Annotated in this window: 28 protein-coding genes; 13 read left to right on the forward strand and 15 right to left on the reverse strand. The window is 39.1% G+C overall.

The genetic code is table 11. The features are described 5' to 3' along the window. The 4 genes from ACFSR8_RS05390 to ACFSR8_RS05405 all read left to right on the forward strand — a co-directional run. Positions 1-1,064: MopE-related protein (locus tag ACFSR8_RS05390; protein ID WP_380289825.1), on the forward strand; the 1,064-nt coding region annotated here is incomplete at its 5' end. A 199-nt stretch (positions 1,065-1,263) separates the two neighbouring features. Next, entirely contained in the window at positions 1,264-7,347 is a 6,084-nt protein-coding gene (locus ACFSR8_RS05395; protein WP_380289827.1) for a choice-of-anchor D domain-containing protein, read from the forward strand. Positions 7,348-7,555: 208 nt separating this feature from the next. Further along, the gene (locus ACFSR8_RS05400) at positions 7,556-10,741 is read left to right on the forward strand and encodes a LamG-like jellyroll fold domain-containing protein (RefSeq protein WP_380289829.1); all 3,186 of its coding nucleotides are present in this window, start codon (positions 7,556-7,558) and stop codon (positions 10,739-10,741) included. Positions 10,742-10,960: 219 nt separating this feature from the next. Further along, the gene (locus ACFSR8_RS05405; RefSeq protein ID WP_380289831.1) at positions 10,961-17,890 is read left to right on the forward strand and encodes an immunoglobulin-like domain-containing protein; all 6,930 of its coding nucleotides are present in this window, start codon (positions 10,961-10,963) and stop codon (positions 17,888-17,890) included. Positions 17,891-18,201: 311 nt separating this feature from the next. Here ACFSR8_RS05405 and hisS read toward each other — a convergent pair whose 3' ends face one another. The 5 genes from hisS to rpsF all read right to left on the reverse strand — a co-directional run bounded on the left by hisS (position 18,202) and on the right by rpsF (position 21,723). Then, positions 18,202-19,578 carry a histidine--tRNA ligase gene (hisS, locus tag ACFSR8_RS05410; RefSeq protein ID WP_380289833.1) on the reverse strand — a complete coding sequence of 459 codons (1,377 nt, stop codon included), beginning with the start codon at positions 19,576-19,578 and terminating at the stop codon, positions 18,202-18,204. 355 nt (positions 19,579-19,933) lie between these two features. Continuing rightward, positions 19,934-20,404 carry a DUF6495 family protein gene (locus tag ACFSR8_RS05415; protein ID WP_380289835.1) on the reverse strand — a complete coding sequence of 157 codons (471 nt, stop codon included), beginning with the start codon at positions 20,402-20,404 and terminating at the stop codon, positions 19,934-19,936. Positions 20,405-20,619: 215 nt separating this feature from the next. Continuing rightward, complete coding sequence (gene rplI / locus ACFSR8_RS05420) at positions 20,620-21,072, reverse strand: 50S ribosomal protein L9 (RefSeq protein WP_380289837.1); 453 nt, start codon at positions 21,070-21,072, stop codon at positions 20,620-20,622. A gap of 13 nt (positions 21,073-21,085) precedes the next feature. Next, entirely contained in the window at positions 21,086-21,385 is a 300-nt protein-coding gene (gene rpsR, locus ACFSR8_RS05425) for a 30S ribosomal protein S18 (RefSeq protein WP_186563393.1), read from the reverse strand. Continuing rightward, the gene (gene rpsF, locus ACFSR8_RS05430) at positions 21,385-21,723 is read right to left on the reverse strand and encodes a 30S ribosomal protein S6 (RefSeq protein WP_380289839.1); all 339 of its coding nucleotides are present in this window, start codon (positions 21,721-21,723) and stop codon (positions 21,385-21,387) included. Before rpsF ends, rpsR begins: the two co-directional genes overlap by 1 nt. 200 nt (positions 21,724-21,923) lie before the next feature. On the opposite strand from rpsF, the gene ACFSR8_RS05435 reads away from it, so the two are divergent. Continuing rightward, on the forward strand, positions 21,924-22,619 hold the full coding sequence (locus ACFSR8_RS05435) for a LytR/AlgR family response regulator transcription factor (RefSeq protein WP_092580221.1): 696 nt from the start codon (positions 21,924-21,926) through the stop codon (positions 22,617-22,619). Between the two features lie 95 nt (positions 22,620-22,714). Here the strand turns inward: ACFSR8_RS05435 and priA are convergent, their stop codons facing one another. The 4 genes from priA to nadC all read right to left on the reverse strand — a co-directional run bounded on the left by priA (position 22,715) and on the right by nadC (position 27,842). Next, positions 22,715-25,165, reverse strand: coding sequence for a replication restart helicase PriA (priA, locus tag ACFSR8_RS05440; RefSeq protein WP_380289841.1), 2,451 nt, complete (start codon positions 25,163-25,165; stop codon positions 22,715-22,717). A 69-nt stretch (positions 25,166-25,234) separates the two neighbouring features. After that, positions 25,235-25,825: a hypothetical protein gene (locus tag ACFSR8_RS05445; protein WP_380289843.1), complete on the reverse strand. Its 591-nt coding sequence runs from the start codon at positions 25,823-25,825 to the stop codon at positions 25,235-25,237. 110 nt (positions 25,826-25,935) lie between these two features. Continuing rightward, on the reverse strand, positions 25,936-26,880 hold the full coding sequence (locus tag ACFSR8_RS05450; RefSeq protein WP_380289845.1) for a YihY/virulence factor BrkB family protein: 945 nt from the start codon (positions 26,878-26,880) through the stop codon (positions 25,936-25,938). A 104-nt stretch (positions 26,881-26,984) separates the two neighbouring features. Continuing rightward, on the reverse strand, positions 26,985-27,842 hold the full coding sequence (gene nadC, locus ACFSR8_RS05455) for a carboxylating nicotinate-nucleotide diphosphorylase (protein WP_380289847.1): 858 nt from the start codon (positions 27,840-27,842) through the stop codon (positions 26,985-26,987). Positions 27,843-27,951: 109 nt separating this feature from the next. On the opposite strand from nadC, the gene rlmH reads away from it, so the two are divergent. Continuing rightward, a complete protein-coding gene (gene rlmH, locus ACFSR8_RS05460) occupies positions 27,952-28,425 on the forward strand; it encodes a 23S rRNA (pseudouridine(1915)-N(3))-methyltransferase RlmH (protein WP_380289849.1) in 474 nt (157 codons plus the stop codon). 2 nt (positions 28,426-28,427) lie between these two features. On the opposite strand, the gene ACFSR8_RS05465 is transcribed toward rlmH, so the two are convergent. Both ACFSR8_RS05465 and ACFSR8_RS05470 read right to left on the reverse strand, forming a co-directional pair. Further along, positions 28,428-28,727 carry an HPF/RaiA family ribosome-associated protein gene (locus ACFSR8_RS05465; protein ID WP_380289851.1) on the reverse strand — a complete coding sequence of 100 codons (300 nt, stop codon included), beginning with the start codon at positions 28,725-28,727 and terminating at the stop codon, positions 28,428-28,430. A 104-nt stretch (positions 28,728-28,831) separates the two neighbouring features. Next, positions 28,832-29,842: a Gfo/Idh/MocA family oxidoreductase gene (locus ACFSR8_RS05470; protein ID WP_380289853.1), complete on the reverse strand. Its 1,011-nt coding sequence runs from the start codon at positions 29,840-29,842 to the stop codon at positions 28,832-28,834. A 109-nt stretch (positions 29,843-29,951) separates the two neighbouring features. Here ACFSR8_RS05470 and ACFSR8_RS05475 point away from each other — a divergent pair, with 109 nt between their 5' ends. The 4 genes from ACFSR8_RS05475 to ACFSR8_RS05490 are packed head-to-tail and all read left to right on the forward strand — an operon-like array spanning position 29,952 to position 34,595. Next, positions 29,952-30,530, forward strand: a complete 579-nt coding sequence (locus ACFSR8_RS05475; protein WP_380289855.1) for a non-canonical purine NTP diphosphatase — start codon at positions 29,952-29,954, stop codon at positions 30,528-30,530. 56 nt (positions 30,531-30,586) lie between these two features. Then, complete coding sequence (locus ACFSR8_RS05480) at positions 30,587-32,806, forward strand: RelA/SpoT family protein (protein WP_380289857.1); 2,220 nt, start codon at positions 30,587-30,589, stop codon at positions 32,804-32,806. 25 nt (positions 32,807-32,831) lie between these two features. Beyond that, on the forward strand, positions 32,832-33,305 hold the full coding sequence (locus tag ACFSR8_RS05485) for a Fur family transcriptional regulator (RefSeq protein WP_186562748.1): 474 nt from the start codon (positions 32,832-32,834) through the stop codon (positions 33,303-33,305). Between the two features lie 15 nt (positions 33,306-33,320). Continuing rightward, a complete protein-coding gene (locus ACFSR8_RS05490; protein WP_380289860.1) occupies positions 33,321-34,595 on the forward strand; it encodes an adenylosuccinate synthase in 1,275 nt (424 codons plus the stop codon). Positions 34,596-34,651: 56 nt separating this feature from the next. On the opposite strand, the gene ACFSR8_RS05495 is transcribed toward ACFSR8_RS05490, so the two are convergent. Next, a complete protein-coding gene (locus ACFSR8_RS05495; RefSeq protein WP_380289862.1) occupies positions 34,652-35,593 on the reverse strand; it encodes a calcium/sodium antiporter in 942 nt (313 codons plus the stop codon). Positions 35,594-35,947: 354 nt separating this feature from the next. Here ACFSR8_RS05495 and ACFSR8_RS05500 point away from each other — a divergent pair, with 354 nt between their 5' ends. From ACFSR8_RS05500 to ACFSR8_RS05510, 3 genes are all read left to right on the forward strand, one after another. Then, a complete protein-coding gene (locus ACFSR8_RS05500; RefSeq protein WP_380289864.1) occupies positions 35,948-36,307 on the forward strand; it encodes a BlaI/MecI/CopY family transcriptional regulator in 360 nt (119 codons plus the stop codon). Positions 36,308-36,310: 3 nt separating this feature from the next. Beyond that, positions 36,311-38,506, forward strand: coding sequence for a M56 family metallopeptidase (locus ACFSR8_RS05505; protein WP_380289865.1), 2,196 nt, complete (start codon positions 36,311-36,313; stop codon positions 38,504-38,506). Between the two features lie 477 nt (positions 38,507-38,983). After that, positions 38,984-39,136 (forward strand): SsrA-binding protein, encoded by a 153-nt coding sequence (locus ACFSR8_RS05510; protein ID WP_380289867.1) that lies wholly within the window; start codon positions 38,984-38,986, stop codon positions 39,134-39,136. Positions 39,137-39,255: 119 nt separating this feature from the next. On the opposite strand, the gene ACFSR8_RS05515 is transcribed toward ACFSR8_RS05510, so the two are convergent. Genes ACFSR8_RS05515 through ACFSR8_RS05525 form a run of 3 tightly spaced genes read right to left on the reverse strand, consistent with a single transcriptional unit; the run spans position 39,256 to position 41,640 of the window. After that, the gene (locus ACFSR8_RS05515; RefSeq protein WP_380289869.1) at positions 39,256-40,509 is read right to left on the reverse strand and encodes a serine hydrolase domain-containing protein; all 1,254 of its coding nucleotides are present in this window, start codon (positions 40,507-40,509) and stop codon (positions 39,256-39,258) included. Next, entirely contained in the window at positions 40,506-41,153 is a 648-nt protein-coding gene (locus ACFSR8_RS05520; RefSeq protein WP_380289871.1) for a hypothetical protein, read from the reverse strand. Before ACFSR8_RS05520 ends, ACFSR8_RS05515 begins: the two co-directional genes overlap by 4 nt. A gap of 1 nt (position 41,154) precedes the next feature. Then, complete coding sequence (locus ACFSR8_RS05525; RefSeq protein ID WP_380289873.1) at positions 41,155-41,640, reverse strand: RNA polymerase sigma factor; 486 nt, start codon at positions 41,638-41,640, stop codon at positions 41,155-41,157. Between the last annotated feature and the right edge of the window lie 229 nt (positions 41,641-41,869).

Genomic DNA, 41,869 nt, shown 5'->3' on the forward strand with positions numbered 1-41,869 from the left:
ACGATACCGATGGTACCGTGAACACACCTCAACAATACTACGTGGATGCCGACGGCGACGGCTTCGGATCGACCACTACGGCTATGCTGTGTGAGTCAACCGCACCTGCCGGGTATGCTGATAACAACACCGATTGTGACGATACAGATGGTACCGTGAACACACCTCAACAATACTACGTGGATGCCGACGGCGACGGTTTCGGATCGACCACTACGGCTATGCTGTGTGAGTCAACCGCACCTGCCGGGTATGCTGATAACAACACCGATTGTGACGATACCGATGGTACCGTGAATACGCCACAGCAATACTACGTGGATGCGGACGGCGACGGTTTCGGATCGACCACTACGGCTATGCTGTGTGAGTCAACGGCCCCTGCCGGGTATGCTGATAACAACACCGATTGTGACGATACCGATGGTACTGTGAACACGCCTCAGCAATACTATGTGGATGCCGACGGTGACGGATTCGGATCGACCACTACGGCAATGCTTTGTGAGTCAACCGCACCTGCCGGGTATAGTGACAACAATACAGACTGTGACGACTCGAACGGATCCATCAACAGCCCGATTACTTATTACGAGGACAATGACGGTGATGGTTTTGGATCTACCGTAACGGCGGATTTATGCGAGACCACGGCGCCTGCAGGGTATTCCACTGACAATACAGATTGTGATGACGGGGATAATACAATTTACCCCGGTGCCCCAGAAATAACAGATGATGGTATTGACCAAGACTGTGATGGTTTTGATCAAACCACATTGACAGACAACGGTAATGATTTAGAAATGATCGATATATCATTATCTCCAAATCCATTTAATGACAACATTAGCGTGTCGGTGCCACTAAGATTCAACAATGACGAATTCAACATCAAAATCTTTGATGTAAGAGGAAGGCTTGTTATCGATAGAAAATACAAAAGCATAAATAGTAAAATTGATGTTAACGGACTGAACAAACTTGATCAAGCGACGTACTTGGTAAAAGTTACCAATCTCAAAACAGGCCATAACTTTAGGAGAAAACTTGTTAAGTTTTAAATCCCTCGAATAACTTATTTAAAAGGGTGAATTTGTATAAAATTCACCCTTTTTATTAAAATCACAAAATAACTACCTCCCTAATAATCAATTATTTACATTTTACAAAATGCATTTCATCGATTATTTTTGTATTTCATGGAGTTATAAGTTACATTTGGTGCTTAAATAATTAGTCCCAAGCTAAATTTAACCTCTTATGAAAAAAATTACTTTTTTAATAAGGGTCGGTATACTTATTTCAGGTGTATTGCTCTCATTTAATGGGTTTTCCCAAACCTGTGGATCCACTATTAGTATATTTCCGTATTCAGAAAATTTTGAGACCGGTGTTGGAGGCTGGACACAAGATACAGGAGACAACTTTGATTGGTCTAGGGATTCAGGAGGTACTCCTTCATCGGGAACAGGACCTTCGACCGGTCAAGGTGATACTTGGTATATGTATATTGAAACCTCTTCTCCAAGAGTTTCGGGAGATACAGCAAATTTTGAAAGTCCTTGTTTTGACCTCAATACTGCAATAGCTGCTAATTTTTCTTTTTGGTATCATATGTATGGAGGAAATATTGGTACCTTATACGTTGAACTTAGTACAGATAACGGCAGTACCTATCCAAACCTATTATGGTCTCAAAGCGGTCAGGTTCAAACATCAAACGGGCAAGCATACAACCAAGTCAATTTAAACTTGGCAGCTTACGTCGGTCAGACCATAAAAATCAGGTTCAGAGGTGTCAGGGGAGCTAGCTGGGATGGTGATATTGCCATTGACAACGTCTCAATGACCGCTACAATTGGATCCGTCCCAGAAATAAATATACAAGGAAATGCCACTAATATAGCAGACGGAGATACGACTCCAGACTTGAGCGACGATACCGACTTTGGTGATGTTGACATAACAGCAGGCACAAACGCCAATACGTTTACCATCGAAAATACTGGTACTGTAGACCTTAATTTGACGGGAGGATCCCCATATGTCTCAATAACAGGAACCCATGCGGCAGACTTTACGGTAACAGCCATTCCGTCAACGCCAATAAGCGCATCAGGAAGTACGACGTTCACCATAACTTTTAACCCAAGTGCCTTAGGGGCAAGAACAGCTTCTGTTTCTATAGCTAATAATGATAGTAACGAAAACCCATACACGTTTGACATCCAAGGAACGGGTGTTGTACCAAGTCCAGAAATAGAAATTGAGGGTAACGGAACAGTGATCCCTGATGGAGATGTGACACCTATTGTAGCGGATAATACAGACTTTGGAAATGTAAATACAGTTGGCGCAACACTTGGCCATACTTTTACCATTAACAATACTGGTCTTTTAGATTTAAATCTAGTTGGTATTTCGCCATATATTACGATTACAGGAACCAATGCCGCTGACTTTACGGTAACCACAATACCATCAAGCACTATTGCACCTGGAAATTCAACCACATTTGTAATCACCTTTGACCCCGGCGCAGCTGGACTTAGAACAGCCACTATAACCATAGCAAATGATGATAGTGACGAAAATCCATATAATTTTGATATTCAAGGTACCGGTGTAGACGGACCTCCACAATATACAGCGTATTATGAGAGTTTTGATGCTTCTAACGGGGGATGGACTGTCATAACCTCAACAAATGATAGTTGGGTTTGGACATCAGCCTACCCAGTTTCTGTGACTCTTGAAATTGCAGAGGGTGGTTTCTGGAGAAATAACAGCTACAATAGCTATGTAAATAATACCAATATTGTGGTTGAAAGTCCGGTATATGATTTTACAGGTTTGGAAAACCTGAGACTCAGTTTAGATTTGGAATACGACACCGAAGACAATGTTGATGGAATGCGAATTTTATACTCAGTCTCTGGAGGGCCATTCAGCCTTCTTGGGGCTTCCGGCTCAGGCACAAACTGGTACGAAGATAATGCATCTGCTTTAGGCACTGATGGCTGGAACGGAGATAGCAAACCTTCGGCTCCAACATTTTCAGGAGCTTACAATCATTTTCAAAATGCTAGCTTGGATTTAGATGATGTTACCTTTGCCAACCAGAGCAATGTACGATTCAGAATAGAATTTTCAAGTGACGGCTCTAGTACAGATGTTGGTGTCGCATTTGATAATTTCAAGATAGAAGCGGATCCATCAACAGCGCTCAACGACGCAACTGTTGCACCTGCAGATGTCACGGCCAATCTACGCCTGTGGTTAAAAGCCAATGAAGGTATATCAGTATCAGATGGCGCTGCTTTAACCAGCTGGGAAGACCAAGCTTATGATACAAGCTTAGACAAAGAGGATGCGAATGCCGCAAGTACTTTAGCACCAATTTACAGAGATAATGCCACTCGCAATATCAACTTTAACCCAATAGCAGATTTTGACAACAACAATACCGAATACATGAACGGCAAGGGAGGTTTCCATTCGCAAGATTACTTCGTTGTTGTAAAAAGTGATGATGTAGTAGATACACAGACTGGATCCTTCTCCCCGGGCAGACAATTTTCTATAGGCGGACGTTCCGACAATGCCAACTATCATGAGGACCCTACAGGGTTATCATTCGGTAGTGCTACAGGAAGGTATGTAAATGAAGTAATAGCACATAATATGGGTGCCTATGCTAATACCAGTAGTACACCAGGTGTGGACTCATACGGTAGAGCATTTACATCTTCAAGCGACACCTTTGAACATGTAATGATTTTGAACGTTAAGGCCAATGGCGCTAGAACTTCAAAAGAAATCTATAAGAATGGTAAACAAATAGATAACACTACCGGCACAACAGGAACATCAGGAACAGGTACGCCGTTAAACTATTATGAATTTGACAACTTGTCCTTCCTAATAGGAACTGGCCGAAGTGGAATTGCAGGTAGAACCACCTCTCAACTCAATGGCATGTTGGGTGAAGTAATATCCTATAAGGCTCCTAATTCTGCCTTGAACCAACAGAAAATTCAAAGTTATTTAGGCATAAAATATGGTATCACTTTACAGAGCGCCGCTTCAACCTTAACGGATTACAGGCAGAATGATGTGGACTATATCGATTCTCAAGGTAATGTGATTTGGGATACAAGCGCCAATACTGGTTATAATTATGATGTAGCTGGCATTGGTAGGGATGACGCATCCGAACTCAACCAGAAGCAATCCAAAAGCCAGAATGTTGAATCAGACGGCACGGATGCCTATGGCCCAACGTTAACCAGCGGATTCTTAACAATAGGACTTACAGATGTCTATGATACCAATAATGACAATATTACAACCAATACCACAACATTTACCGACAGACAATACTTGGTTTGGGGTAATAATGGTGCGGATATCACCAGTGCTCCATTTACTGTAAATGTTGATATGAGTGCAGGAATTGCAGGCCTTTCAACGCCAGTGACATTTGACGGAATGCAACGCATTTGGAAAGTGGTTGAAATTGGAGGGGATATCCCTTCTTGTAAAGTAAAATTACCTCAAAATGCCATTAGAAATATTTCTCCTCCAGGAAGTTATCTGATGTTTATTTCCGATACAAACATATTTGACCCTACAGCAGATTACAGGGTAATGGTGCCAGACGGCAGTGGCAACCTTGAGACCGACTATGATTTTAACGGCACAAAGTATATAACCTTCGGTTATGCGCCTCAGGTCATTGTTGAACGCTCTGTTTATTTTGACGGTGCTTCGGATTATGTTGATATGGATGACAACTTAGACCTAAATGCATCCAGCTTTACTATATCTGCATGGATAAAAAGAGATGTAGGTGCTATCAATGCTTCAATTATCTCGAAAAGAGATGCTTTGTTTACGGAAGGCTACGACTTCAGAATCAATATCTTAGGCAGATTGTCATTTGCCATAAATGGTGGTGCAGCTACCCTAACGTCTTCAGTAGCTATACCGGAGAGCAAATGGCACCATGTTGCAGTAATATATAATAGTGGTACAGCTACATTGTACATTGATGGCGTAGCTGACACTAGTGCATCCTCATGGCCAGCACCAACAGCAACTTCACGAAAGTTCCTGATTGCTGCGGCAGATGGATACGATCCAAACACAACTGATTATTTTGCAGGTAACATTGATGAAGTTAGGGTATGGGATACCGCTTTAACAGTGGACCAGCTAAGGTACGTAATGAACCAAGAAATTATGGATGACGCAACACTTGCGCTTCAATACGGAGATGTGATTCCTACGACTATTTCGAAGTGTGAAATCAGTGCGGTGCCATGGACCGACCTTGCTGGGTATTACCCAATGTCTGTATATACGTATACAAATACAAATGACATCTCAGGAAACAATATCCAAGGCGCACTAAGAAACCTAAATACAGTTGACCGCCAAACTGCTCCACTTCCTTATGAAACTGAGGCGGCCGGATCATGGGACGCAGCCGGAACTTGGTTAAATAATGCAGATCAAAATTTACCAAATTCACTTTCTATTGTTGATGGAGTTACCCCTATTGATTGGAATATTGTGGAAATTAACCACGACACCTATCTTGGTTCGTCCCCAACAGCAGCCAGATCACGAGATTGTACCGTTCAAGGTTTGATTGTTAATAGTGGTGATTTACAAGTAAACGGAGATACCGCAGGAAACACTGGTATTGGACTGACCGTAACGCATTACTTAAGAATTGATGGTACGCTAGATTTAGAAGGAGAATCCCAATTAGTACAGACGGATCAAAGTGATTTTGATACTGCAAGTACAGGTACTCTGGAAAGGGACCAACAAGGGTATTCCAATACCTATTTGTATAACTATTGGTCTTCGCCAGTATCTACTACAAGTAATGCTAGCTATGACGTAACTGATGTTTTCAACAATATTGGATTTCTTACCTCCGGATATAATGGCACAAGTTCTCCGGTTCAAAATGCCGATTATTGGATTTGGAAATACGCCAACAGACCAAATGATGTATATAGCGAGTGGCAACATGTTAGAAGCACAGGGTCCTTGTCAGTAGGTGAAGGCTTCACCATGAAAGGCCCAGGAACGCTAACCGCAGACCAAAACTACATCTTTCAAGGTCAACCCAATAATGGTGATTTCAGTTTGTCAATCACTGTAGATAACGAATATTTAGTGGGGAACCCCTACCCTTCAGCATTAGATGCCAACCAATTCATATTGGATAACATCAGTGCCACAGATGGTGGAACTAATACCACAAATGTGATTAATGGCGCATTGTATTTTTGGGATCACTTTGCCGTTAATAGCCATATTTTAGCTGAATATCAAGGTGGATATGCGGTTTATACGCTTTTGGGCGGCACTGTTGCAGTTTCAACGGATGCAAGAATAAACGCAACTTACGCTTCAGGTACGAAGTTACCCGAAAGATATATTGCAGTTGGACAAGGTTTCTTCGTATCCGCTGTGGACGATGGAGGCATCGCAGGGCTCACACAGCCCATTGTTGGCGGAAACCTACTGTTTAGAAACAGCCAAAGAGCTTACCAAAAGGAATTTGTTTCAGGCTCTAACACAGGCTCAGCACATTTTAAAAAGGGAAAATCTAAATCAGCTGCTAAAGTACAGCCTGAGGATACCAGAGAAAAAATTAGATTAATGTTCGATTCGCCAGGTGGTTATCACCGTCAATTATTGGTTGGCGTGGACAACAATGCCTCAACAGCCTTTGATATCGGCTACGATGCCTTTTTAAATGAGGATAATATGGAGGATATGTACTGGACCATGGACAATTCCAAACTGGTAATCCAAGCTTTAGATAACTTTAATGAGGACCAATTTATCCCTTTAGGCGTTAGAATAGACAGAGAAGGCTTAGCCACAATAAGAATTGAAAACCTGGAAAACATCAGTGCCAGCAAAGACATTTTTGTACACGATATAGAATTGGACACCTATCATAATTTGAAAGATAGTGACTTTAGCATAGTGCTAAGCCCAGGCGAATATAATTCACGCTTTGAAATTACTTTCCAAAGTAATGCTTCATTGAGTACTGACGATTTAGAAGGTTTAAATCTGCAAGTTTATTTTTCAAATGAAAAGGAAAGTATTATAGTAAATAACCCAAAACATACTGATATTAAAACTGTGGAAATGTTCAATATTCTAGGGCAATCTGTATTCAGGGCTCAACCCGACAATATGGACGAGTCTTACCTTGAATTTAAAACAAGACAGATTCACAAGGGTGTTTACGTTATTTCTGTGGCATCAGAAAACGGTACTATTACCAACAAAGTTTTGATTGATTAATTGCCAACGAGAAGCAAAAATTCATAAAGACTTAAATTAGAATTAAGACCAACTGATATACCCCAAACCTAGATTTGGGGTATATTTTAAAAACATATTTTGTCGTGCATATAATCTCTTTATCGAATATATAAAAGTAAAATCAATTGGTTTCCTATATTGTCGTCACCAAAACTATTTTTAACTAAGACCTGCCAAAATCCTGCTTATGAAGAACATTGCAATTGCTGTAATATTGGCTTTCTCTCTCCTTTTTTGCAATACATTGCTAGCACAGTTGCATCCCACTCCGGAGTGCGGACAAAACTTCAATTTAAATTGGACGACAAGTTCGGCAAGCGAAGATGCATATTGGAGACCGGGAACACTTTCAAATACGTATTTGAATGTTGACGATTCTGGGATAGACATCAAAATAGAATTTACAGGCGAAACCAGCACGTTGGGATTTTGGTCTGGACAGACCCCTAAAATAGGAACTCAATCGAGCTATCTTTATAAAGGCATTGATTTATTAACCAACGGTTTTTCTGGGGAGGGCATAACATGCACTATTACATTTAGCCAGCCTATTTATGCCCTATCCTTTGACATACATCACATTAATGTTTCCCTGGGGAAAGGAGATAAATATACCGTTAAAGGAAAGGACGTTAATGGAAACGACATCTACCCAAAATTTAACACTTCAGCTCAACCTCCATATACAGTTGATGAAACTACAGGAATTGTAAATGCTGTGGCAAATTTATCGGCAGGTGAAAATCCCATGCTGGGGGTAAATTTTGCTGACTCCAATTATATCACAAGCATTACTATACTTTGGGAGGATTGCGATACCTGCAACCCTGAGAGCTTGCATGCCACTGGGATTGGAAATTTCAGTTTTTGCAAACCGCAAACCTTGGATTTTGACGGTACTGATGATTATGTTAGTAGATCCTCTTTTTTAGGTGGCCAACAACAAGCAACATTGATGTCCTGGATTAAACTGGACGATTATACCGGTGATTACACCATTATGGGACAGCCCAACTGTATGCTTTTTGTCGATAGTAATAACAGCCTACGAGCATCCTTAAAAACCGATTCGAGAGGGGACATTGCCTCTCCTGCTTTGGAATCGATGGTTTTGGACGAGAACATTTGGTATCATGTGGCATTGATTTACGACGGTATTAACGGAAGTATTTCACTTTTTATCAATGGTGAAAAAGAATGGGAACATACAAATTCGGATGTCGCAAATACAACGCTCAGTAATTCAAGTGAATGGAGTGCATTCGATTTTGAAATAGGTAGAAATCCAATTTCCAAAGACAACTATTTTGATGGTTCAATAAATGAAATAAGAGTTTATAACAAGGCTCTGGCAGAACCTCAATTACAAGCTCAAATCTTTCAAAAAATAGAATCCAAAAATGAAAGTATCACAGGTGCTATCGCCCAAAATACTATTGAAGGACTATCATGGAGGGATTTATTGCTCTATTATCCAATGGAAATTTTGGACACGGGCTATACTGCTGACAAATCAAATTATTTTGAACACGGGCTATTGCACAACATGGAAGAAACCTATCAGGATTTTGACGCACCCCTACCCTTTGTCTCAAAAGAGACCGCCACAGGCGACTGGAAAAACCCCGAAAATTGGTTGCAAGAAGATGTGTGGGATGCATATAAAGGCTTTCCCGAATATGCTATTTTACAGGTAAAAGGAAACTTGGACATCAACGAAAACGCTACAATCTTGGGGATTATAGTCGATTCAGGTGCTTCACTTTCTGTTAAAAATGATTCGGGTTTATACAATACCAGTTATCTTAGATTAGATGGCACCCTAAGCTTAGATGGAGATTCTCAACTCATACAAGCTTCGGAAAGTTTGCTGGACCCTTTGAGTTCTGGTGTATTGGAAAAAGCACTTTATGGTACGGCAGACAAATACACCTATAATTACTGGGCATCCCCTGTTGGAATGCAAAGTAATAGCACTAACAATAACAGTTTTACAGTAAAAGACATTTTTGCCGATGTTGAATTTTTAGAAAGTGGTTATGATGGTGTTGCAGTGCCCTTAGGGATAGCGGATTATTGGATTTGGAAATTCTCCAATAATTCAGGAAATACTACTGCCACATGGCAACAGGTAAGAAGTTCAGGAGAAATAATGGCTGGCGAAGGTTTCACAATGAAAGGCCCGGGAACTGGTACTATTTCAGACATGCAAAATTATACGGTTCGTGGCAAACCTAATAACGGGAAAATTGAAATCAATGTTACCGCTGGTAGCGATTACTTAGTGGGCAACCCCTATCCATCTGCTATCGATGCCATACAGTTTTTAAAGGATAATAAAAATTTGGAAACAGATGCTAGCATGACCAACGGTACTTTATATTTTTGGAAACACTGGGGAGGCAGCTCCCACATTGCGGATAATTATCAGGGAGGCTATGCCACATTCTCACTTTCTGGAGGAGTGCCTGCGGCTTCAAGAGGTACGGACAGCCCAGAAATATCAACAGGGGGCACACCCAACGAAATCCCTGGAAGGTATATCCCTGTGGGCCAAGGATTTTATCTTACGGCGACTTCTAATGGCAAAGTTACGTTCAATAACAACCAAAGAGTTTTATATCATCAGCCACAAGAGACCTCTACAACAAACAAGAAATTCCAAAAGCTGGCTGAACAGGAAGCCGAAGACCCCAGAACAAAAATACGACTTGGGTTTAACTCGCCAAATACCCTAAGAAGACAATTGCTCCTCACTATTGACGAGGATGCAACCCCCGCAATAGATTGGGGCTATGACTCCAAGTATATCGACACCCAGATTGACGATATGTATTGGATGATCCAAAATCAAAAGTACACCATCCAAGGTACCAATGAAATCAATGAAGAAACAATTCTTCCGTTGGGCATCCATACTGATGCAGACGGCTTCAATAGCATTTCTATTGACGAATTGGAAAATACACCAAACGATTTTTTAATTTATCTTCACGATAAGGAGTTAAATATTTATCATGACTTGACCCAGGGAAAATATGAAATCTTTCTGTCCACAGGAGAATACCTCAACCGGTTCGAAATTGCTTTTTCCCAATCTCAGACCTTAAGCGCCCAAGCACATTTGGAAAGCGAACAAATAGAAGTTTATTTTTCTAATGAAAAGAACAGTATCGTCATCAACAACCCTTCTTCTCAGATGATCGAATCAGTTGAAATGTTCAATATTCTTGGTCAATCATTGTTTCAGCGCGATACCAAAACCAACAAAAACCATCTTAAGTTTAGCGCCAATCAAATCCCCCCAAATAACTATATTCTAAAAATTGAAACCGAATATGGCACCATAGCCAAAAAAGTAGCTATATTATAATATTAATCCAATAGAAATCTCCTAAAAGAGACGGAATTTTAAAACACATTGCGTTGTCATTCAATATCTTACATTTTATGTAAGCGCTTTCTTTGCTCTAGTTACGGCAAAACCATAATCATATAAGTTTTTAATAATTTGTTGATAAAATTTATCTAAGGTATAGTAAAAAAGATTAATTTGAGTCTCAATTAACCTTTATTATATCCAACCTTAGTTATGAAAAAAATACTTTTTCTGTTCAGTATTTTACTGAACCTTTCCCTCGCGTTTTCGCAACAAATTAATTACAAACGTGTCAGTATTAGCAATCCCAGTAGTGCCACCATCTCTCAGATGGCACAATCGGGAATAGACCTTCAATGTGGTGCCATATATAAAGACGGCAAGCTGCAATTGGAATTATCGCAAAACGAACTAACCACAATCTCTAGGTTAGGCGTACCTTACAATGTACTTATAGATGACTTAAGCACGTATTATGCGGACCGTGCCCAAAAAAACCTTCCTAGGGCCAGGCAAGAGCTTCAAGCTCAAAAAGGCTTCCAATCCAAAGCTGGATTTGGCAAAAGCAGTGTTTCGAGTGTGGTACTAGACAACATTGGCCAATACAACGGGTGTGATGAAATTAACTGGAGCACACCTACAAATTTCAAACTTGGCAGTATGGGAGGTTGTCTCACAGTTTCAGAAGCCTTGGCAGAGCTTGATTTAATGCGATCGCTTTACCCCAATATTATTTCAGTGAAAGCAGATGCCTCCCCTACTAATCAAACTACTGTAGAAGGCAGAACAACTTATTACGTAAGAATTTCAGATAACCCTGATATTGACGAATCTGGAGAGCCAGAGACGCTATATACTGGAATGACGCACTCGCGAGAACTTTCCAGTTTGATGAATCTGATGTACTATATGTGGTATATTCTTGAAAATTACGGTACGGATCCTGCGATAACCAATTTAGTAAACAACCAGGAATTATACTTTATTCCAATTGTTAATTCTGACGGTTTGGCCTATAACGAATCCGTTTTGCCAAATGGTGGTGGATTACAGCGAAAAAACAGGAACATCTATAATGGAAGTTGTGGAACCACCTCCGAAGGCGTTGACCTAAACAGAAATTTTGGATACTATTGGGGCAATGGTGGTTCTTCCACAAATACGTGTAGTGAAACTTATCGAGGCCCTACGTTTTTCTCCGAGCCTGAATCTCAAATCGTTAGAGACTTCTTTTTGCAACACGACTTCAAGCTGGTATTAAACCATCATTCATTTAAAAATGCCATGCTTCATGGCTATGCAGGCGTAGATCCAGCAACTTTAGATGCCGCTGGTGTGGACAGGCGTGAAGATGAATTTGCCAAATACAACCATGATATGACCCATTTTAACCGTTATGCATACGGTCCAAGCACCCAAATAAGTGCATTAAACAGTGGGAACATGAATGACTGGATGATGGGTCCTGCCGTTGCTGGTTCTACTGGTGGCCCCGGTGCAGGCATAAATGCCATGGCATGGACACCAGAGAATGGATCGGGATCTGAAGCCGGATCTACTGGAAGCGGTTTCTGGCCAGACCCATTGCTTATTGATGATATTGCCAGAAGAGCTATGAGAGGCAATTTTCTGGCCGCTTATTTTAGCGGTAAGTACGCGAAACTTATTGATTTATCTCCTTCCAATATTACCGCTTTAAATGGGAATCTAAATTTTGGAATTGAATATTTAGGACAAACCGCTAGTGACTTTACGCTTTCAGTTACACCTGTTTCTGCCAATATAAATTCCATAAGTAGCCCAAGCTCCCAGGTTGGGATGTCTGCACTAGAACAGCGGAATGTGGTCGCAGCATATAGCTTAGACAATGCTATACAGGCCAATGACATTATTGAATTTAATGTTGCGTTAAGCAATGATGACGGAGTAATTTATCAAGCAAATATCAAAAAATATTACACACCAAATGTTCAGTTTGTTGATGACCCAGATACCGACGGAACTTCAAACTGGACGGCTGCAGGAGGATCTTGGGGTACTATCTCGGTCAATGGGTTTTCTGGTACAGCAACAACGGCCATTACTGATTCTCCGTCTGGCTCATACGCCAACAATGAATCCAAGACACTTCAGCTTAATTCCACTATTGCCACTACTGGAGTTAACGAAACCATCATTCAGTATTATGCCAAATGGGATTTAGAGCGAAGTTTTGATTATGTACAAATTGAGGCTTCTACCAATGGATCAACATGGACTCCCCTATGCGGTACTTACACCAAACCTGGAGCCCCAAACGAAAACAATACTTACTCCGGAAAAAGCACAGCCAACAACAATTTTCAACCTGATGGTGAACAATTGTATGACGGAGATACCCAGGATAAATGGGTGATGGAAGAGATTATCATTGATGGCACAAACAACAGTGCTTATTTTAATGAACCCACCGTTTATTTGAGATTTAATTTCAATACCGATGGCTCCAATAGGCAAGATAGCTACACCACTTCTTTTGACGGATTTGTTTTTGATGACTTTAGGGTATTGGGCGTGCAAATCCCTTGTGTCCTATCAGTTCCTGTTGGATTAAGTGTTTCTAACATTGGCGTAACCACCGCTACCTTAACCTGGGATCAGGTAACCTCCGCAACTTACGACATAAGGTACAAAGCAATCAGTGATACCAACTGGTCAGAAATTAATGATGTAAACGGACTTACTACCGACATATCTGGGTTAACAGAATCAACGGATTACGAAGTTCAAATTAGAAGTCGCTGTACTTCAAACACTTCAAACTATAGCAGTTCGGTTAATTTTACTACCAACGCATTTGTGGCCTGCACGGGCACTTCGATTGCTTCTTTCCCCTACAATGAAGGCTTCGAAGGCTCTATAGGAGACTGGTCTCAATCCACTGCCGACGATTTAAATTGGCTTGTTAATTCAAATGCTACACCCTCCCAAAGCACAGGCCCTTCAGGAGCAATAGAAGGGTCCAGCTATATATATGTTGAAGCTTCTGTTGAAGGCACCGGTTATCCTAACAAAAGAGCAATAATTAGCTCGCCCTGTTTCGATCTTACCGGAATGATTCAGGCTACTTTCAGCTTCAAGTACCATATGTTTGGTGCATCCGACATGGGCACAATCGATCTTGAGGTTAGCAATGATAATGGTACTAATTGGACTAGTTTATGGAGCCAATCAGGTAACCAAGGTGATACTTGGCTATCCGTTGACGTCAACCTAGATGCATATGTGGGAAGCAGTGTTCAATTAAGATTCAACAGGTTTGTTGGTAGCACTTGGCAAGCGGATATTGCGATAGATGACGTTGTAGTTACAACATTTGATGGCGTTGATTCAACACCACCAGTAATCACCTTAAATGGATCTTCCCCTACTGATGTAATTATAGGGGCTACCTATACCGATGAAGGGGCTACTGCAACGGATAATATTGATGGAGATATTACGGCAAATATTGTAATTGGGGGCGATACGGTCGATTCCAACACTTTGGGGACATATGTGGTTACCTATGATGTAAGCGATGCCGCCGGAAATGCCGCTACCCAGTTAACACGAACTGTAAATGTGATTGATGCTCCATCAGGTTGTACAGGAGGTATTTCCACATATCCTTACGCCTTTGGCTTTGAGGGCACCATTGGGACTTGGACACAATCAGGAGCGGATGATTTGGACTGGTTGGTGAACTCCAATAACACTCCATCCAACAACACAGGACCTTTAAGTGCGATTGAAGGCACAAGCTATATATTTGTCGAAGCGTCAGGCAACAATACAGGCTATCCTAACAAAAGGGCAATTATTACCTCGCCATGCTTTGACCTTTCGAGTGCCAGTGGTGCAGATTTTAGTTTCCAATACCACATGTTTGGCGCTTCCGATATGGGCACCATTGACTTAGAATTAAGTAGTGATGACGGCGCCAATTGGACAAGTATATGGAACCAATCTGGTAACCAAGGTAATTCTTGGCTTACCGTAAATCTTAATTTGGATGCATACATAGGAGCAAGTATTCAGTTGCGCTTTAATAGGGTTACAGGAGGTACTTGGCAAGCAGATATTGCCATTGATGATATTAATTTGACAGCTGACGAGCAAGATACCATCGCACCAATTATCACGCTTATCGGTAATGCAACAGTCAACTTGAATGTGGGCGATACTTATACAGAAGAAGGAGCAACAGCAACAGATAACATTGATGGGGACATTTCTGCAAGCATTGTTATTGGAGGCGATACTGTGGACACCAACACTGGTGGAACTTATGTTGTAACCTATGACGTAAGCGATGCGGCAGGAAATCCTGCAACGCAAGTAACGCGAACGGTAAACATCATTCCCGATACAACTGCACCGGTCATTACTCTTGTTGGTAACGCGACAATCGATTTAAATGTTGGCGATACTTACACTGAACAAGGCGCTACGGCTTCTGACAACATTGATGGGGACATTTCTGCAAGCATTGTTATTGGAGGCGATACTGTGGACACCAACACTGGTGGAACTTATGTTGTTACCTATGATGTGAGCGATGGCGCTGGAAACGCGGCAACACAGGCAACCAGAACCGTGAACGTTATTCCAGACACAGCACCACCTGTGATTACATTGATTGGCTCTGCTTCCTTAGATATTAATTTAGGCGGAACCTATACTGAGCAAGGGGCTACGGCAACTGACAATATCGATGGCGACATCACTGCCAACATCGTTATTGGAGGCGATACTGTGGATACCAATACCGCGGGTACTTATATTGTAACATACAATGTAAGCGATGCGGCAGGAAACGCAGCCACGCAGGTAACCAGAACCGTGAACGTTATTCCGGACACAACACCACCTGTGATTACATTGATTGGCTCTGCTTCCTTAGATATTAATTTAGGCGGAACCTATACTGAGCAAGGGGCTACGGCAACTGACAATATCGATGGCGACATCACTGCCAATATCGTTATTGGAGGCGATACCGTGGATACCAATACCGCTGGCACCTATATAGTAACCTACGATGTAAGCGATGCTGCTGGTAATGCTGCCACCCAGGTGACCAGAACAGTAAACATCATTCCGGATACTACTGCACCAGTTATTACTCTTGTTGGCAATGCAACGATCAACTTGAATGTGGGTGATACTTATACTGAAGAAGGTGCTACGGCAACCGACAACATTGATGGGGACATAACTGCAAACATTGTCATCGGAGGCGATACCGTAGATACCAACACCGCTGGCACCTATTTAGTAACCTACGATGTAAGCGATGCGGCTGGAAATGCTGCCACTCAGGTAACCAGAACCGTAAACGTGATTCCAGATACCACCGCACCAGTCATTACTCTTGTGGGCGGCGCAACTGTCAACTTGAATTTGGGCGACGCTTATACTGAAGAAGGTGCGACAGCAATCGACAACATTGATGGGGACATCACTGCAAACATCGTCATCGGAGGCGATACCGTAGATACCAATACAGGTGGCACCTATATAGTAACCTACGATGTAAGCGATGCGGCTGGTAATGCTGCCACTCAGGTGACCAGAACAGTAAACATCATTCCGGATACTACTGCACCAGTTATTACTCTTGTTGGCAATGCAACGATCAACTTGAATGTGGGTGATACTTATACTGAAGAAGGTGCTACGGCAACCGACAACATTGATGGGGACATAACTGCAAACATTGTCATCGGAGGCGATACCGTAGATACCAACACCGCTAGCACCTATTTAGTAACCTACGATGTAAGCGATGCGGCTGGAAATGCTGCCACTCAGGTAACCAGAACCGTAAACGTGATTCCAGATACCACCGCACCAGTCATTACTCTTGTTGGTAATGCAACGGTCAACTTGAATGTGGGGGATACCTACACAGAAGAAGGTGCTACGGCAACCGACAACATTGATGGGGACATCACTGCAAACATCGTCATCGGAGGCGATACCGTAGATACCAATACAGGTGGCACCTATGTAGTAACCTACGATGTAAGCGATGCGGCTGGAAATCCTGCAACGCAGGTAACGCGAACAGTAAACGTGATTCCCGATACCTCTGCTCCGATCATTACGCTGATTGGTTCAGCAATAATTGACTTGAACGTTGGTGACAACTACACTGAGCAAGGAGCAACAGCAACCGATAATATCGACGGAGACATCTCTGCCAATATCAGTATCGGCGGTTTAGTGGACACAAATACTGCAGGAACCTATGTTGTGACTTATGACGTTAGTGATGCAGCTGGAAATGCGGCTACTCAGGTCGCAAGAACTGTGAATGTTAATGATGTACCGACGGATGTCATCATTCACGAAGGCTATTTTGAGACCGGATGGGACGGTTGGATAGATGGTGGAAGTGATTGTGCTAGAAGACAGGATTCAAGATCCTTTGAAGGTGCCTATTCTATAAGAATCAGGGATAATTCAGGGGTGGCTTCATCAATGACTTCCCCTACGTTTGACTTGTCATCTTTCAATGAAGTGGAATTTAATTTCTATTTCTATTCGCAAAGCATGGAAATAGGAGAGGATTTCTGGTTGCAATATGATGATGGCTCAGGTTTTGTAACGGTTGAGACATGGGCACGAGGGACTGATTTCAACAATGATGCCTTCGGAAATTTTTCAGTACTATTCAACAGTTCGCAATATAATTTATCGAGCAACGCAAGGTTTAGACTTCAATGTGATGCCTCCGTCAATAATGACCAAATATTTATTGATCAAGTTGTTATCACCGGTTTCGGTGGCAGTGGTGCCACAGCAAAAATGCAGCCGGAAGAAACTCAGAAGACTTTAGACAATGAGGATGATAACAATGTAGCGGTTCAAATTAAATTGGTTCTGTATCCAAATCCCGTTAAAGGAAGTGAATTGAATATTAGCTTAACAGGTGCTAACGGACAATCAAATACTACTTCCAAACTTAAATATTTGATTGTGAACGCCTTAGGTCAATTGGTTCAGGAAGGCAAAACGGACAAAAAGATTGTTGTGGACAGGCTGGAAGCCGGAGTCTATTCGATTAGGGTGAAGGATGGGGACAAGCTATATTCCAGAAGGTTTGTTAAGGAATAGACAGTAATAGCCTACCCAATACTTTAATAAAAAAGAGGTCAACTAAAATTTAGTTGACCTCTTTTTTTGTTTGAATCTGTAGCCTAAAATGACGAATTAGCTGGGCAATATGATGAAAACAGAGAGGTTTAAACTATTCTAAAAAAAGTGTATTTCATCGTATTTTTTTGCGTTTTGTCGTATTTCTAAGAAATAATTGCTATATTAGCACCGTGATAGATCAAAAACGTATTGATACAATAGTTATTTGAGTTAGTCACCTTAAACCCCAAATCTAATTTTCGATAGCTATTTCAAGTCCTGGACCTAGTTCAGGACTTTTTTATGGTAGAAATTAAAGTATCCAAAGACACTTTTTCCTGAGAGCCAGATACCATATCCTTTAAAGTGAAGTGATTTGCCTCGATTTCGGACTCCCCCACCAAGACTACAAACGGTATTTGCCTTCGGTTGGCATAGGTCATCTGTTTTTTCATTTTGGCAGAGTCCGGATACAGTTCGGCATTGATGCCCTGTGCTCTAAGATGTTTTATGGCTTTTAAGCTGAACAAAGCTTCTTTTTCACCAAAATTCATAAACAATACCTCGACATTTATCGAAACCGTTTCAGGGAACAAATTCAATTCTTCCAGTACCAAGTAAATACGGTCCAGTCCAAAGCTAATACCGACGCCACTCATATCCTTCATTCCAAAAATTCCCGTTAAGTCATCGTAACGGCCACCGCCTCCGATAGAACCTATTTTTACGGATTCTGGTGCCGAAACTTCAAAAATGGCCCCGGTGTAATAGTTCAGCCCTCGTGCTAAGGTGACATCCAATTGTAATTTGGCAGTACTTAGACCTAATTCTGAAATAGCGTTATTGATGAACTCCAATTCTCCAATACCTTTTTGGCCTTCTTCGGAAGTGGATAAAATCGTTTTTAATTCACCTATTTGGGAAGTAAAATCACCTGAGATTGAAAATAAAGTCTGTAGTTTATCGATTCCCGATTGCGGGATGCCTTTATCCAACATTTCCTGTTTTACCTTGGCCTCGCCTATTTTATCAAGTTTGTCCAAGGCGACCGTAAAGTCAATCAATTTATCCGAGGCACCAATGACCGCCGCAATGCCAGAAAGTATTTTTCTGTTATTAATTTTAATGGTTACGCCTTCCAAATTCAATTTGGAAAAAACCTTGTCGTATAATTGAACAAACTCCACTTCCTGCCAAAGCGAATCACTGCCCACCACATCCGCATCGCATTGGTAAAACTCCCTAAAACGTCCTTTTTGCGGTCTGTCCGCACGCCAAACGGGCTGGATTTGGTAGCGCTTAAACGGGAACTCGATTTCGTTTTGGTGTTGGACTACATAACGTGCAAATGGGACGGTTAGGTCGTAACGCAAGGCTTTTTCGGAGATACTAGTGGTCAGTTTATTCGAATCTTTAGTTTCGTAAGCTTCTGTATTTGCCTTTGACAAATAATCCCCAGAATTCAAAATCTTAAAAATCAAGCGGTCGCCTTCATCCCCATACTTGCCCATCAACGTTTCGGAATTTTCAAAACTTGGGGTTTCAATGGGTTGGAAGCCAAAGGTTTCAAATGTACTGCGAATGGTATTAAAAATATAGTTGCGCTTCGCGACCTGCTCTGGGTTAAAATCTCTTGTGCCTTTTGGGATGCTAGGTTTTTGGGCCATATTACTGCCTGCGAAAGCAGGTATCTATTTTTAAGTTTCTAGTTTAAAAAGTGGATTCCGCATCACACTTCGACTGCGCTCAGTGGGACAATGCGGAATGACACAGTGCAAAAATAATTAATGAAGTTGTTTTTACAGGTTTTTAGAGGAAAAAAGTATGGTTCTTGAAAATGAGTTCTAACCACCTCCCCACTTCGTGGTACTCCTCCTTGAAAAGGAGGAGAGTTTTTTGCTGCTGAATTATTGCTATACCCTAGCACAGAGTAATTCTCAATTATCAGCTAGCCACAATTCCTTCCCTTTTCAAGGGAAGGTAGATTTCATCCCCCCAAAGGGATGGAATTCGGAAGGGTTCTTAATTTATCAACTCATCAAAATAGCGGTACAACTCCCCTTTAGTAATGACCGCCCCCTGCTCTATCATTTTGAACTTATCCAAGTTTTTGTCATCACCATAATCTTTATCGGCCTGCAAAAACTCCACGCTGTCGTCCATCAAATTTTCACGGAGCCAGTTATAGCCTTCTTTTGTGGTGATATCCACAGCTTCATTTTTGACATTAACAACTATCGCATGCATCTCATCTTCGGCCAATCGGAATAAATACATATGTTGTGGGGCAAAATGCTCCAAATACTCGGCCTGATTAAGCACGCCCTCCCAAACTAAATCGCTAAACACGTCCAATTCGGTTTCCGCCACTTCCGGCTTATTTTTCTTTAGTTCAGCCCATTCGTCAGCCGTAATGGATTGCGTCGCCAAGAAATTGATAAATTCCTGGTGCAGTTCCTCAAATTGTTCTTTGGTTAATCTTCTGTATTTCATAAAGCCCCTGTTAATCTCCCCAAAGGGGAGAAACTATTACTCAATCTTTCAAAACAATATGTTCAGTTTTAAAATCTGAACATCATTCAAAAGAAATTCAAAATTAATGCTTTTCGCTTAAAGCCACACAAGGTTTCGGAAACCTTAAAAGACTTCAACAAAAAAACCGTTTAGAATGTATCCAAACGGTTTTTACTGTATTTAGAATTTTGAAATTAGTTAGCCTGCGCTATAACTTCAAATGGTAATTCTACAACTACGTCCCTGTGTAAACGAATAGTCGCATTGTACTGGCCTAAACGCTTTACGTTTCCACCGGCAACAGAGATGAATTTTTTGTCAATCTCGTGGCCTTCTTTTTCCAAAGCAGTGGCAACATCGATATTATTCACAGAACCGAATAATTTATCGCCAGCACCAACTTTAGAAGCAATCTTGATTTCCAATGCCTTGATGGCCTCTGCCGTTTTATTGGCATCGTCAACAATTTTCTTCTCTTTAAAGGCTCTTTGCTTTAAGTTTTCAGCTAATACTTTTTTAGCAGAAGGCGTAGCCAAAATAGCATGCCCTTGAGGAATTAAATAATTTCTACCATAACCGTTCTTAACTGTTACAACATCGTCTTTAAATCCTAAATTCTCAACGTCTTGTTTTAATATAAGTTCCATTGTTATGATTGTTTTATTTTAATAAATCTGCTACGTAAGGCATCAAAGCCAAATGACGTGCTCTTTTAATGGCTACAGACACTTTACGTTGGTACTTTAAAGAGGTACCCGTTAAACGTCTTGGTAAAATTTTACCTTGCTCGTTTACAAAACCTAATAACCAGTCTGGATCTTTGTAATCTACATACTTGATACCAGATTTCTTAAAACGGCAGTACTTCTTCTGTTTGTTAGTCTCTATATTAAGCGGAGTTAAATATCTAATTTCTCCGTCTTTCTTTCCTTTTGCTTGTTGATCAATAGATGCCATAATTAAGCTTTTACGTTAAGTTTTTCTCTTCTTCTTTCGGCCCAAGCCACTGCGTGCTTGTCTAGTTTCACAGTTAAGTAACGCATGAAACGTTCATCACGTCTAAACTCAACCTCTAAAGCTTCAATTACCTCTCCGGCAACTTGGTACTCAAACAAGTGATAAAATCCACTTTTTTTGTTCTGGATTGGATAGGCTAATTTTTTAAGCCCCCAATCTTCCTTAGCTATCATCTTAGCTCCGTTAGAAACAAGAAAATCTTCGTATTTCTTAACTGTTTCCTTTATCTGGTCATCAGATAAAACGGGATTTAAGATGAAAACAGTTTCATAATGATTCATAAAAATCGTTTTAAATTGTTAAAAATTGCCTGCAAAAATAATCATTTTTTAGTATATTACAACACTTTTTAAGGACAAAATATTCGTCTCCCTCAAATGTTAATATTTTGTTAATTTTGACAGTTTACCGATGATTTTTGGTTTTTAGCGGAAATTATTGTACTATTGTCGATATCTTAACCGAAATAATATAAAATGTTATGACTTTAAACTGTGTAGTAGTAGACGATTCAGCGATACAACGTCTCTCCATAGTTAAGTTAGTCGAAAATCACCCTTCGCTTAACTTAATTGCCGAGTACAGTAGCGCTCTCGAAACAAAAAATGGTTTAAATACGCATCAAGTAGACTTAATCTTTTTAGACATTGAAATGCCAGTGCTAAATGGTTTTGAACTTTTAGACGTATTGAACAAAAAACCCCAAATTATCTTTGTAACTGGCAAAACCGAATATGCATTTAAGGCATTCAACTATGATGCTACAGATTACTTGCACAAGCCAATTACTAAAGAACGTTTTAACACTTCCGTTGAGAAAGCTCTAGAACAACATAAATTAACATTGGATTTCCATGAGGAAGAAGGTGAGCATATTTTTGTAAAGAGTAATCTTAAGAAACGTAAAGTATACATTAAGGACATCAAATGGATTGAAGCCCTTGGTGATTATGTTAAACTGGTAACCGAGGAGACTAGCTTGGTTGTATTATCTACCATGAAAGCTTTTGAAGCGGAACTGCCAGAAAACAAATTTTTAAGAATCCACAAATCTTATATCGTTAATCTTGATAAAATTGATAGGTTCAACAGTAAAAATGTGGAAGTTGGAGCTTACGAAATACCACTAAGCCGAAATAAGAAGACACAATTAGTAGATGCGTTAAATAACATTTAATTTGATATAGTTTAGAAATTGTCAAGCTGAACTTGTTTCAGCTTCTAAAATTATTTCAACCTAAGATTCTGAATCAAGTTCAGAATGACAAAAACCTAATAATTATCGACATTTAAAACTATTTTAACCGCCCTAAAATCTTTTATACTGAAGAAGCTATTGTTAATTTTAATGATAGCTTCTTTTGTTTTTGATAAAGACTGTTTTTTAGGAATCTTTACCAGAATATTTTTATAGAACTGATTACGAATTCTGGATATTGGTGGTGATTCCGGACCCAAAACATTATCGCCGAAAACTTGTCTTAAGGATTTCCCCAACCAGATAGATGCCTTTTCTACCTTATTATAATCTTTGTGCTTTAAAGTAATTTTTATCTGCTTATAAACCGGCGGATATTTATAGTTGAAACGATCGTCCATTTGCTCTTTGAACATGGCTTCATAATTGTTAGCCGACACCTGTTGCAAAATATTGTGATAGGGGTTGTACGTCTGCACTAACACCTTACCACGCTTATCCGTTCTCCCGGCCCTACCTGATACTTGCATAATCAATTGGAAACTGCGCTCGTGAGCACGGAAATCCGGGAAGTTTAGCATATTATCAGCATTCATCACACCGACTAATTTTACATTTCTGAAATCCAATCCTTTGGTTAGCATTTGCGTACCGACCAAAATATCAATTTCTTGTTGCTCAAAAGCGGTAATGATTTTTTCATAACCGTATTTTCCTCTAGTGGTATCTAAATCCATACGGGCTACCTTATGATCTGGAAACAATACTTTTACTTCCTCTTCTATCTGCTCAGTTCCGAAACCTTTGTTATCTAATTCCGGGCTTCCGCAGGCACTGCAGGTCGTGTGCATCGCCGTATTATAGCCACAATAATGACACCGCAATTGATTGCGGTATTGATGATAGGTCAAACTAACATCACAATTCGGGCATTGGGGAGCATGGCCACAGGTATTGCATTCAATAATCGGAGAAAATCCACGACGGTTTTGAAACAAAATAATTTGATGACCCTCACCAAGCGACTCGGTCATTTCCTCAATTAATCTATCGCTAAAATGCCCTTTCATCAACTTTTTCTTGTGCTTTTCCTTAATATCCACAAGCTCAATTTCTGGCATCAATACATCGTTATACCGATATTTCAATTCCACCAAGCCATAGCGTTTTTGCTGGGCATTAAAGTAACTTTCCAAGCTTGGCGTTGCTGATCCTAAAAGCACTTTGGTGTTATGCATATTCCCCAAAACGATAGCCGAGTCCCTGGCATGATATCTGGGCGCGGGGTCAAATTGCTTGAAGGACTGTTCGTGTTCTTCATCCACAATAATTAATCCCAAACTTTTGAATGGCAAAAATATCGACGAACGGGCTCCCAAAACTATTTGTGCTTTCGGAGAGCTGTTCAATACGTTATACCAAGCTTCTACCCTTTCATGTGAAGAATATCTGGAATGAAACACGGCTACTTTTTCTCCAAAATAATTCTGTAAACGGCTTACCAATTGAGTCGTCAATGCAATTTCGGGCAAAATATATAATACCTGTTTTCCGGATTGTAATACTTCTTCAATCAGCTTTACATAGATTTCAGTTTTTCCCGAGGATGTTACGCCGTGCAACAGCACCGTATGGTGATTTTCAAATTCGGATTTGATTTCTGAAAGGGCTTTTTCCTGATGCTCATTTAAATGTTTGGAAACCTCATTGGGGCCACCTGTATATTCTACCCTATCCTTTTGAATAAAGTATTCCTCTAAAATTCCTTTGTCGATTAAAGCTTTAACCACAGTTGAAGTGGCTTCGCTTTCAGATACCAACTCTGAAACTTTGATGGGTTTTTTGGTTTTTGAAGACAGCATAAATAATGTCATCAACACCTTCCTCTGCTTTGGTGCCCGACTTAACTCTTCAAGTAAATTTTGAAGTTGGGTTTCGGATGAAAAATTTGAATTTAACTTCACATAACGCACCAATTTGGCCACATATTTTTCAAAAATCTCTTCGTGAAGTACAATGGCATTTTTTTCTATTAATCGGTTGATAACGGGCAATACGGATTTCTTGTCCAAAATATTCATCACATCCTGCACTTTCAAAGAAGATTGATGGTGCAATGCCTCGTAAACCAAAAACTCATCGTCCTTGAATTCAGTGTCATTCAATTCAATATTGGTTTTCGAAATGATAGTTTCACTTTCCAGAATAAAGGCATTCGGCAAAGCGGCACGCATCACATCGCCCAAAGTACACATGTAATATTTGGCAACCCATTCCCAAAATTTCAGCTGTGTTAGGTTAACGAGAACAGATTCATCTAAAATTTGGTGGATATCCTTTGCATCATAAACTTGAGGTGCTTCATTATGAATCCGATACACCAAAGCTGTGTAAATTTTAGATTTTCCGAAGGGCACGGAAACACGCATGCCGGGTTTTAAGAACTTCGCCTCAGCAGAAGTTATGCGATAGGTAAAGAGCTTTTGGAGCGGTATCGGGAGTATGGCGTCGATGAAATAGTGCATTCTTCAAAAATAATGCAATCCAGCAAAACTTTTAACAACAAAAAAGATCTCAAGCGCAAAATAATATATCTATTGCTCTACAATCTTGACATTTTCAAATGTTCCCTCAGAAATAACATAAGTTTGAAGCTCCCCATTTACTAGGGTTTGGGCTGTGAAACTGAATACACCCGAAGCCACCATATTGGTGTAATCAAGTTTATTAATTTTAATGTTAGCCGTATTTGTGTCATCTGTTGTGGCATTTACTAATGCGTTATTCAAAGCCTTATCATTAGCTTGGTAAATACCCCTCATACCAGTTAATCCTGACTCTAAATTTGATAAATCCCATTCCACACCTTCCTTCAAGTCCTCCTCTTCGCCATAATAGGCGAATAATGAAACGGCCTCGTTATCGATTACAAAAATAGTTTCAGTAACGCCGATCAACCTTAAACGATGAGTTTCAATTACCTTGTCTATAAAAAGGGACGCATTTTTGTATGGTATTTCGATAAGATTTCCATTAACTTTTGCAGTCATAACAATGGTAGTCTCTTTTTCATCCTCTGTCATCTCAATATCTTCCAACTCATCGAGTGCATCAAGGGTGTCCTTAACTTCACAACTAAAAATCACAAAACACATCGCAGTTAAAAACAATATCTTTAATTTCATAGAAATGTATTGGGTTAAAAATTACAGAAAAAACATCATAACTTTTTAAATGTTTTATCCTTTCAAAAATAAAAAAATATCTAACTTCCTTAAATTTTAAGGGGCCAATTTTATGTTCTAGGACGCTTCTTCAAAAATTGTAAAGATGCATTTAGCTCATAGCCCAAAAGCAAAATATTGGAATTCAACCATAAATAAAGAAGCAGTATCAAAAGTGCTCCGATAGAGCCATAAAGTTTATTATACTGGCTAAAATTTTCTATATATACCCCGAATAAGTAAGAAGTCAAAATGATCAAAAGCGTTGTTAACAAAGCACCTATTGAAAAGAACCGGGATTCCCTTCCTTCTTTAGTTCCAAAATAATACAAGGTTGCGGTTGCGATATACACCATGACCACAAAAAACATGTATTTTGCGAATATAATCCAAACCAATCCACTATCTTCTGCCAGTACTTCCCCACTTAAGCTTTCGTACAACGGTTTTAGAATATAGATTTGAAAATATCCGAATACTGCCACGGTAAGCAACACTAAAAACGCCAAAATTAAAGCTATCCCAAAGGCGTAAAGGTACTGCTGGAACACATTTCTTGTCAATTGCTCATGATATGAATTTTCAAACCCGGAGAACACCGCATTTACGCCATTTGCCATAAGTAGCATCGATAATAAAAAAACGGACGACAACAACCCACCGCCACCACCACTATGGATGTTTTCAAAAATATTGGAGAAAAAGAAATCAGAGGTTTGTGGTGGTAAAATGGAATTTAAAAAATCCATAAACTCCATTTGGAAATTATCGATAGGGATATAGGGAATCAAAATAATGACAAACAATAAAAATGGGAAAATAGCCGTAAAAAAGCTAAAGGCAATGGCGCTTGCCCTGGTCGTTAATGCCCCTTTGACAACACCCAAAACATACAGCTCCAACAAATCATAAAGTGAAAGCCCCTCAAAACCAGGCAATTTAACTCTTGTTAAAAAGCGCACTAAAATATTGACAACAGGAATATCTTCCAGTCTATCACGAATAGGTTTTGCCATTAATGGGAACTACTTTAAAGGTTTCAACTTACAAGATGCAAGTTAAAAAATTAGTCTCACTAAAAAGTAAAATGTTATTTAAATAAAAGAATCGTCAAGAATGACTATACCGCCTTTAGACTAAGATCCATATTGTGTACCGAGTGGGTCAGTGCTCCGCATGAAATAAAATTCACGCCACATTCTGCATAATGTCTTACGGTAGTTTCATTGATGTTTCCAGAAGATTCCGTGAGGCACTTGTTCCCTATTAGTTCAACTGCTTTTTTAGTGTCCTCATAGTCAAAATTATCGATCAAAATACGATAGATGCCATCACTTTTTAAAATCTCCTCAACCTCGTTCAAATCCCTAGCTTCCACCATGATTTTCAAATCCTTTTCTGTTGTTGCAAGGTATTCCTTGGTCATATCTATGGCTTTGGTGATGCCACCTGCAAAATCGATGTGGTTATCCTTCAGCATAATCATATCGTAAAGCGCGAATCTATGGTTTTCACCACCACCGATTTTAACCGCCCATTTTTCAAGGACACGTATGCCCGGTGTGGTTTTTCGGGTGTCCAAAATTTGTGTTTTCGTGCCTTTTAAAAGTGTGACAAATCGCCTAGTTTTAGTGGCAATTGCACTCATGCGTTGCATGGCGTTGAGTACGGTTCTTTCCGCTTTTAAAATGGATTGAGCAGGCCCCTCAACATACAATACGATGTCGCCATAGGATACCGGAGTCCCGTCTTCAATTTTAATTTCTACCCTAAGTTTTTTGTCTACGTACTCAAACACACGCTTTGCGAAAGCTACTCCCGCAATTACGCCCTTGTCCTTTACCAACAATTTTGCCCTTCCTCTTGCATTTTCTGGAATACAAGCCAGCGAACTATGGTCACCATCGCCAACATCCTCTCTTATAGCGTTTTCGATGATGAATGCTACTTCTTTTTCAAAATATTCTTTGGTAATCATACTAGGGAATTTGCGCAAAAATAATAAATGGAACTGGAAATTACGAATTTTTTAGTTTTTAAGACTTATAATATGAATATCGTAAAAAATGAAATTGTAATTTTGGGCTATGACCATAAAATTACTTGCCATTGGCAAAACTGATAATAAGGAACTTATAGAGCTAGTCGAACTTTACATGCAGAGGCTTGGGCATTATGTAAAGTTTGAATTTGACATCATTCCCGATTTAAAAAAGACGAAACATCTCAGCGAAAATGAACAAAAACAGAAGGAAGGCGAACTCATTTTAAAGCAGATTAACTCAACGGACGTTTTGGTGCTTTTAGATGAAAACGGCAAACAATTAGATTCCATTGCATTTTCAAAACATCTACAAAAACACATGAATTCAGGAGTCAAACAATTGGTTTACGTCATTGGGGGACCTTATGGATTTTCTGAAGAAGTTTACAAAAAAGCGAATGGGAAACTGTCACTTTCAAAAATGACATTTTCCCATCAAATGGTTCGCTTATTTTTTGTGGAGCAGCTGTATCGAGGGTTTACGATTTTGAGGAACGAACCCTATCACCACCGCTAAATTTAATGTGTCTTAAAAACCCGCTTCCGCTTTTTAAGCTGGCGGTCTAAGTCTTTAATGGTTTCCCTAACTGACACCTCAAAATTATGTTCGTTTGACGTGGCATATATTCTGGGCCCCGGGAGGCTTAATTCAATATTACATATTTTCCCTGCATCATGGTCTTTTTCGTCCTGTTTGAAGTACACCATGGCACCTATCAAAAATTCGTATTTATTAAACAATTTACCTAATTTTTCTTCAGTGAAACCAGAAAGAGTTTCACTAACATCTACATCTACATACTGAAAATTTACTGTCATAATCCGTTTTCTTTTAATTGTTAATTCTTATCTAAAATAATAGTTTCCTGCATAAAGGGACAGAACAAAAGTCATAAAATAGTTATAAAATTTCATACCCTATACTATTCAAGTATCTCTATTTGCTTTAAAATTTGGGATTTTGTTACCACATAGGGTTTATTGTTTCTAATGGTCTGATAAACATCTTCAAAAATATTCAAGTAGGTAGAGCGTATGGAGGGAATTTTTTCCTGTACTTTGTTAGTCCCATTTTCATAATAAGTCAGCACACCTTCCTTATCATCTGCCTCAATACCATACAACGGATCATTGGGTTTTATACCTGCTTCAATTTGATCTTCTTGCACATCAGTCCGTTCCTTTACATAAGCACCATTTTTCCCGTATAACACAAACGCTGGCATAGGGTCGGCAACTAACAGGCTTGCGGTGATAAACACCTGTAATCCGCTGGGGTATTCTAAATGTACATGCGCGTAGTCATCTACTTGAGTATTGGGTCTAAATTGTCCTGAGGATTTACGCCATGCTATGGGCTCACCAAATAAGGAAATCGCAGCATCAACAACATGAGATCCTAGATTATACAAAACACTGTTTCCCGGAACAGGAGACTCTTTAGAGGCATTATCACTCAGCGCATAAACATATCTGTCATATCTAAAATGCACCTCTATTAAATCACCTAGTTTGCCTGACTCCAAAGCATTTTTCACAGATAAAATATCACTATCATAGCGCCTATTCTGATAGGGCAAAATAAGTCGATTATGTTTATCAGCTTCTCTATAAAGTGTTTTGGCCTCGTCTAAAGTTACAGCGAATGGTTTTTCCATCACGACATGCTTTCCTGATTGGATTGCCTTTAATCCAAACTCAAAATGCGTGGCACTTGGCGTATTTACAACAACAAGTTCAATCTCCGGATCATTTAAAAATGCATCTATTGAATCATAACTTATAATATTTGGATATTCTAGCTGAGCGTTCTTCTTTGTACGTTCCAAAATTGCATACAAATCAAAGCCGGAATGTAACTCCAAAAACGGGCAATGAAATAAGCTGCCTGATTTTCCGTACGATAAAACTCCTGTTTTTACTCTATGTCCCATTTAAATAGTTTTAGTTATTTTTTGATTGAATAAATCCATAAAACTAATTTAGTGCTTTTTATATAAATCGTTATAATTGTACTTTTAGTGCCATTTTTAAACTAACACAATGCATCTTGTTTTTGCTACGAATAATTTAAATAAACTAAAGGAGGTCCAGGCCTTAATACCTGATAATATCAAACTTTTAAGTTTGAAAGACATAGGGTGCTTTGATGATATACCAGAAACCAAAGAAACTATTGAAGGCAACGCCATCCAAAAGGCAGAATTCATTAAAGCGAATTATGGCTATAATTGCTTTGCCGATGATACCGGTCTTGAGGTAAGTGCGCTGAATGGCGAACCCGGAGTTTATTCTGCCAGATACGCCGGTTCGCAACGCGATGCTAATGACAACATGGATTTATTGCTGGAAAACTTGAAGGGTAAAGCGGACCGCACGGCACAATTTAAAACCGTAATCGCTTTATATCTAAATGAAAAACTTCACATATTTACGGGTATTTGTAAAGGCAAAATCACTTCAGGAAAAATGGGCAACAAAGGATTTGGCTACGACCCTATTTTTAAACCGGAAGGGCACGACATGACCTTTGCCCAAATGGAATTAAAACTAAAAAACGATATTGGCCATCGTGGGAAAGCCGTTCAAAAACTCACCTCATTTTTAGGTAAAGTACACTAAGAAAAAAGTTAAACTTCTGTATTGGCTATTAATATTGTTTGCATTATTTTTATTCAATGACAGAGGAAGAGATTGAAATAGAAAACGCGGCCATTGCCAAAGCCTATAAAGAGCTACTGAAAGTAAGCTACACGACACTTACGGCTGAGGACAAAAAGCTCATCAGAAAAGCCTTTGAAGTGGCATTGGACGGTCATAAAGACCAACGCCGAAAATCTGGTGAGGCCTATATTTTCCACCCACTTGCGGTGGCAAAAATAGTGGCGCAGGAAATTGGGCTGGACGCTACTTCTATTGCGGCTGCCCTACTTCACGATGTAGTAGAGGACTGTGATGATTACTCCATTGACGATATCGAGCAACTTTTTGGCGAAACCGTGGCCCGCATTGTGGACGGTCTCACCAAAATTTCTTCTTTGAGCAAGGAGCAGGACATGGATGTGTCCCTACAGGCCGAGAATTTCAGGAAAATGCTGTTGACCTTAAATGATGATGTCCGGGTAATCATTATCAAAATAGCTGACCGCCTGCACAATATGCAAACAATGGACGCCATGCGTCCCGACAAACAGGTGAAAATAGCTTCGGAAACGCTTTATATCTATGCACCTTTGGCACATAGAATTGGCCTTTACAACATCAAAACCGAACTTGAGGATTTAGGACTGAAATATACACAGCCAGAGGTGTATAATGACATTCTTAACAAAATTCAGGAAAGCAAGGAAGAACAGGACCAGTACATCGAACAGTTTAGCAGTGTCATCAAAAATTCCTTGGACAAGGAAGACTTTAAGTATACTATCAAAGGAAGACCAAAATCCATTTTTTCCATTCGTAAAAAGATGGTAAACCAGGGCGTATCTTTTGACGAGGTTTATGACAAGTTTGCCATTAGGATTATTTACAAATCCGAGGACCACAACGAAAAGTTTTTGGCTTGGAAAATATACTCGATAGTTACGGACCATTTTAGACCAAACCCAATCAGACTAAGAGACTGGATTTCTTCACCAAAATCGACAGGGTACGAGGCTTTGCATATCACCGTTATGGGCCCAAAAGGCAGATGGGTTGAAGTTCAGATTAGGAGTGAGCGCATGAATGAAATTGCCGAAAAAGGCTATGCAGCGCACTACAAATACAAACAAGAAGACGAAAAGGAAGATAATCTAGAGAGTTGGATTAACAGATTACAAGAAGCTTTGGAAAACCCAAGCGTTAATGCCGTGGATTTTGTAGAACAATTCAAGCTCAATCTTTATTCCCAAGAAATATTTGTATTCACACCTAAAGGAGAGCTAAAATCGTTGCCCAAGGGTGCTACATCCCTAGATTTTGCCTTTCATATACATACCGAGGTAGGCATGCATACCCGCGGTGCTAGAGTAAACGGAAAACTCGTCCCCTTAAGCCAAGAACTAAAAAGTGGAGACCAAGTTGAAATTGTAACTTCTGAAAGTTCCAAACCCAATGCCAACTGGTTGGATTACACCACCACGGCTCGAGCGAGGGCAAAAATTAAATCTGCCCTGCGTGAAGACCGTAAAATTATAGGCGAGGAAGGCAAGGAAATTTTAAGAAGAAAGCTGAAGCAACTAAAAATAACTCTTAACGAATCAACGGTAAACGATTTGGTTCGCCATTTTAAACTGCAAACAAGTCTGGATTTGTTCTACCGAGTTGGGATCGGTTCTATTGACAACGTAATGCTAAAGGATTTTGCCTCCTCCAGAAGCAACGCCTTCGTTAGTTTTTTTAAAAACCGCATTACCAAAAAGACTACCATTCCTAAGGAAGATATTGAAAAAGAAGAAGTTACCTCCAATTACGACTCCTTGGTTTTCAACAAAGAAGAGGAAAAACTGGACTACAAACTGTCCAACTGTTGTAACCCGATTCCAGGAGACGACGTCTTTGGTTTTTTAACAGTTTCTGAAGGGATTAAAGTGCATAAAAACAACTGCCCAAATGCCTTGAGCCTTCAATCTAACTACGCCTATCGAATTATGCCGGCCAAATGGATAGACTCTAGCCAGCAGGAATATGCTACCGAAATCAAAGTATCGGGGATTGACCAATTGGGCTTGGTAAACGATATCACCAAAATTATTTCGGACAACATGCACGTAAATATGAAAAGCCTTAGTTTTGAAACGGATGACGGCTTGTTCACAGGGAAAATCAAAGTCATTGTAAAAAACAAGGCGCTTTTACGAAAATTATTAGCTAAACTCGAAAAAATAAATGGGATAGATAAAGTGTCAAGAGTATAAAAAATGTAAATTTGCACTCGCAATTATGGGTTCCACAACAGATAGCAAAAATCAAGAGATTGTAAAAAGCGTTTTTACCAACTTTTTGGAAAGCAACGGGCACAGAAAAACACCCGAACGCTATGCTATACTCCAGGAAATTTACGATAGCACGGAGCATTTTGATATCGAGTCGCTTTACCTGAATATGAAGAACAAAAAGTATAGGGTATCACGAGCCACTCTTTACAATACGATTGAATTGCTTTTAGAATGCGGTTTGGTACGAAAGCATCAATTTGGTCAAAATCAGGCGCATTACGAAAAATCCTATTTTGATAGACAGCACGACCACGTGATTCTAACGGATACGGGTGAAGTGATTGAATTTTGCGACCCCAGAATTCAATCTATCAAAAAAACGATTGAGGAGGTCTTCAATATCGAAATCAACAACCACTCGTTATATTTTTACGGGAACCGCAAATCTTCAGAGGCTAACACCGAAAAAAACAACTAACAAATTTATTTTAGAATGGCAGTAGATTTACTACTAGGACTACAATGGGGAGACGAAGGCAAGGGAAAAATTGTTGATGTACTCACCAAAAACTACAATATTATTGCACGTTTTCAAGGAGGACCAAATGCTGGGCACACCTTGGTTTTTAACGGACGGAAGCACGTTTTGCATACGATTCCCTCTGGGATTTTTCATGACGAAGCTATTAATTTAGTTGGTAACGGCGTAGTCATTGATCCTGTAATTTTTAAGAAGGAATTAGATAAACTTGAAGAGCAAGATGTGGATTTCAGAAAATCGCTATTGATTTCAAGAAAAGCGCATATCATATTACCAACCCACCGACTTCTGGATGCGGCCAGTGAGGCTTCAAAAGGAAAGGCCAAAATCGGCTCAACCCTAAAAGGCATTGGACCAACTTACATGGACAAAACGGGAAGAAACGGAATTCGTATTGGTGAATTGGAATTGAGTGACTGGAAAGAGCGCTACAGGGCTCTGGCAGACAAACATGAATCCATGATTGATTATTACGATGCCGCCATTGAATACGATTTAAAGGAATTGGAAAGCGAGTTTTTTGAAGCCGTAAAGGTTTTGAAATCCTTAACGTTTATTGACTCTGAGGAATACGTTTATCAAGCCCAACGCCAAGGCAAAACCATTTTGGCTGAGGGCGCCCAAGGGTCATTACTGGATATTGATTTTGGAACCTATCCGTTTGTAACTTCCAGCAATACCACTGCCGCAGGTGCATGTACTGGATTAGGCGTTGCTCCTAACCAAATTGGTGATGTTTTTGGTATTTTCAAGGCTTATACGACCCGTGTGGGATCGGGCCCGTTCCCAACGGAATTATTTGATGAAGACGGGGAAACCATGGCCAAAGTTGGCCACGAATTTGGAGCTACCACTGGTCGCCCAAGACGATGTGGCTGGCTGGATTTGGTGGCTCTAAAATATGCGGTACAAGTGAATGGTGTTACCCAATTGATGATGATGAAGGGCGATGTGCTTTCAGGCTTTAAAACTTTAAAAGTATGTACGGCATACAATTACAAAGGTGAAGTCATCAAACATTTACCGTATAATATCGAACCCGAAAATGTGACTCCAATTTATACTGAATTTAAAGGCTGGAGCGAAGATTTGACCAAAATGTCCGAAGCTTCAGAATTGCCAAAGGAACTAAATGAATACATTGCATTCTTGGAAAAGGAACTGGAAACACCAATCACCATTGTTTCAGTTGGGCCGGATAGAAAACAGACGATTTTCAGGAACTAAAGGATTAAATAAAAGTTGATTGAAGGCCTAAAATGTAAATCGTTTTAGGCTTTTTTTTATTTAGAAAATACCAGCACCATAAAAATGCCATAACCCAGAACCAAAAAGAAGCCTTTAAATCTACTAATCTGCATTTGCTTGGGCAGAAATATCATTGGTATTAGCACCGCTGCAAACCCTAGCATCCAGAAAATATCATTGGTGAGTATTTGTGGTTCGGTCACCGGAATAGGCTTTACCAAGGAAGTCATCCCCAGTACTGAGCCAATATTAAAAATATTTGAGCCAATTAAATTACCCAGGGAAATGGCCTTTTCCTGTTTGGCCGCAGCAATAACCGATGCTGCCAATTCGGGAACACTAGTACCAATGGCTATTAAAGAAACGCCAATTACGGCTTCACTTACACCTATTGCGCGAGCCACTTCTTTAGAGCCCTCCACCAACCACTCACTACCAAAATAAAGTGAGGCCGCTCCAATCAACAACCATAAAATAATTTTGAAATTTGAAACAACGGCCAGTGATTCATCCACTTCCTCGGAAACTGCATCTTTTTTGGCACTTCTAATCAGCACAAACAAGAATCCTATCAATCCCAAAAACAGAACACCACCTTCAAGGGCAGTTAAAATTTCGTCGTTTTTCAAAAAGTAATAAAACGCAATAGAAAAGACCATCATTACAGGCCAGTTCAATTTATAAAAGGATTTATCCACCATTATAGGCCCAACCAAAGCGGTAATCCCCAAAACCAAACCTATATTGGCAATATTTGAACCGACCACATTGTTGATGGCAATAGCAGGCGAACCCGAAAGCGCGGCTTGAAGGCTTACTAGTAATTCTGGTGCTGAAGTCGCAAAGGATACTACCGTCATCCCAATTACCATTTTTGAGATATTGAATTTAAAGGAAAGTGCTACTGACGAACGTACCAAATATTCCCCACCAATTACCAAAAGCACAAAACCTAGGATGACCCAAAGTAAACTCATACACTATTTTTTTTGCGAAGATAATACTAAGATTTAACGATTTACAATTTTCGATTTACGAGTTATAAACAGCTATATAACTAAAAATTTCGTTAAATAACTATAATTTTAGTTATATAACTACAAAAATAGTTTATATTTGCAAAGCACTTCATTCGGCAAACATTAAAACAAGTTGAGAAAGCAATGGTTTTTGCGGATAGGTGCGTTAGGGATTGAAGAGGAAAGCCCACAGCGAGCCCGAAGGAGCGAGCGAGGACTTGGAACGGAAAGCCCGACCGAAGCGATCCTGCAAGGTTTTGAAAACCTTGTAGGTATGAGCGAAGGTAACGCCCAAATAAAAATTTAAAATACATGGAAAAACTAACAAACAAAGAGGAAGAAATTATGCAGATTTTATGGAAGCTTGAAAATGCTTTTGTAAAAGATGTTTTAGCAGAAATTAAAACGGATAAACCCCATTATAACACGCTTTCCACCATTATTCGGAATTTGGAGGAAAAAGGATATGTAAGCCATAACGCCTACGGAAAAACCCATCAATACTACCCTGTTGTAAAAAAGGAGGACTACCGAAAACGATTTATGAACAATGCCATACATAATTATTTTAATAACTCATACAAGAACGTAGTATCGTTTTTTGCCAAGGAAGAAAAAATTAGTGTTGAGGAACTCAAAGAGATCATTGATTTAATTGAAAAGAAAAAGTAGGCTATGGAGTTTTTATTAAAATCGAGTGCCATTTTGGCGATTTTCTACCTCATCTATTTTATCTTCTTGCAACGTGAAACATTTTTTGAGCACAACAGGTGGTTTTTATTAAGCGGGATTTTGCTGTCGCTTATTGTGCCATTAATTACTATTCCTATTTACATTGAACAGGCGCCACTAACTTTTAGCAATGCAGAGCTACTGTATAGCGATTACACGACATTTTCATCTAACGCGGATAAGCCTCCCACCAGTTTTAACTTCCAGGATTATATTTTAGGCATTTACTTTTTTGGGGTGGCCATTTTTGTCTCCCGGTTACTATTCCAACTGCTGTCCTTGATCAAAATCTCATCGGGAAAAATCGCAAGGAAGGATCCAGATGTAGTTATAATCGAAACCTCAAAAGATATTACTCCCTTTTCATTTTTTAAATGGATTGTTTATAACCCAGCCCAATTTGATAAGCAGGAACTGCAACAAATACTCAATCATGAGAAAGTGCATGTTAAGGGCCTCCATTCCATAGACATACTTTTGTCCCAAGTGTACTGTACCCTGTTCTGGTTTAATCCCATTGCATGGCTGTACAGCAAAAGCCTAAAGTATAATTTGGAATTTATTGCCGACGAACGTGCTATGGGATTGTCAGATTCAATTAAGGACTACCAATATGCGTTGTTAAAAACCATCACTCCAGAACACAACTTATCAATCACAAATAATTTTTATAATTCATCCATCAAAAAACGAATCATTATGTTACAAAAATCAAAATCAAAATCCGTCAATTTATTGAAATACCTTTTTATACTGCCTGCTTTGGGCTGGTTTTTAATGAGTTTTAATACGGAGGAGGTATTTATTTCATCTCAGAATAACCCAGATTCTGTACTGGATTTTCATCAAAATAAAGAAAAATCAGAAACACTTCATGTCCTCGATGGTATGACCGACGAACAGTTACAACAACTAAAGGAATATTTGAATAACAAAGAGTACCTATTGAAAATAAACTTGTTAGAAAGAAATCATAACGGTTTAATTACCTCAATTGATTTGGAGATACAAAGTGATTTTGGGAACGCTACTTTTGACACATCATCAATCCTTCCCATTAAGCCCATAAAAATAGTTTTGGACAAAGCACATAACGTTATCGAAATTGGAAATCCATCAAGCAACGAAATGAAAGTTGTTATGGGTTTTCCATCTCCAAAAGAAGCGGATGTCTATAAACAAAGTAAAAGACTGAAAAACATAATTCCGGAAGAACACTTAAAAAATGCTCTAATATTTTTGGATAACAAGGAAGTTTCAAGAGACAAGATTAGCGACTTAAGTTCAAATGACATTGAAAGGATTGAGATACTTGAAGCCAATAACTCCATAAAAAAGTATGGAGAAAAAGGCGAAAACGGCGCTATTGAAATAGAAACTGTAAAGTTTACCTTGGCCATGCACCCGGGAACAGGAAAATCGATGATGGTTGCGGATACGAAAAAAGGGACAACAAAATTTACGGGTAAGGCTAATATTAAGTTTAGCCCAGATAGTTTGGGTCTGATAGTTGTTGACGGAAATACCTCAAACAAAAAAGAACTTGAAAAAATTTCGCCATTGAGAATCGAGAGTGTTAATGTCTTAAAGAATAGGTATGCAAAAGAAAAATACGGTGATACTTTAAGGGGTGATGTTTTGGAAGTTGTTACCAAGACATTCGCAAAAAACAACGAATGGAAGGCAACTCAAAATCGAAACCGCAACATAATACACGCCACTAAAGATACCATTTACGTTCATAAAAAACCAGATATTATTGCTGAGTTTCTAAGGGACAAGAACTTAAATAATACCCCCTTATTTATTGTTGATGGAAAAGAGGTTACTAAATCTGACTTCGCTTTGATTGACCCCCTTCAAGTTGAAAGAATGTCGATAATTAAACCTGGTCAACCTGATTTAGGGGAGTATGGAGACAAAGGCAAGAATGGTGTCGTAAATATTACAATGAGAACAGAAAACTCCAAATCTCCTTTTGTTAAGGTTATTGGCAACCCCATGTTTATAGTTGATGGCAAGAATGTGACCGCCACTGAATTTCACAACATACACCCTGACAATATAGGTTCCTTAAAGATTATGAGAGACAAAAATAGTGGCTCAAACAAAAGTATTGTTAAAGTAGTAACGAAATAACGCATAAAACCTTATTGTTTTTAAAGGCACCCCAATCGGGTGTCTTTTTTTGTTGAAAAAGATGAAAACCCTAAAAAAATCCCATTTAAAGACCAAATGCCCCTTAGTTTTAAAAAAACACTTCCAAAAACCCCTATAATTGTTTCGTTTTGAAACAAAAATAGCTCAACACAATTCTTTTTTAAAACAATTTATAAGCAAGTCACATTCATATCGAAACCAATATCATTTTTTTACTTACAATTCAGTATGCAAATTTATCGATTTTCATAAAAACGTTTGGTGGACATTGTGCCAAATATATATCTTCAAAAAACAGCACAATTATTAACCCTTTAAAACCCGCAAAAATATGATCACACTTGCCAAATTTGTCATTGACATAATCCTTTTGATTATTTCAATGTTCTAAACCCAAAAAAAAGTAAAACTTAGTCTAGAATAAGTTTTACTATTTTTGTTTCAACAACATTTCAGGTGAAAAAGCAAGTTTTTAAATTTTTAGCGAAGGTTAATAAATCGTTACTCCCAAGCTATTCAAAAAGGAAATTAGATTTAGCCAAGGCCAGTAAACTACAACTCGCCTTAATTGGTTGGCGCTGGTACGTTACGAAAAATGCGTTGGATTGATATCTTTTCAAGTGCCTAAAAAAACCTAAGCTTTTGGAGGCCTTAAACCAAGGCAGAATTACATATTCTAACAAAGCTCCTCCCAATATAATTATGGAAATTCGAATATCCACAAAACACTAGTCTATAGAAATACTTAAAGAAGAATTATTTTTTAGACTTTTGCTAAATTCTTGTGCAATTTTGGTTGCAACAATTTTCAATGGCAGCGAGCCATAAATATAGGAATTTGTCAAGACTACCACCACCACTTTTGCTTCTGGAATCATTACCATGCTGGCCTGTCCACCAGTTGGTGACCCACCATGATTAACAAGCGTATTTCCTGAAGCTAATTTATAAAAGTTCCAACCCATACCGTGAAATTGGGGAAACGGTGAATTTTCATATGGACTTATTGGCCGAAGCATGGACTTAAAGCTGGAATCTTTTATTATTTGTCCGTTTGTTAATGCCAGTCCGAATTTTGCTAAATCCTTAGATGTAGATAGAAAACCACCTCCCGCCCATTTATAGCTACAATTCTCATCCGGGGCAATCTCTACCCGCTTTCCTATTATAGTTTTGTTATAGCTTGTCACTCTTTCGCTTAAAGGCTTATCAATATAATCTGCACCTGTGGATGACATTCCTAATGGCTCAAAAATCAAAGCACCCATAAGATCTAAGAAATTCACATTAGTAGCTTTGGCCATTGCTTCTCCTACTAGAGTGTATCCAAATGTACTATAGCTATATTCAGTTCCTGGCTGAAATAACAAACTGTCATGGGAAAAAAGACCAAGCCTCTGTTCTGAGTTCGAAAAGTCATCATCCACATGTAGATCAATAGTAAAATAAGGCGGTGGCCATTTAAATTTTGTATGGTAATGCCGAATGCCCGACCGGTGAGAAAGCAGGTGTTCTAAAGAAATCTTGTAAGGTTTTTTAGGGAATTCTGGAACAATCTCACAAATATCAGTTTGTAAATCTATCACTCCGTCTTCAAAAAGCCTCATAGCTGCCGTAGCTGTCAAAGGCTTGGATAAACTTCCTATTGGAAATTTAGATTGAATGGTGAGTGGTGTCTGGTTTTCAAGATTGGCATAACCATAAACTTCAGACCATACAACTTCATTGTTGACCCCAACACTAATAGAATATCCAGGGGCATGAAATTTTTGGCTTCTTTGCTTAAGAATGTTTTTAGCTTTTTTTATGTGACCTGTATAGCGATCATCATATATCTCTGTGGACACAGGGTTTAAATGATCCGCATTAGGGAGTGCATCTCCATTTAAGTAATTCCATAGCAATGAAAAGAAGATGAAAAATAATATTATAGATAAACTAATTAGTATGAACTTTAAAGTTCTAAAGAAAAATTTACTCATGTCTGGTCATTGAAATTTATGTCTTTCAGAAGTTTTTCAATTTCTGATAATTGAGGCTTATATTTATTCCTTATTCTTTTTCTTGTTAATACGGTCAAAACAACTATTAATAGTACATCTGGTAAGAACAGCCCGAATGCTATTGGTAATGAATAATTAGTGAAGTAACTAAACTCAGGCGTAATAAACTGGCCAAGCGTTGTAACCAACAACCCTCCCAGATAAATAAATGGAAGCTTGCGAAAGAAAGATATTCGGTTTTCTATCTGGTTTTTTCTTACAAGTAATATTCCATTTACAGTTTGGTTAAATGCACGTTGCTTTTTCTTTTGGGAAATATGTCTAATAATGATATGTAAGCTAATTGCAAAGGCGTACAAAGGAAATAATATAAACCATCCAAATGGAGGAAAAATGTCCATTTCACGCATTTGACCTGAACCTATATTAACAAAAAGATAAACCCAAAATAAAAGTGAGAGAAATGCTAATAACATTATAGTTCCAGAGATAAAGAGTATCCAAAAGTTATTTCTTGTATGTTTTCGGACATTTCTATTAATTAACTGAAGAGCTTCATGCTTATTCAATTTCGGTTTTATATTTTGTTCATTCCAATCTTTTAATACTTCTTCAAATTCCATTTCAATCTCTTTTAATTAATCCTAAAAGCTTTTTCTTGACACGATGAATTCGGACACCCACTGCAGGCTCTGAAAGTCCCATTATTTGAGAAATTTCCTTATGACTCACTTCATCAAGTACAAGTAAGATCAGTGATCTATCTATTTTGTTAAGCTTCCTAATCCCTTGATAGAGATATTCAAAGTGGTCTGGATGATCATCATCCATTTTAAGCAATGCTGAAGGCAAATCAATTGACTTTATTAGCTCGAGCCTTTTTGATTCCCGTTTTTTCCATAAAGTTGCTCGGTTAATCGCAACTTTATAGACCCAAGTCATTGCCGATGACTCTCCTCTAAAATAAACAGTAGATTTCCATATTTGAATAATGATTTCTTGGTAGAGATCGTCAAAATCATCCGCGCTACTAGTAAAAGATCTAGCAATCTTTATAATTACGCCTTGATATTTATCAAACCAATCCATGAAAAGTTTCTCTTGTTCCATTTGATTCATCTTAACATATTAGAGTACAAATGTTATTCAATTTTACATTTTGGAATGATTATTTTAAAATTAGATATGAATAAGGTACCTACACCTCTCCTTTTCTGAAATAGAGGATTCACTTATATAAAGTACAATGTTCCTCGAAGTATAACTAATTAAATTAACCCGTTGTGCATTTTAAATAATGCTAGTTTTAATATTGTTGATATTTCTATCAAAGACAAAC

It is taken from the genome of Hyunsoonleella rubra (assembly GCF_042684665.1).
Taxonomy (GTDB): Bacteria; Bacteroidota; Bacteroidia; order Flavobacteriales; family Flavobacteriaceae; genus Jejuia; species Jejuia rubra.

Excerpts from the sequence above, each read along its gene's own strand:
- ACFSR8_RS05400 (WP_380289829.1), top strand. The coding sequence starts at position 7,556 with ATGAAGAACATTGCAATTGCTGTAATATTGGCTTTCTCTCTCCTTTTT.
- ACFSR8_RS05435 (WP_092580221.1), top strand. The coding sequence starts at position 21,924 with ATGACTTTAAACTGTGTAGTAGTAGACGATTCAGCGATACAACGTCTC.
- ACFSR8_RS05415 (WP_380289835.1), bottom strand. The coding sequence starts at position 20,404 with ATGAAATACAGAAGATTAACCAAAGAACAATTTGAGGAACTGCACCAG.
- nadC (WP_380289847.1), bottom strand. The coding sequence starts at position 27,842 with ATGATTACCAAAGAATATTTTGAAAAAGAAGTAGCATTCATCATCGAA.
- ACFSR8_RS05505 (WP_380289865.1), top strand. The coding sequence starts at position 36,311 with ATGGAGTTTTTATTAAAATCGAGTGCCATTTTGGCGATTTTCTACCTC.
- ACFSR8_RS05475 (WP_380289855.1), top strand. The coding sequence starts at position 29,952 with ATGCATCTTGTTTTTGCTACGAATAATTTAAATAAACTAAAGGAGGTC.
- ACFSR8_RS05500 (WP_380289864.1), top strand. The coding sequence starts at position 35,948 with ATGGAAAAACTAACAAACAAAGAGGAAGAAATTATGCAGATTTTATGG.
- ACFSR8_RS05525 (WP_380289873.1), bottom strand. The coding sequence starts at position 41,640 with ATGGAACAAGAGAAACTTTTCATGGATTGGTTTGATAAATATCAAGGC.
- ACFSR8_RS05485 (WP_186562748.1), top strand. The coding sequence starts at position 32,832 with ATGGGTTCCACAACAGATAGCAAAAATCAAGAGATTGTAAAAAGCGTT.
- ACFSR8_RS05450 (WP_380289845.1), bottom strand. The coding sequence starts at position 26,880 with ATGGCAAAACCTATTCGTGATAGACTGGAAGATATTCCTGTTGTCAAT.
- ACFSR8_RS05495 (WP_380289862.1), bottom strand. The coding sequence starts at position 35,593 with ATGAGTTTACTTTGGGTCATCCTAGGTTTTGTGCTTTTGGTAATTGGT.
- rpsF (WP_380289839.1), bottom strand. The coding sequence starts at position 21,723 with ATGAATCATTATGAAACTGTTTTCATCTTAAATCCCGTTTTATCTGAT.
- ACFSR8_RS05480 (WP_380289857.1), top strand. The coding sequence starts at position 30,587 with ATGACAGAGGAAGAGATTGAAATAGAAAACGCGGCCATTGCCAAAGCC.
- ACFSR8_RS05520 (WP_380289871.1), bottom strand. The coding sequence starts at position 41,153 with ATGGAATTTGAAGAAGTATTAAAAGATTGGAATGAACAAAATATAAAA.
- ACFSR8_RS05465 (WP_380289851.1), bottom strand. The coding sequence starts at position 28,727 with ATGACAGTAAATTTTCAGTATGTAGATGTAGATGTTAGTGAAACTCTT.
- rplI (WP_380289837.1), bottom strand. The coding sequence starts at position 21,072 with ATGGAACTTATATTAAAACAAGACGTTGAGAATTTAGGATTTAAAGAC.
- ACFSR8_RS05515 (WP_380289869.1), bottom strand. The coding sequence starts at position 40,509 with ATGAGTAAATTTTTCTTTAGAACTTTAAAGTTCATACTAATTAGTTTA.
- ACFSR8_RS05445 (WP_380289843.1), bottom strand. The coding sequence starts at position 25,825 with ATGAAATTAAAGATATTGTTTTTAACTGCGATGTGTTTTGTGATTTTT.
- ACFSR8_RS05490 (WP_380289860.1), top strand. The coding sequence starts at position 33,321 with ATGGCAGTAGATTTACTACTAGGACTACAATGGGGAGACGAAGGCAAG.
- priA (WP_380289841.1), bottom strand. The coding sequence starts at position 25,165 with ATGCACTATTTCATCGACGCCATACTCCCGATACCGCTCCAAAAGCTC.
- rlmH (WP_380289849.1), top strand. The coding sequence starts at position 27,952 with ATGACCATAAAATTACTTGCCATTGGCAAAACTGATAATAAGGAACTT.
- ACFSR8_RS05470 (WP_380289853.1), bottom strand. The coding sequence starts at position 29,842 with ATGGGACATAGAGTAAAAACAGGAGTTTTATCGTACGGAAAATCAGGC.
- ACFSR8_RS05405 (WP_380289831.1), top strand. The coding sequence starts at position 10,961 with ATGAAAAAAATACTTTTTCTGTTCAGTATTTTACTGAACCTTTCCCTC.
- hisS (WP_380289833.1), bottom strand. The coding sequence starts at position 19,578 with ATGGCCCAAAAACCTAGCATCCCAAAAGGCACAAGAGATTTTAACCCA.
- ACFSR8_RS05395 (WP_380289827.1), top strand. The coding sequence starts at position 1,264 with ATGAAAAAAATTACTTTTTTAATAAGGGTCGGTATACTTATTTCAGGT.